At 49.2% G+C, this 53,841-nt stretch carries 70 protein-coding genes and 2 pseudogenes (1 of these 72 only partly in view); 11 read left to right on the forward strand and 61 right to left on the reverse strand.

What is annotated here, in order from left to right; translation table 11 throughout:
- Both LLF79_RS10465 and LLF79_RS10470 read left to right on the forward strand, forming a co-directional pair.
- Window positions 1–938, forward strand: partial view of an AI-2E family transporter gene (locus LLF79_RS10465; RefSeq protein WP_008503245.1) — the 3' portion only. 172 nt of this gene lie to the left of the window's left edge; the window shows 938 of its 1,110 coding nt (coding positions 173–1,110); its start codon lies off the left edge, out of view; its stop codon occupies window positions 936–938.
- Between the two features lie 119 nt (window positions 939–1,057).
- Window positions 1,058–2,842, forward strand: a complete 1,785-nt coding sequence (locus LLF79_RS10470) for a diguanylate cyclase (protein WP_008503247.1) — start codon at window positions 1,058–1,060, stop codon at window positions 2,840–2,842.
- Between the two features lie 31 nt (window positions 2,843–2,873).
- Here LLF79_RS10470 and LLF79_RS10475 read toward each other — a convergent pair whose 3' ends face one another.
- Together LLF79_RS10475 and LLF79_RS10480 are read right to left on the reverse strand one after the other, a co-directional pair.
- Window positions 2,874–3,383 carry a hypothetical protein gene (locus LLF79_RS10475; RefSeq protein ID WP_025912602.1) on the reverse strand — a complete coding sequence of 170 codons (510 nt, stop codon included), beginning with the start codon at window positions 3,381–3,383 and terminating at the stop codon, window positions 2,874–2,876.
- Window positions 3,384–3,399: 16 nt separating this feature from the next.
- Window positions 3,400–4,299, reverse strand: a complete 900-nt coding sequence (locus tag LLF79_RS10480) for a LysR family transcriptional regulator (RefSeq protein ID WP_008503249.1) — start codon at window positions 4,297–4,299, stop codon at window positions 3,400–3,402.
- A gap of 109 nt (window positions 4,300–4,408) precedes the next feature.
- Between LLF79_RS10480 and LLF79_RS10485 the strand changes: the two genes are divergently transcribed.
- From LLF79_RS10485 to catA, 7 genes are all read left to right on the forward strand, one after another.
- On the forward strand, window positions 4,409–5,614 hold the full coding sequence (locus LLF79_RS10485; RefSeq protein ID WP_227879467.1) for a major royal jelly family protein: 1,206 nt from the start codon (window positions 4,409–4,411) through the stop codon (window positions 5,612–5,614).
- 217 nt (window positions 5,615–5,831) lie between these two features.
- The gene (locus LLF79_RS10490; RefSeq protein ID WP_045353591.1) at window positions 5,832–6,443 is read left to right on the forward strand and encodes a flavin reductase family protein; all 612 of its coding nucleotides are present in this window, start codon (window positions 5,832–5,834) and stop codon (window positions 6,441–6,443) included.
- Window positions 6,444–6,603: 160 nt separating this feature from the next.
- On the forward strand, window positions 6,604–7,677 hold the full coding sequence (locus tag LLF79_RS10495; protein WP_227879468.1) for a catalase family peroxidase: 1,074 nt from the start codon (window positions 6,604–6,606) through the stop codon (window positions 7,675–7,677).
- Window positions 7,674–8,255 (forward strand): cytochrome b, encoded by a 582-nt coding sequence (locus tag LLF79_RS10500; RefSeq protein WP_227879469.1) that lies wholly within the window; start codon window positions 7,674–7,676, stop codon window positions 8,253–8,255. The genes LLF79_RS10495 and LLF79_RS10500 overlap by 4 nt, the downstream gene beginning before the upstream one ends.
- A 401-nt stretch (window positions 8,256–8,656) precedes the next feature.
- Complete coding sequence (locus tag LLF79_RS10505) at window positions 8,657–9,151, forward strand: molybdopterin-dependent oxidoreductase (protein ID WP_008503255.1); 495 nt, start codon at window positions 8,657–8,659, stop codon at window positions 9,149–9,151.
- Window positions 9,152–9,168: 17 nt separating this feature from the next.
- On the forward strand, window positions 9,169–11,100 hold the full coding sequence (locus tag LLF79_RS10510) for a bifunctional diguanylate cyclase/phosphodiesterase (protein WP_023343455.1): 1,932 nt from the start codon (window positions 9,169–9,171) through the stop codon (window positions 11,098–11,100).
- Window positions 11,101–11,163: 63 nt separating this feature from the next.
- Complete coding sequence (gene catA / locus LLF79_RS10515) at window positions 11,164–11,841, forward strand: type A chloramphenicol O-acetyltransferase (protein ID WP_196095569.1); 678 nt, start codon at window positions 11,164–11,166, stop codon at window positions 11,839–11,841.
- Window positions 11,842–12,134: 293 nt separating this feature from the next.
- Here the strand turns inward: catA and LLF79_RS10520 are convergent, their stop codons facing one another.
- The 59 genes and pseudogenes from LLF79_RS10520 to LLF79_RS10815 form a co-directional block, all read right to left on the reverse strand.
- Window positions 12,135–13,064 (reverse strand): retron St85 family RNA-directed DNA polymerase, encoded by a 930-nt coding sequence (locus LLF79_RS10520; protein WP_196095571.1) that lies wholly within the window; start codon window positions 13,062–13,064, stop codon window positions 12,135–12,137.
- Window position 13,065: 1 nt separating this feature from the next.
- The gene (locus tag LLF79_RS10525; RefSeq protein ID WP_227879470.1) at window positions 13,066–14,103 is read right to left on the reverse strand and encodes a retron St85 family effector protein; all 1,038 of its coding nucleotides are present in this window, start codon (window positions 14,101–14,103) and stop codon (window positions 13,066–13,068) included.
- Window positions 14,104–14,693: 590 nt separating this feature from the next.
- Window positions 14,694–14,966 carry an ogr/Delta-like zinc finger family protein gene (locus LLF79_RS10530; RefSeq protein ID WP_196095573.1) on the reverse strand — a complete coding sequence of 91 codons (273 nt, stop codon included), beginning with the start codon at window positions 14,964–14,966 and terminating at the stop codon, window positions 14,694–14,696.
- A gap of 547 nt (window positions 14,967–15,513) precedes the next feature.
- Entirely contained in the window at window positions 15,514–15,903 is a 390-nt protein-coding gene (locus LLF79_RS10535) for a S24 family peptidase (protein WP_227879471.1), read from the reverse strand.
- A 126-nt stretch (window positions 15,904–16,029) separates the two neighbouring features.
- Entirely contained in the window at window positions 16,030–17,007 is a 978-nt protein-coding gene (locus tag LLF79_RS10540; protein WP_227879472.1) for a hypothetical protein, read from the reverse strand.
- A 44-nt stretch (window positions 17,008–17,051) separates the two neighbouring features.
- Window positions 17,052–19,364: a hypothetical protein gene (locus LLF79_RS10545; protein WP_227879473.1), complete on the reverse strand. Its 2,313-nt coding sequence runs from the start codon at window positions 19,362–19,364 to the stop codon at window positions 17,052–17,054.
- A 9-nt stretch (window positions 19,365–19,373) separates the two neighbouring features.
- On the reverse strand, window positions 19,374–20,519 hold the full coding sequence (locus LLF79_RS10550; RefSeq protein ID WP_227879474.1) for a phage tail protein: 1,146 nt from the start codon (window positions 20,517–20,519) through the stop codon (window positions 19,374–19,376).
- A 1-nt stretch (window position 20,520) separates the two neighbouring features.
- Window positions 20,521–21,108 (reverse strand): DUF2612 domain-containing protein, encoded by a 588-nt coding sequence (locus tag LLF79_RS10555; protein WP_227879475.1) that lies wholly within the window; start codon window positions 21,106–21,108, stop codon window positions 20,521–20,523.
- The gene (locus LLF79_RS10560) at window positions 21,105–22,337 is read right to left on the reverse strand and encodes a baseplate J/gp47 family protein (RefSeq protein ID WP_227879476.1); all 1,233 of its coding nucleotides are present in this window, start codon (window positions 22,335–22,337) and stop codon (window positions 21,105–21,107) included. The genes LLF79_RS10555 and LLF79_RS10560 overlap by 4 nt, the downstream gene beginning before the upstream one ends.
- 8 nt (window positions 22,338–22,345) lie before the next feature.
- The gene (locus tag LLF79_RS10565) at window positions 22,346–22,702 is read right to left on the reverse strand and encodes a hypothetical protein (RefSeq protein WP_227879477.1); all 357 of its coding nucleotides are present in this window, start codon (window positions 22,700–22,702) and stop codon (window positions 22,346–22,348) included.
- Between the two features lie 36 nt (window positions 22,703–22,738).
- Window positions 22,739–23,446: an oxidoreductase gene (locus tag LLF79_RS10570; RefSeq protein ID WP_099707914.1), complete on the reverse strand. Its 708-nt coding sequence runs from the start codon at window positions 23,444–23,446 to the stop codon at window positions 22,739–22,741.
- Window positions 23,447–24,307 carry a hypothetical protein gene (locus LLF79_RS10575; protein WP_110775705.1) on the reverse strand — a complete coding sequence of 287 codons (861 nt, stop codon included), beginning with the start codon at window positions 24,305–24,307 and terminating at the stop codon, window positions 23,447–23,449. It abuts the gene before it with no gap.
- Window positions 24,297–24,608 carry a phage baseplate plug protein gene (locus LLF79_RS10580; protein WP_063858642.1) on the reverse strand — a complete coding sequence of 104 codons (312 nt, stop codon included), beginning with the start codon at window positions 24,606–24,608 and terminating at the stop codon, window positions 24,297–24,299. Before LLF79_RS10580 ends, LLF79_RS10575 begins: the two co-directional genes overlap by 11 nt.
- The gene (locus LLF79_RS10585) at window positions 24,608–25,408 is read right to left on the reverse strand and encodes a hypothetical protein (RefSeq protein WP_227879478.1); all 801 of its coding nucleotides are present in this window, start codon (window positions 25,406–25,408) and stop codon (window positions 24,608–24,610) included. Before LLF79_RS10585 ends, LLF79_RS10580 begins: the two co-directional genes overlap by 1 nt.
- On the reverse strand, window positions 25,408–27,177 hold the full coding sequence (locus LLF79_RS10590) for a lytic transglycosylase domain-containing protein (protein WP_227879479.1): 1,770 nt from the start codon (window positions 27,175–27,177) through the stop codon (window positions 25,408–25,410). Before LLF79_RS10590 ends, LLF79_RS10585 begins: the two co-directional genes overlap by 1 nt.
- Window positions 27,177–27,374, reverse strand: a complete 198-nt coding sequence (locus LLF79_RS10595; RefSeq protein WP_013098038.1) for a hypothetical protein — start codon at window positions 27,372–27,374, stop codon at window positions 27,177–27,179. Before LLF79_RS10595 ends, LLF79_RS10590 begins: the two co-directional genes overlap by 1 nt.
- A gap of 14 nt (window positions 27,375–27,388) precedes the next feature.
- Window positions 27,389–27,793 (reverse strand): hypothetical protein, encoded by a 405-nt coding sequence (locus LLF79_RS10600; RefSeq protein WP_227879480.1) that lies wholly within the window; start codon window positions 27,791–27,793, stop codon window positions 27,389–27,391.
- Between the two features lie 8 nt (window positions 27,794–27,801).
- Entirely contained in the window at window positions 27,802–28,242 is a 441-nt protein-coding gene (locus LLF79_RS10605; RefSeq protein WP_227879481.1) for a phage tail fiber protein, read from the reverse strand.
- Window positions 28,243–29,721: a DUF3383 domain-containing protein gene (locus LLF79_RS10610; RefSeq protein WP_227879482.1), complete on the reverse strand. Its 1,479-nt coding sequence runs from the start codon at window positions 29,719–29,721 to the stop codon at window positions 28,243–28,245. It lies immediately after the preceding gene.
- A complete protein-coding gene (locus LLF79_RS10615; protein WP_227879483.1) occupies window positions 29,722–30,273 on the reverse strand; it encodes an LIC_12616 family protein in 552 nt (183 codons plus the stop codon).
- The gene (locus tag LLF79_RS10620) at window positions 30,270–30,638 is read right to left on the reverse strand and encodes a hypothetical protein (RefSeq protein WP_227879484.1); all 369 of its coding nucleotides are present in this window, start codon (window positions 30,636–30,638) and stop codon (window positions 30,270–30,272) included. Before LLF79_RS10620 ends, LLF79_RS10615 begins: the two co-directional genes overlap by 4 nt.
- Window positions 30,635–31,087: a hypothetical protein gene (locus tag LLF79_RS10625; protein ID WP_062676983.1), complete on the reverse strand. Its 453-nt coding sequence runs from the start codon at window positions 31,085–31,087 to the stop codon at window positions 30,635–30,637. Before LLF79_RS10625 ends, LLF79_RS10620 begins: the two co-directional genes overlap by 4 nt.
- A gap of 2 nt (window positions 31,088–31,089) precedes the next feature.
- Window positions 31,090–31,533: a DUF4054 domain-containing protein gene (locus LLF79_RS10630; RefSeq protein WP_227879485.1), complete on the reverse strand. Its 444-nt coding sequence runs from the start codon at window positions 31,531–31,533 to the stop codon at window positions 31,090–31,092.
- 2 nt (window positions 31,534–31,535) lie between these two features.
- Window positions 31,536–31,862 carry a hypothetical protein gene (locus tag LLF79_RS10635; RefSeq protein ID WP_013098045.1) on the reverse strand — a complete coding sequence of 109 codons (327 nt, stop codon included), beginning with the start codon at window positions 31,860–31,862 and terminating at the stop codon, window positions 31,536–31,538.
- A gap of 3 nt (window positions 31,863–31,865) precedes the next feature.
- Complete coding sequence (locus LLF79_RS10640) at window positions 31,866–32,900, reverse strand: DUF2184 domain-containing protein (RefSeq protein ID WP_013098046.1); 1,035 nt, start codon at window positions 32,898–32,900, stop codon at window positions 31,866–31,868.
- Window positions 32,900–33,382: a hypothetical protein gene (locus LLF79_RS10645; RefSeq protein ID WP_044157985.1), complete on the reverse strand. Its 483-nt coding sequence runs from the start codon at window positions 33,380–33,382 to the stop codon at window positions 32,900–32,902. The genes LLF79_RS10640 and LLF79_RS10645 overlap by 1 nt, the downstream gene beginning before the upstream one ends.
- A gap of 1 nt (window position 33,383) precedes the next feature.
- Window positions 33,384–34,574: a DUF2213 domain-containing protein gene (locus LLF79_RS10650; protein WP_227879536.1), complete on the reverse strand. Its 1,191-nt coding sequence runs from the start codon at window positions 34,572–34,574 to the stop codon at window positions 33,384–33,386.
- Between the two features lie 126 nt (window positions 34,575–34,700).
- Window positions 34,701–35,036 (reverse strand): annotated as a pseudogene (locus LLF79_RS10655) (ADP-ribosyltransferase); the annotation flags it as partial.
- Window positions 35,006–35,161 (reverse strand): hypothetical protein, encoded by a 156-nt coding sequence (locus LLF79_RS10660; protein ID WP_227879537.1) that lies wholly within the window; start codon window positions 35,159–35,161, stop codon window positions 35,006–35,008. The pseudogene LLF79_RS10655 and the gene LLF79_RS10660, both read right to left, overlap by 31 nt.
- Window positions 35,162–35,281: 120 nt before the next feature.
- Complete coding sequence (locus tag LLF79_RS10665) at window positions 35,282–35,971, reverse strand: phage minor head protein (protein WP_227879538.1); 690 nt, start codon at window positions 35,969–35,971, stop codon at window positions 35,282–35,284.
- Window positions 35,972–36,029: 58 nt separating this feature from the next.
- Window positions 36,030–37,556: a DUF1073 domain-containing protein gene (locus LLF79_RS10670; protein ID WP_227879486.1), complete on the reverse strand. Its 1,527-nt coding sequence runs from the start codon at window positions 37,554–37,556 to the stop codon at window positions 36,030–36,032.
- Entirely contained in the window at window positions 37,557–39,215 is a 1,659-nt protein-coding gene (gene terL, locus LLF79_RS10675) for a phage terminase large subunit (protein WP_227879487.1), read from the reverse strand.
- Between the two features lies 1 nt (window position 39,216).
- The gene (locus tag LLF79_RS10680; protein WP_227879539.1) at window positions 39,217–39,693 is read right to left on the reverse strand and encodes a terminase; all 477 of its coding nucleotides are present in this window, start codon (window positions 39,691–39,693) and stop codon (window positions 39,217–39,219) included.
- A 163-nt stretch (window positions 39,694–39,856) separates the two neighbouring features.
- On the reverse strand, window positions 39,857–40,066 hold the full coding sequence (locus LLF79_RS10685; protein ID WP_211958923.1) for a head fiber protein: 210 nt from the start codon (window positions 40,064–40,066) through the stop codon (window positions 39,857–39,859).
- A 270-nt stretch (window positions 40,067–40,336) separates the two neighbouring features.
- Entirely contained in the window at window positions 40,337–40,795 is a 459-nt protein-coding gene (locus tag LLF79_RS26915) for a lysis protein (RefSeq protein WP_255642630.1), read from the reverse strand.
- A 100-nt stretch (window positions 40,796–40,895) separates the two neighbouring features.
- The gene (locus LLF79_RS10700) at window positions 40,896–41,390 is read right to left on the reverse strand and encodes a lysozyme (RefSeq protein WP_305055000.1); all 495 of its coding nucleotides are present in this window, start codon (window positions 41,388–41,390) and stop codon (window positions 40,896–40,898) included.
- Window positions 41,362–41,565: a phage holin family protein gene (locus tag LLF79_RS10705; RefSeq protein ID WP_044157993.1), complete on the reverse strand. Its 204-nt coding sequence runs from the start codon at window positions 41,563–41,565 to the stop codon at window positions 41,362–41,364. The genes LLF79_RS10700 and LLF79_RS10705 overlap by 29 nt, the downstream gene beginning before the upstream one ends.
- A gap of 1,238 nt (window positions 41,566–42,803) precedes the next feature.
- Entirely contained in the window at window positions 42,804–43,568 is a 765-nt protein-coding gene (locus tag LLF79_RS10710; protein ID WP_227879490.1) for an antitermination protein, read from the reverse strand.
- A 103-nt stretch (window positions 43,569–43,671) separates the two neighbouring features.
- On the reverse strand, window positions 43,672–43,854 hold the full coding sequence (locus LLF79_RS10715; RefSeq protein ID WP_227879491.1) for a hypothetical protein: 183 nt from the start codon (window positions 43,852–43,854) through the stop codon (window positions 43,672–43,674).
- A complete protein-coding gene (locus LLF79_RS10720; protein WP_227879492.1) occupies window positions 43,842–44,213 on the reverse strand; it encodes a RusA family crossover junction endodeoxyribonuclease in 372 nt (123 codons plus the stop codon). Before LLF79_RS10720 ends, LLF79_RS10715 begins: the two co-directional genes overlap by 13 nt.
- On the reverse strand, window positions 44,210–44,500 hold the full coding sequence (locus tag LLF79_RS10725; protein WP_227879493.1) for a DUF1364 domain-containing protein: 291 nt from the start codon (window positions 44,498–44,500) through the stop codon (window positions 44,210–44,212). Before LLF79_RS10725 ends, LLF79_RS10720 begins: the two co-directional genes overlap by 4 nt.
- Window positions 44,493–44,708: a hypothetical protein gene (locus LLF79_RS10730; protein ID WP_227879494.1), complete on the reverse strand. Its 216-nt coding sequence runs from the start codon at window positions 44,706–44,708 to the stop codon at window positions 44,493–44,495. The genes LLF79_RS10725 and LLF79_RS10730 overlap by 8 nt, the downstream gene beginning before the upstream one ends.
- Before the next feature lie 164 nt (window positions 44,709–44,872).
- Entirely contained in the window at window positions 44,873–45,064 is a 192-nt protein-coding gene (locus LLF79_RS10735; protein WP_227879495.1) for a protein NinF, read from the reverse strand.
- Window positions 45,057–45,395 carry a phage protein NinX family protein gene (locus tag LLF79_RS10740; protein ID WP_227879496.1) on the reverse strand — a complete coding sequence of 113 codons (339 nt, stop codon included), beginning with the start codon at window positions 45,393–45,395 and terminating at the stop codon, window positions 45,057–45,059. Before LLF79_RS10740 ends, LLF79_RS10735 begins: the two co-directional genes overlap by 8 nt.
- Before the next feature lie 94 nt (window positions 45,396–45,489).
- Window positions 45,490–45,615 (reverse strand): hypothetical protein, encoded by a 126-nt coding sequence (locus LLF79_RS26920; protein ID WP_255642631.1) that lies wholly within the window; start codon window positions 45,613–45,615, stop codon window positions 45,490–45,492.
- Between the two features lie 210 nt (window positions 45,616–45,825).
- Window positions 45,826–46,491 carry a hypothetical protein gene (locus tag LLF79_RS10750; protein ID WP_227879498.1) on the reverse strand — a complete coding sequence of 222 codons (666 nt, stop codon included), beginning with the start codon at window positions 46,489–46,491 and terminating at the stop codon, window positions 45,826–45,828.
- Window positions 46,488–46,925 (reverse strand): recombination protein NinB, encoded by a 438-nt coding sequence (locus tag LLF79_RS10755; protein WP_227879499.1) that lies wholly within the window; start codon window positions 46,923–46,925, stop codon window positions 46,488–46,490. The genes LLF79_RS10750 and LLF79_RS10755 overlap by 4 nt, the downstream gene beginning before the upstream one ends.
- Entirely contained in the window at window positions 46,906–47,091 is a 186-nt protein-coding gene (locus LLF79_RS27045; protein ID WP_227879500.1) for a Lar family restriction alleviation protein, read from the reverse strand. The genes LLF79_RS10755 and LLF79_RS27045 overlap by 20 nt, the downstream gene beginning before the upstream one ends.
- A gap of 2 nt (window positions 47,092–47,093) precedes the next feature.
- Window positions 47,094–47,246 (reverse strand): hypothetical protein, encoded by a 153-nt coding sequence (locus tag LLF79_RS10765; RefSeq protein WP_227879501.1) that lies wholly within the window; start codon window positions 47,244–47,246, stop codon window positions 47,094–47,096.
- Between the two features lie 2 nt (window positions 47,247–47,248).
- Window positions 47,249–47,413, reverse strand: a complete 165-nt coding sequence (locus LLF79_RS10770) for a hypothetical protein (protein WP_227879502.1) — start codon at window positions 47,411–47,413, stop codon at window positions 47,249–47,251.
- A 187-nt stretch (window positions 47,414–47,600) separates the two neighbouring features.
- Complete coding sequence (locus tag LLF79_RS10775; protein WP_227879503.1) at window positions 47,601–47,813, reverse strand: hypothetical protein; 213 nt, start codon at window positions 47,811–47,813, stop codon at window positions 47,601–47,603.
- 9 nt (window positions 47,814–47,822) lie between these two features.
- A pseudogene (locus LLF79_RS10780) lies at window positions 47,823–48,227 on the reverse strand (hypothetical protein); the annotation flags it as partial.
- On the reverse strand, window positions 48,209–48,589 hold the full coding sequence (locus tag LLF79_RS10785; RefSeq protein WP_227879504.1) for a hypothetical protein: 381 nt from the start codon (window positions 48,587–48,589) through the stop codon (window positions 48,209–48,211). The pseudogene LLF79_RS10780 and the gene LLF79_RS10785, both read right to left, overlap by 19 nt.
- A complete protein-coding gene (locus LLF79_RS10790) occupies window positions 48,586–49,035 on the reverse strand; it encodes a transcriptional regulator (protein WP_227879505.1) in 450 nt (149 codons plus the stop codon). The genes LLF79_RS10785 and LLF79_RS10790 overlap by 4 nt, the downstream gene beginning before the upstream one ends.
- A 10-nt stretch (window positions 49,036–49,045) precedes the next feature.
- Complete coding sequence (locus LLF79_RS10795; RefSeq protein ID WP_227879506.1) at window positions 49,046–50,413, reverse strand: replicative DNA helicase; 1,368 nt, start codon at window positions 50,411–50,413, stop codon at window positions 49,046–49,048.
- On the reverse strand, window positions 50,410–51,576 hold the full coding sequence (locus LLF79_RS10800; protein WP_227879507.1) for a replication protein: 1,167 nt from the start codon (window positions 51,574–51,576) through the stop codon (window positions 50,410–50,412). Before LLF79_RS10800 ends, LLF79_RS10795 begins: the two co-directional genes overlap by 4 nt.
- Window positions 51,563–51,721, reverse strand: coding sequence for a hypothetical protein (locus LLF79_RS10805; RefSeq protein ID WP_045408365.1), 159 nt, complete (start codon window positions 51,719–51,721; stop codon window positions 51,563–51,565). Before LLF79_RS10805 ends, LLF79_RS10800 begins: the two co-directional genes overlap by 14 nt.
- Before the next feature lie 42 nt (window positions 51,722–51,763).
- Entirely contained in the window at window positions 51,764–52,042 is a 279-nt protein-coding gene (locus LLF79_RS10810) for a CII family transcriptional regulator (RefSeq protein WP_227879508.1), read from the reverse strand.
- A gap of 118 nt (window positions 52,043–52,160) precedes the next feature.
- Window positions 52,161–52,376, reverse strand: a complete 216-nt coding sequence (locus LLF79_RS10815) for a helix-turn-helix transcriptional regulator (RefSeq protein WP_146826589.1) — start codon at window positions 52,374–52,376, stop codon at window positions 52,161–52,163.
- Window positions 52,377–52,453: 77 nt separating this feature from the next.
- Between LLF79_RS10815 and LLF79_RS10820 the strand changes: the two genes are divergently transcribed.
- Window positions 52,454–53,155, forward strand: a complete 702-nt coding sequence (locus LLF79_RS10820; RefSeq protein ID WP_227879509.1) for a LexA family transcriptional regulator — start codon at window positions 52,454–52,456, stop codon at window positions 53,153–53,155.
- A gap of 112 nt (window positions 53,156–53,267) precedes the next feature.
- Window positions 53,268–53,645, forward strand: coding sequence for a hypothetical protein (locus LLF79_RS10825; protein WP_227879510.1), 378 nt, complete (start codon window positions 53,268–53,270; stop codon window positions 53,643–53,645).
- The last annotated feature ends 196 nt before the right edge of the window (window positions 53,646–53,841 follow it).

The raw sequence follows: 53,841 nt of genomic DNA on the forward strand, positions 1-53,841 counted from the left end.
ACGGGCTGGCCTCGCTGTTGACCATCGGTATTATCTGCCTGATCGTCTTTATTCCGCTGATGGTGATCCTCTCCTCGCTCGCCATTGAGCTGAACGTGGTTTACACCAAACTGCAGGAGAACAATACCCAGTTCCCGGAAGTGGTGGCGAGCATCTTCAACCACCTGCCTGACTGGGCCAGCGGCTTCCTGGCGGATCACAACCTGACCAACGCGGCGCAGATCCAGAAAAAACTCTCCGACGTCGCGCTGCAGGGCGGACAGTATCTGGCGGGTAGCGCGTTCCTGATCGGCAAAGGCACCTTTGGCTTTGCGATTAGCTTCGGCATCATGCTGTATCTGCTGTTCTTCCTGCTGAAAGACGGCCCGTATCTGGTACGCCAGATCCTCGACTCCCTGCCCCTGTCCGATTTTGCCAAGCAGCATCTGTTCGCCAAATTCGTCGGCGTGTCGCGCGCCACGGTAAAAGGGACGGCGGCGGTGGCCGTGGTTCAGGGCATCCTCGGCGGGATTGCCTTTGCCATTGCCGGTATCGACGGCAGCGTGCTCTGGGGAGCATTGATGGCTTTCCTCTCGCTGGTGCCCGCCATCGGCTCGGCGATTGTCTGGGTGCCTGCCGCTATCTTCCTGTTCGCCACGCACCAGATCTGGCAGGGGCTGTTTATTGTCGGCTTCTTCGTGATCGTCGTCGGGCTGGTGGATAACATCCTGCGCCCGCTGCTGGTGGGGAAAGACACCAAAATGCCGGACTATCTGATTCTGATCTCCACCCTCGGCGGCATGGAGCTGTACGGCATTAACGGCTTTGTGATTGGGCCGCTCATCGCCGCGCTGTTTATCGCCTGCTGGAACCTCTTCTCCGGACGCGATCACGAAGGTAACGCCGAAGAGCTGGACGCGGATTTCATCGAAGAAGGAAAAAATCCTCCAGATTTGTAAGGACGTGACGATAAAGACCACACCAGGCGGCGCCGTGCCGCCTTTTTTTTCGCCTTAAATCAGACGTTTTCTATAATTTGAAGAACGCCATCCTACTCATGTCGTAAAAGGATCATCTGGTGCGAATCGCGACGATAACAAACTGGGCCTATGGGGCCACGGTCTGCCTGACCATCGCCTCCGGCATCATCATGCTGATGGCGTCCAGTGCGGATACCCTCGAGCGTCAGGCCGTTGAACAACGGCAGAAATTTGATCAGCTGACGGAAGATATCGAAACCGATATCTGGGCGCAGTCTGATTTAGCGCGGCTGTACGCCATTAAAAAAGATCCTCAGGTGCTCAAGGAATATAACCAGGCAGAAAACAGCCTGAAGCGCATCGAGCTTCGGCTGGAAAAGCTGCAGGATAACGGCGCATCGGATGAAGAACTGGCCCTGCTGCATGAAGGAATAAAGATCGTCGATGAGCTGCAGGACGAGCAGCAAACCGCCCTCGAAAGCCTGGAACGCGGTGAAGACGCCCAGGCCGTAGCCTTGCTCTATGGTCAGCCCTATGAGCAGGAGCTTGAGCGCGCGCAGAATCAGCTCGATCACTTCCGCCAGATACTCGACAAGCGCGTCATCGCCGCCGTTCAGGAGGCGACAAAAAAATCGAAAGCGCTGCGTACCGCCTCTGAGCTGACGGTCGGCATGACCGCCCTGCTGTTCCTGTTTGTGCTCGGCTTTATATTAAAACGCCGCGTGCTGCGCCCCGTGGTCCGCCTGAGCGACGTGGTGCACCGCCTGGCATCCCAGGATTACGCGGTTGAAACGCCCAATTTCAACCAGATTGATGAGATAGGCGATATGGCTCAGGCCATCAGCATCTTCCGTGAAAACGGCCTGGCGCGGCAGCGTCTGGAAAAAGAGCGCGATGCCGACTGGGCCATCCGCGAGCTGCTGGCGCGCATGACCCAGCGGCTGCAGGGGTGTGAGAACTTTAACGATGTGATTAACGTGGCGGAGCTGTTTGCCCCCAATATCGCGCCGGGGATCGCGGGCCGGCTCTACGTCCTTGACCGCGAGCCGTGGCAGATGCGCTGCGTCGCGCAATGGCTTTCGCCGGTGGGTGAAGAGACGACGTTCCACCCGGACGAGTGCTGGGCCGTGCGTCGCGGGCAGAGTCACCCGCCGGTGAACGGCGAGCCGGATATTGCCTGCTACCATCTTCCGGCATCCCAGGCGGAAAGCGCGCTTTGCGTGCCGCTTATCGCTCAGGGTGAGGCCATTGGCCTGCTCTCCTTCCAGAATATCACGGCGGATAATGCCCCTTCCCGCGCGTATCTGGAGCTGATGGCCGAGGCGCTCGGGCTGGCGCTGGCCAACCAGCGTCTGCGCGACGCGTTGCTGGAAAAAGCGTTGTTTGACCCGCTCACCGGCCTGCGTAATCGTCATCATCTGGAAGATACCCTGCAAACCCAAACGGCACAGGCGATACGCACTGGCGTACCGTTAAGCTGCATGATGATTGATATCGACCACTTCAAGAGCATTAACGACCGTTTCGGCCATGAAGCGGGCGATCTGGTGATCAAAAGCGTGGCGTCAATTGTTCAGCGGGCCGCACATGACAACGGGCTGGCATTCCGCTACGGGGGCGAGGAGTTTCTGGTGCTGCTTTCCGGTGCCGATGAAGCAGAAGCGTACGCCTGCGCGCAGAAGATTTACACCGGCGTGCATGAGCTGTCGCTTCGCTACGGGTTGACCGAGATTGGGCCGGTGGACGTGTCGATTGGCATTGCCAGCTATCCACAACATGCCCAGACCGACAACCTGCTGCGCGCTGCGGATGTGGCGCTATACCGGGCAAAAGAGCTGGGACGCGCGCGGATTGTGAGTTTTGGGATGCTGGAGGCGGGCTGAGGCTGATTCTCGCGCCCTGACTTTCCCCGGTTCAGGCGCGCGTGATAGCCCAGAGCACCACAATCCCCAGGGCATTGCTCCGCTTTTCCACATACAGGGTGGTATCGGAATAAACGTTACCCTGCGGGTTACAGATGCGGATCTCCTTCTTTAATTCCGGCTCGTAGACTTCCGCACCCGAGCAGGTGTGGCGGGTACTGGACTCATACCGGTAAGGTTTGCTCCAGGCCGAATAGTCCCCCTCCAGCAGCCAGGCCGTTGTGAAGACCGCGAACATGGCAACCGGCAGGCTGCAAATAAAGAAGCCGAGGTAGATTTTGACCGCGTCAGCAAGGCGCTTACCTTTCAGTCTCCCCTTTCTGATGAAATAGACCATCGGCACCAGCGCCAGCAGCAACGCCCCACAGGCAAGGTACTGCTCCCCGCGGATCGAAAGGTATGTCACGCGGTAAATGTTGACTGACCAGACCACAAAAGCCGATATCAGTGCTATCCCGCCCGCGATGAGAGGGATCCAAAAGGAAAAACGCGCTTTTTTCATGGTGGACTCGTCCTTGTCATTCTTGTCGGGTCAGAAGGCCAATCATTGCCCGGGTGGCTGCTGACTGGCGTCGGTGCGGGGCAAACAGCACGGAGAAAGGCCGCGATCGTCCCCGAAGGTGCGGCAGCACCTCAACTAACTGACCGCGCTCTATTCTGTCGCGAACGATAAATTCATAGCTCTGGCAGATCCCCATCCCCTGCTCCGCCAGCGAAACCACGCCGAGTACATCGTCTGATATTTCGATAGTTGAACCCGGCATCCAGTCAATATCGCGCCCTTCGTCATGAAATACCCAGGGGGCGATACGCCCGGTGCGCGGCATGATAAACGGCAGGCACTGATGGCGCTGCAGCTCTTCCAGCGTCTGAGGCTTTCCTCTCCGGTGCAGGTAGTCCGGGGAGGCGACCAGAAGCAATGCCGCGTCTTCCAGCTTACGCGCCACAAGTCCACTGTCAGGCAACTGTCCCAGACGGATCGCCAGATCGAACCCCTCTGCGATCAGGTCAACATTGCGATTAGTAATGTTCAGCTCCACCTGTACGCGTGGGTAGCGTTGATTATAGTGCGCCAGCAGCGGCGGCAGGCGGTAGTGGGCATAGGTGGTCGGGACACTCATTCTCACGCGCCCGGTCAGATCGCCCTCCTGACCCCGGCCAACGCGTTCGGCGTCATCAAGCAGAGAGAACGCAGAACGCGCCTGCTCAAGATAGACGCGTCCGGCTTCAGTCAGCCCCACACGGCGGGTCGTGCGCTGTAATAGCTGCCGTCCAAGACGCGCTTCCAGACGGGTGACCGCGCGGCTCAGTACCGAAGGGGTGGTTGAAAGGGCAACCGCTGCGCCCGTAAATGAGCCGTGCTCAACCACAGCAATGAAGACTTCAACGTCGCCGAGGTAATCGAATTTCCGGCTCATTTTGCTCTCTCAGGAACAAATGTTTTTCAATTTGGCTAATTTATCTCCCGTTGGGCGATGAGTAAAGTGGCCAGCATTCATCACCTGAACGCGCTACTGGAGCCTGCCAATGTTCAACCGCCCCCTTATTCTGCCCGCCATCGCAATGGCGGCGTTGTTCGCTTTCCCAAGTGTTGTCAACGCGGCGAACCACCCGCCTCTGGAGCGCTGGCGAAGCTACGCCGGTGTGAGCTGGGAAACCGCTCAAGACGGAAAGATACCTGCGACGTTTTCCGGTTCGGTCAATGCCCCTATTGCAGGTATCCACTTTGATGCAATGGACCGGGCCTTTGTCAGCACGCCCCGGCTGATTTCCGCCGCAGCACCCGCCACGTTAAGCATTCTGGATACGACGGCGCAGTCTGGCCCTGCCCGCCTGACGGCGTTTCCCTCCCGCGAGGGGAATGCGGTGAACACCGATCCCGCTCAGAGCCTGCGCAACGTGCTCGGTTTTTATAGTGACCGTAAAAACGGCTGGCTATGGGCGCTGGACATGGGGTTTGTTGCAGGCGAAACAGAGTCCCCCGCGGGGGCGCAGAAACTGGTCGTACTGGATCTCCACTCTGGCCGCATCATCAAACGTATCGCCCTGGACGGCGTAGCGGACCGCAAGGCCAGCTTTCTGAATGATGTGGTGGTCGATGAGAACCGCCGTGTCGCCTATATCTCCGACAGCGGCTCGCGGAGCGCGCCTGAAAACCAGGTGGGACTAATTATCGTTGATTTCGCTACCGGTACGGCCCGGCGCGTGCTCGATCGTCACCCTGCGCTGCAGATTGAGCCAGGCGTTAACGTCGTCTCGCACGGGACTGAAGTCTGGCCTGGTAAACCATTACTGATTGGTATCAATGGCATTGCGCTTTCACCCGATGCGGGCACGCTGTACTGGACAGTGACAACCGGCACGCACGCCTATGCGGTACCGACCGCGATACTGAGGCAGCCTGCGTCAACCAATGCGCAAATTGCCGGGCAGATCCGCGATCTGGGTCGCGTGGGGGGCAACACCGACGGAATGGTGACAGATGTAAAAGGTAACCTCTACATTACCGATGTCACACGCAATGGTATCGTCAGATACGATCCTGAAACCCACTCCATGTCGCTGATTGCGGCAAGCGAAGAGGTGCGCTGGCCAGACACGCCGGCAATCCGTCCGAACGGAGACCTGGTATTTACCTCGAGTCGCCTCAATGACCACTTCGCGGGAACCGTTAAACCGGGAGAAGAACGCTATGATTTGTGGCGCTTGCGTCTCGATGCTTTACAAAAATAAGGGCAAGTAAACCAGGAGACCTGCATATATGGGCTCATAATTTCGCACGTTCTTATTTCCTTAAAGGCTGAACGTGATGTCTTCCCCCTGCTCAGAAAGAAGTGGTTAACATTGCGCTCCTGGAAATTCCGTGAGGCGCGTTTTACTTCGCGCTTCACCGAAGTAACGCACGTTTGCACAACGTAGACTGGGTCTCCTTTAATCAGAGGATGATAAAATGAAAACCCAGCAGGTCGATTTTGCTTCTTTATATTTTGGTACACCGGTCGCCATTATCTCCAGCCAAAATCCTGACGGTTCAACCAACCTAAGCCCGGTCTCGTCGTGGTGGATCCTTGACCGGAATATCGTGTTCGGGCTTGGCACCTCCGGAAAGTGTTATGAAAATATCACGGGTAACCCCGAAATTGTTCTGAACATACCGGACAGCAGGCTCTGGCAGAATATTGAAGCTATCGCAAATAAAACGGGAAAAGCATCGCCACCGGAATGGAAGAAAAAGAGGGGATATGTTTTTGAACAGGACAAATTTAGCTGCGGGAATTTCCATAAGGAAAAAGCGGTGACGATTAACTCGTGGAGAATTAAAGAGTGTCCTGTACAAATAGAGGCTCAGGTTTGCGGGATATCGCCCCTGACCGGTTCGCAGGGGAACCTGGTGTCCGTTGATGCCACGATAACCTGCGTCCACATATCTGAGGCATTATTAATTCATACTCAGAGAGGAGTAAAATTTAACGTGGAGAAATGGAACCCCCTCTATTATCTATTTCGCCACTATTTCTCGCTGGGTCACCGACTCGGTCACAACTTCCGCCACGATGAGTAACCCGGTCTATTGCAGCGGAAAGGTTTAAACTTTTCGTGATATTCTTTCTTTACGCCCCTTAGTTCCTATACTCGAGCCATATTCGCCACTGTATTAACACCTGCCACGCGCAATACGTTGCGCATGACAGGTGAAGATATTTTGTTCTGGAAAAACGTCTATGTCGAAACTGGATTTGAGGTCCAAAAAAACCTGGGGCGCGCTGGCAGCGATCGCCGTTGTCGCCGGTACGCTGGCATCTGCTTTTGCATGGACGGCGGGCTGGCTTGGGTCACGCACGGTCAGCCAGGCACTGGTGGGTGAAACACCGAAACCCTTCCCGCCGGGTTTTCGTCGCGCGCATGGAAAAGGCATCTGCTTTGCCGGCACCTTTACGCCAAACGGCTCGGCGGATTCCCTTTCAACCTCCCGCCTCTTCTCGCAGCAGGAAGTGCCCGTGGTGGGCCGGTTTTCTATTGGTACTGGCGATCCGCATGCCCCGGATAGTACGACTAAAACCCTGAGCATGGCGCTGCTGCTGAAGACAGATGACAAGCAACAATGGCGGATGGCGATGAACAACGAGCCTTTCTTCGCCACGCACAGCCCGGAAGGTTTTCTGGCCTTGCGAAAAGCCACGGCTGTTGATGCGGCCACCGGGAAACCGGATCCGCAGCGTCTCAAAGACTTTTTAAAAGCGTACCCGGAGGCGGAGAAATACCTTAAATGGGCGGCACAAAAACCCGCCCCCGGCAGCTTCGCGGGCGCGACGTTTTACAGCATTAACGCCTTTTACCTTGTGAACGCGCAGGGGGAACGTCAAGCCGTTCGCTGGATGATGCGTCCGCACGAGCCTTTCCTGTCGATAAGCGATGAGCAACGGCAGAAAGCCGATGACAACTTCCTGTTCGAAAACCTGCGTCAGCGCCTGGCGCAGAAGCCACTCTACTGGGATTACGTTTTGCAGCTCGCACAGCCGGGCGATCCGGTGGATGACCCTTCCCAGCCATGGCCGGACGATCGCAAAAAGAGGGTGGCCGGTACGCTGGAAGTGACGCGCGTCGAAGCACAATCCACAGGCGCGTGCCGCGACGTTAACTTTGACCCTTCTGTCGTTCCTGCAGGCGTTGCGGTGTCTGACGATCCCATCTTAAACGCCCGCTCCGCGGCCTACTCCCACTCTTTCAGCCGCCGTGAACTGGAAATCGGCTACGGCAAGGCCACCGAAGCCGTGCAAAAGCAGGAGGTAAAATGAGCCCAAATAAAGATAGGCGAGAGCACGCGCCGCAGCATTTCAATACCCTGGCGCGGAGCCTGCACTGGCTGATGGCGGTGATGATCCTGGCCATGCTGTTCATCGGTGCCGCGATGATGACGTCGTTACATCACCGGATTTGGTTAATCGATCTGCACCGGCCGCTGGGTATCGCCATTTTACTGCTGGCACTGGTGCGTCTGGTCAACCGGCTCCTGAGCCGCACGCCCCCACTTCCTGCCGATTTGCCCGTCTGGCAGGTGCTTGCCGCAAAGGCATCACACTGGATGCTGTATGGGTTAATGCTGGCTATGCCGCTGCTGGGCTGGGCGCAGCTGTCGGCAGCGGGCCTGCCGATTGTGATGTTTGATGGCGTCAACCTGCCGGCGATTGTCCCGACCAGTCCAGCACTGTATGCATGGTGTCACGACGCCCATAGCCTTCTGGCAAAATTGCTTTTTGCCGTGGTGCTGGTCCATCTCTCTGCCGCACTGGTTCACGCGTGGATCTACCGGGACGCAGTGTTTGACAGCATAGCGAAAGGGGCAAGTCGGCGTAAGCCATCCGGGAGGACCTGAAGTAAGGCAAGTGGTAGGGGACACGCACAGTCGGAATGTTCGTGTCCTCCCTTGTCATCATCCTGAAACAACGGACACAACCGGAGCACGTATTTGGTCTCCAGATTCGCGCGTCAAAACGCCACGAACACCCCATAATTGTCGTGGAAGATAATATCCCTCAATTAAAGCGATTATTTTTTAATCAACAGAGCATTTATGCCCGCAATTTTAGCTTTTATCAAAAAGTTAAGTGTCGCTTGGGTATCAAACACTCTGTCACCCACGCCACCTAACTGATTGATTTCATTGATATCACATCAATAAAAACGATAAAACCCCTGACTTCCCAACAAAATATATCAACTCGTGTGATATCTAAATTATAATTCTTATACTTCTGTTAAAAGGTGGAGGTCAAAATGCGATTAACCCTACTGCTGTTATGCTGTCTGGTACAGAGTGTAACCTGGGCTGGCGACCTGCCAAAACCAGTTGGTAAACCCATTTTAACGATTTCCGGTAATATAGAAAATACCAATGAAAATGGAAAAGCAGTGTTTGATCTCGCCAGCCTTGAAAAACTGGGTGTCGTGAGTTTCGAGACAACCTCCCCCTGGTATAACGGTCGTACGAAGTTTGAGGGTGTCCCAATGAGCAAGCTCATGGATTATGTGGGTGCAAAAGGTACGAACGTGAATGTTATTGCGCTCAATGATTACTCAACCATCATCCCTCTCAGCGACTTTAAAAAATACAACGCCATCCTTGCCTTAAAGGTCAATGGCGAATATATGCGCATCCGCGATAAAGGCCCATCGTTCATTGTATACCCCTATGACAGTCTTCCTGAGTTGAATAATCAGATTTATTACTCACGATCAGCATGGCAGGTAAGCAAAATGAAGATTGAGTAGTCGTTCAGGAGAACATAATGAACAGGATACTGGTTGGTATCATTTTTTCTCTTTTTATCACGACAGGATATATTGCATACCTTGTTTATGATCGTCAGCAAGAATTGCAAAAACTGACTCAATACACTGAGTCCTGGTCCGTGGCACAACTGGTATCAGAGTATTACCGTTTTGAATCATGGCTTGGTCTATACGCAACCGATACCGATGACGTTACGATAGACCAGGTCCGCATGCGCCTCGAAATTATGCTCAGTCAGGGCGATTTAATGAAGGGGGGCGATTTAGGTCGCTACATTGACAGCGATAAAACGCATCAGGAACTCGCTTTACGCTTAGAAAACATACTGGCCTATCTGGATAGCCATCTTGAAAATATGAGCCACCCGGCGTTAAAAGCATACCTGACAAATATGCATGAACTTGATGCACCGCTAAGCCAGCTTTCTGCCACGGCATTAACAAAAGATATTAACACAGTTAACGAATCCAATAAGAAAATACAGATACTGTATTATATCTACTCGGCACTTTCATTGCTCCTGGTGATTTTAAGCTTTATTCTTGGCTTCTTAATGATCTACCAGAATAAAAACATTCTGAAAGCACATATGCAGGTGAAAAGCCTGGCTGACGAGCTTCAAATATCAAAAGAAAAGCTGCAAATTCAGAACTCGAAGCTGGAGTATGATGTTTATCATGACTCCCTCACCGGCATGAAAAACCGCCTTTTCTTCTGGGACGATCTCAACAAAATTAATCTTCAGGCAGATAAAAACCACGTCCCCGTCACCGTAATGTTATTTGATTTAGACCGCTTCAAAGAGGTCAACGATACCTATGGCCATGATACGGGAGATTTGCTGCTGAATCAGGTATCCCGACGGCTGACCTCGATGAGCAGCGCAACGGATACGTTTTACCGCTTGGGCGGCGATGAATTCGCCCTTCTCTCCAGCGGACTCACGGAAACCGCCGCCGTTTCGCGCGCCAAAGAAATCAGCGATCATATCAGCCAGCCCTATACGATTAATAACCAGCTGATAAAAATTGCCACCTGCGTGGGTATCGTTTTATCAGATAATGAACGACGCTCTGATTATCTATACAAATTTGCCGATCTGGCCCTTTACGAAGCGAAAAAAGAAGGTTCGCAGCAGATCAAGGTCTTCCGGCAGTGGATGCTGCAGAGACTGCAGGAAAGCAGAACCCTTGAACATGATATGGCTCTGGCGATCGATCACAATGAATTCGTTGTGTATTACCAGCCTATTGTCGATTCATTCAGCAATGAAATTTACGGCTATGAAGCGCTTATTCGCTGGATACACCCGGTGAAAGGGATACTCGCGCCAGATTATTTTATTTCCGTCGCTGAAAAAACGGGGATGATCAATGAGATCGGCAAGTCGGTGCTTGAGATGGCCTGCCGGGAAGCGGTGTCCTGGGCGGTGCCGGCCAGGATCTCGGTGAACGTCTCACCCGTTCAGCTAGGCACGAAATCGTTTACCGCGATGGTGCAGTCCATCCTGAAAGAGACAGGGCTACCGGCCAGCCGACTTGAGCTAGAGGTAACAGAGTCTTCGCTCTTCAGTGACAGCAACATGCCGATCACTATTCTCAAAAAGCTCCGGGCACTGGGTGTCAAAATTTCCATCGATGATTTCGGAACGGGATATTCCTCGCTCTCACGACTGAGTGAACTGAATTTTGATAAAATTAAGATAGATAAATCCTTTGTGAATCCGATATCCACGCAGGATGATGCCCTTAATATCGTTAAATTGATTACCGGCATGGCGAAGAGCCTCAACATGCGGGTCATTGCTGAAGGTGTTGAAACCGAAGCGCAGCTTGAACGTCTTCAGGCGCTTGGCTGCGATCTCGTGCAGGGGTACCTGTTCGGAAAACCACAGGCTGAGATTGACAGGAAGATTAGATACGGTTGAAATGGTTGTCCGGTTGTTTCTGGCCAAAAATCACGTAGACGGTTGATAATCAAAGGTTAAACAATGAAAAAAACAGCCCCGGAGTATACGCCTGTTGATTTATCTCGTTGGCCAAGGAAGGAGCATTTTGAAGTCTTCCAGTCATTTGCTGAATGCACAATTAACCAAACCGTTCTGATCGACATTACCGCGCTGCGAAAACATATCAAAGCGGTGGGCTGGAAGTTTTACCCGACGATCATTTTTCTCCTGTCTAACATCATGAACCGGCATCCTGAGTTCCGTATGGCCATGAAGGACAATGAGCTTGTCATATGGAATGAAGTTCATCCCAGCTACACCATTTTCCACCCCGAAACGGAGACGTTTTCGTCACTGTGGAGCCACTATGACGGCAATATTCATCACTTCCAGAACACGTATGCAGAAGATACGGCCCGCTATGGTAATAGCCTTTCTTACTGGCCTAAGGAAGAGTCCCGGGAAAATGTCTTTTTCGTCTCGTCTATTCCGTGGGTTACGTTTACGAACTTTACGATGAACATTGCGCATATGAAGAACTTCTTTTCGCCTATGTTCACGTTTGGGAAATACTACGAGCAGGATGGAAAAGTGCTATTACCTCTCGCAGTGCAGGTGCATCATTCGGTGTGCGATGGCTTCCATGTGGCAAGGATGTTTAATGAGTTGCAGGAGATGTGTGATGGTTTGTCGGGGCTGTCGGAAGAAAGTTATAACTGAGTCGCAATAAATCTCTATGAAAAGAGGTAAATATTTTTTATTTGGTTGTAAAAGGACAGCGTGAAAGATGGTTCCGATAATAGGAACCATAAAAACACATAAACACCTGATTTTCAATAACAAACAAAAAAAACAATAATGAAATGCCCCCATTAATGCCCCCACATCATCTGTGTAAGGTCGGGAGATCCATGAAAGCTGTAGATATTTGAAGAAATCAAATTTCAGCACAATGGAGGTAAGGTGTGCGGAAGATGAAAACCCTCTCAAGAGGGTTTTCAACATATAGAAGATTACACAATAAATTTCTGTATCTGCATTATAACATTTTCGCCATACTTTCTTTTCAATCTGGCGATGAACATTGGTTCAATATAATTTGCAAAGCCAAGATATCCTTTAAGTTTGTATATTTCATCAACTTCAAGAACCTCATTTTTAAAATGATGAACCATAGCACTTATCATTCTTTTTCGCTCTCGACCCAAAGAGATTTTGTCATCATTACTCAAAGTCACCCCAGTAATATGACGATTGAATTTCTTCGACGAAAACACTGTTTTCTTATTATTTATCTTTATATCATTAAGACCAGTTTGCTTCAAAGAATCTTTAATTAAAGGAGGCAATGAAAAAAGAATGCCTTTTTTATTAGTACTGAATGTCAGATCGTCAGCATACCGTGTATATGTTATTCCATATTCATTACAAATATCAGAAACCATCTCATCAAAATAATACATGGTTACATTTGACACAAAGGGAGAAGATGGTGCACCAATACTTAATCGTAATGAGCTGTTCCTTCTCAGTTTCCAGAAGAATAAATTAGCTAAAATCAGTGAGTCACGCTCACTTAGTTTTAAGCCCTGCTTTCTAACACAAGTTAAAAACATCTCAGGCTTTATAGATAGGAAGAAATTCTTAAAATCCATTTTAAGCAAATATTGATTATTTACATGTTGCAAAGCATTATCCTTAATGCTCTTGCCCTTAACATAAGCCATTGATGCGTCATGTATTTTCAAATCATGTTGAAGCATACCCACAACGGTAAGTTGTAAGGTTTTGACCGTTCTAGCAGGTTGCGCTATTAGCCTGTCATCACCATTTCTTTTTTTGATATAGAATTGCTTATAGCGGCGGGGCATAGTATTGACATAACTAACAAATTCTTTCTCTGATAAAAAGACAGCTTGCGCGAGGAATTCTACAATATCCATCTTATGCCCCTCTCCTCTGCCTTATTTGCGAAAGAACATTACGACGTTTCTTTGCAGTTTCATCCATATGGCTTCCATCTAACTTAATGTAGGATTGAATAATAGCCATTCTCATATTTGGGGAGTCTTTTGTTCTACCTGCCTTTGTTCTGCCAAATTTAATTTTACTCAGCTTCGTATCTCTTACAAAAAAGTACATTGAACCACTATACTCTATTGATTCAATGAGCTTAAGAACATCTAAAAGATACAATAACTTAGAAATTCTACTAAGCGGAATATTTATGTCTAAGCAACTTAAAACCCATTCAATCTCCGTTATTTTAATGGGTTCAGACAATAAGATTACTTCTAATATCAAGGCTGCTATATGGCCTGAATTATCGCTTGAGAATTTCTCAGTTTTTGGAACAGAATCAAGCTTTCTTAATATGTCATTTGCAACATGCTCTAACTCAGGATAGTGCAACTTTTCTTTATCTGGCCAAGGGTATACGCTTACAGAGTCACCTGATAACCTACGAAGACTCTCTAGTGGCCCTAAGTAAATAAACGAAGAACGAGGAGGAATATCCTTCTCCTCATCCCCTGCCAGTTCTTCCGCAGGAACAAATACTAATAATCTATGAGCTAAAGATGTTTTATTTACAAACAGACCTAACTCAACGAGCGACCCTGCACTTTCTAAAAATATTACTACTAAGGTTGATATATTAGCTATATCATCCTCAAATTGCATTAAATCGGTATAAGCTCCGCTTTTAAAATAATCTTTAAAAGCTTCGGCCATCACGAGTGATTTTGAAGTCAAAGGATTACTTTCAGCAAAATATCTAAACACTCGCTCCCGTAAGCTGTCACCAATCTGAAGGGCTGGCCCACCACAAACAAACACTACCGGAGGGGTATAATGCACACTAAAGTTAGCAGTGGTAAGCTCCCCCCATTCAGCCAAGAGGGCATTCAGATACTCAGAGTCGTAAGAAGAGTCACTCAAAACAAACACTCCATGCGAAAAAAAACAAGGTGGCACTGCCACCTTGTATTCCCTTTACCTAGAGGATGCGCTAAATGCTTTTGGTGCGCTCCTGAGCTTGTGAAGGATCGTGCCAAAAGCATTTAGCGCAACCCAATCACACGCAATAAGTTAGAGTCTAGCGAAACGCCCGACTAAGGATTAACCTGATTGTTATCCTTCGCGTAAAGAGAAATTTATCATATCAAACCTATTAAGTTGATCAAGTCCGATAGTGGCCTAAACCTCACATCCACGAAAATCGCACTACACCGCACCCGCCTGCGGTTTTCAGATCGCAAAAATTTTTCAGTTGGGATTTTTTACAAATGATAGCGCCAGACCGCGCCACAACTGGGGATTTACAGCGAGCAGAGAACTGAAAAGAGTGAAAAGAATTTCAGCTTTTTTCAGTTTAGCTTTACTCCAGCATCGTAACCACTTTGTTTAAGCTATTGATAGTAAAGAGATATAAAATTTTAGATGAGATTTTTCATGATAACTGACGGCACACTTAAAAGTTAACAAGTTGATTATTAAAAACATTTTTTCTTAAGCCGCTGAAATTTAATGAACCGAAGCCGGGAAAATTTCAGTTACTCCCGGCGAGCCGTTCACTGGTTCTCTTTGGCTGCCAACAGGAGTTCTAATGCTTTTTGTCGCTCGTCCGGTGGCAGGGCATCCATTAGCTCTTTAATCCGTCCCTGGCCGCGCAAAGCGCTGGGACTAATCGTGTGTGAGAAGGAAACGTTCATCACAAACGTATGCCCACATTCTACATTTGAGCAATAACAGTACACATCTGATAATTTGGGGTGCTTTCGGTTTGTTTTCCTCACCGTTGCCGCAGACATACACTCCGGGCAGTAAATTTTCATCACTCGCATAGCGAAACCTCTATTGCCTCCCAGAAGAAAGGATTTTGGTTCCCCTGCATTTTGTTCTGAACGTGTAACACTTAACATTGGTAGCAAGTATTAAATTGAGAGGTAACGAGAGGTAACATACTGAGTTTTTTACCTCTGTTACAGGCCACCTCCATCAGATGGTTTATAGCTTTTATCTTTACCTTTAGCGGCGTCTACCTGACTGGCATTCAGCATCATCGAGGGTACATTTACTAAGCCGAACAGAAGATGCCCTGATTACCCCCCAATCGCATGTTGATTTCATGAGACAAGGGGTGACCTCAAACGACTAAAACAGCGTAATTTGTATGTTTTGAAAGGTTTTGTTGATGTGAATTGACGTGAGAAAACTAGAGGATGGTGCCGATAATAGGAGTCGAACCTACGACCTTCGCATTACGAATTATAAGAACTACCTTTTAACTCAATAACATACCCCGCCAACACTGCGCTCACACGCCCCATCTTCGAAAAACATGCAAAGCCTTGCAAACCGATGCAAAGCTTTGTGTGTCCCACTTTTGTCTCACATCACCGGGCAATCATCAAACTCACCAGAACGCGCATCGTTGATGATGTAGGTGATCACCCCGAACACCGGACGCGATGTGTCTGATGCTTCGTTCTTGTCAGGCAACCTCTCTCGCTTACCATTATCCAGATTCTCCAGGTGAGGCTCTGGATGAATACGATATCTTTTAATGCGGAACTCTCCACCGTCAGCGCAAACCAGCAATGACCCATCACACGGGCTCAATGATGCGTCCACAACAAGCAAAGCGCCACTCAGGATACCTTCACGATAATGCGTCGCACCGGCACGCATGAAGTACGTAGCCGCTGGCCTGGTTATGATGCGCTGGTCTAATGATATGCGTTGCTCTACAAAATCCTGCGCTGGACTCGGGAATCCCATGATGCACCTCCGATATTTACTGTATGTGCATACAGTATTATTGATCGGTGGTATCGATCAAGTCTGATTGTTGTCAGGATTTATCAGATAGCATCACTACCCATTAAGTGATGGTGGTGGCGGTGCTTAAACCCAGCCTTTAAGCTTCAGAAATTTAGCGACAAATTCTGCGTTAACTTCGGTGCCTGCAAACAGTGCCCCGTCCTTTTTCGTTATTGACGGATGCAGTTCATCGTCCCTCAGGGATGATGGAGTGATGCCATCCTTGATATCTGCCAGGTCTTGCTTGCTCTGCGGGTTGTGGTGATTCATGAAGTTCTGAAGCAGGTCTACACCATCAATTTCGCAATAATTTTCAGGGAAGGATTTCTTATACAGGCTGTTGATAAGCGCGATTTCATCAGCGCCCTTTGTGCCTTTTGGTTCGTATGACGCCGGGAACTCTGGAAGGATGACGAATCGGTTATTCCCTTTATCCATCCTGGCTACGATGGCCTTTGCATCACGCATGATTTCATCTGGTTGTGTGGAGTTGTTTCTCCCTAGCCATAAAAGATAGATAGATTTAGGATGATCTGGATAGCTGAATCTCTCTGGCACGTTATCCGTGGAAACTGTTGTCATAGGATAAACAGTTAATACAGACGGCTGATTCAAATAAGCAACTTCACCTTTGCCTTCTGGTGTGAAAGTAACCCTCTTTCCATCCCAGTCAAGAACGCCTCCCCTCCCGCCCAACTCGCAAGGTAAATGAACCCAATCCGCAGCAGCATTTCCCCATAGCCTTAACGGACCTGGAATATTAGGAGTGAGTTTGTTTTTCTCCCCGGGAGATAGAACACCATTTTCAGAAGCATAGCGTCTGTGGTACGCGCCATTCCTTAACGCTATGCTTTCTGATGTTGACCCTGATAGACCAAAGTTGAATACCTTGCATCCTGTCTCTGATATCAATTTCGCAGAAAATGTCTGGTTATTGCCGAAGAAAGAGTGGCCCCACAGGGATATTTGTGGTCGCTTAAGAATGCTGTAAGCACCATACCCACCCATACCAGACAGTGCGGCCATTCCTATTGTTGCTTTCAAAAAAGCTCTTCTGTTCATGCTCATCCTGAATTTAGCCGGTCAACTACAACCGGCTTATTGTATCAGAAGCTTCTCGATACTTCTTTTACTGTTCCGCTGAAGTCATTTCTGGCAAAGGAAATGAACTCGCCAGGAGGTACTACCGCATTGACTGCCCCCTTACATGACAGCGCGCTGCTATTCTGGAATGTGACATTTCCAGAGGCAGTATTTAGGAAGGTTGCAATCTGACCATCAAGGAGGTTGCTTACAGCAGTGACCGTAGTCGTGGTGTTAAGAGCATATTTTTTATTTGGGCTGTACTGTCTCATGTCCATACTGCCTCCAGGAACCTGAATGTATCCATCAGTTGCCTGGCTTATCAGGACCTGGTTTCCGTCGGTGAAATAGCTGTACTTATTGATAATGTACTGGTTCATTCCCAGACGAGGCTTTCTGACTGGATCAGAGATAATGATAGCGCCTGCTGTCTTATTGACAGAACCGGAGTTAACGCAGCCAAAAACATTTCCCTCTACTGTAGCTTGAGAGGCATTTAAGGCAGTGAAAGTGACATTTGTAGCGTTATCCTGATAGGATATGTTATTGTTTTTAAACTGAATGTTATTATCCATGACCAATGGAGCAACTTCTGTACAAAGAGCCTTAAAAGTACAGTCAGTAACGATTCCATCACCATGCATTTCTATTATTTTGCCAGAGCCATACCCAAATCCCATTGTCGTACCAATGAATGATATCGATGTGCATGCACCATCAACAGCAATATGGTATGCAGCATCAGCCGCACTTATACCGTAAACCGACATTTGCCGTTGCAAGGTGGCTCCAAATATTTGACCGCCTAGGAATTTAACATTATCAGTTCCCTGAAATACTATGGACGGATAGCGGTTTATCCTCTGGAAGTTCGGATCTACATCCGTTCCCGGGTAATCACCCTGTTCAAAGTGACAGTTATTAAATTCAAATCCGAATCCACTATTTATTCTGAGCTGGGCATTGTTAACCTCTAATCGACAACGGTTAAATGCAAGAAGGTTTGACCCATTGATGATGTTCAGCGCATAAATTGAACCATCAGTTCCGCAATCTAGAATTTCTAGCTGGTCAAAAAGCGTATCTTGCAGCTGGCTTAGTGTGAGTCCACCACCATGGAAACCTTCAACCACCAACCCTCTTACGTACCCCCCCCATCCACAGTTTGCTATCTGTACCCCAGCACCACTTACTCCAGCGCCTTTCGCCAGGACATGAATATCAATAAGGTTAAGACCACGTATGTATTCGTTATTGCTTGGTGGGTTGATAACAATGCAGTAACCAGACGCAACCTCTGAATAAATGATGAAACCTTTCTTAGCGTAAGGAGTTCCAGCAAAGCTGCCAATGGCAGGAGGTGAGTACATAAAACCGCGAAACTGTGGTGGTTTAGTGAATGTTATCTTCTTGGTTATTCTGACCGGTCCAGGGCCATAAAGTTGGCGATCGTTTGTTTCTGAATAAATGATTGCAGCCTGAAAGTTATCAGAATCATCCGTTACCCCATCACAAGCACACCCCCACCCTCTCAGATCTCCGTCTTCCCTCCATCTTTGCATCTGGATATAAGGGGCCATTGATGGGATAAGCGTATAGCCATTCGTTGCGGCAAGCGCTGCTAGCGAAGCCTTTAACGCAAGGGCTCCCTGTACGGTAGTGTTGCTTCCGGAATCATCGGTCGCTCCAACCTGAGTTGCACCGGTGGGTAATCCCAGTTGCGCCAGAACATCATCTGTTAACTGAACCCAGTTACTAAGCGTAGATGCTGGCGATGATGCCAGGCAAAATGAATACCCGAGATCGGTTCGTTTTGCTATATCCCCTACCTGTGCATCAAGTGCCAGCATTGCAGCCTGAGAGCTAACAACAAAAGGCTCTGTTAATGCGATCGCTGGTATCATTGATACCGGGATTTTTCCTCCTGAATCAAGGATGGCTATTCCTGATTTGGGAAGAACTGACACCTGTCCTGATGAATCAAACTGCACCAGGGAATCATGCCTGTCAGCCGCAGCCGGAAGAATCGAGATAGACTCACCCACAGGAACTCTAAGGCACTGGCTTACTGCAGCAGCAGCGGCGTTACCCGCTTCAGATGCAGATGCTGCAGCCTGAGTAGCTGATGCACTTGCTGATGCAGCCAGTGCGTTTACCGCAGCTTCCGTATTTACTACAGACTGAGCTGATGAAGCTGCCGCAGCGGCTGAGGCTGCTGCCTGCCCTGCATAGTCTGGAGCCTGCTCAAGCTTATCCGCGTATAATTTTGCCTGAGCTGCAGCCGTCTCGGATATAGAGGCATATTTCTTAGCATTTGCTGTATCAGTAAAAGACATATGCAGCCCTTAATATTTAATGCAGTTAAGGATGGAAATGTTTTTGACGCGGTTCTCAATAGCACCAGTCATTTGAAATGCTGGAGCGTCTGGACCGGATGGTTGAGTTATCCCTGATGCATAAAGTGGTGACTTATTTGCTTCTACTGCAAAAACAGTGCTGCCACCGGCGCTGCCATTTGAACCAAGGAATTTGAGGTCGATAGTTTTTACCGCGTCAGGCTGGTAGCTACCGAACACGCGCCCACTATCACGACCAGAGCCCAAATCAGCGCCCCTAAGCACTACGCCTCGGGCATCGGGAAGGTTGAATGTCGTTGAGCCGTCTCCTGCCCCATAGAGAGTCCCTACACGAGAAAACAGACGCGCATATGTAACCCTGCTCACCGCAGAGCCATTCGCAATTAACCATCCTTCAGGTGCGCTATTCATGGCAAACGCAGCTACCATGCCGACCATGTCATTATTTGGGTTGTACGTTTCGTCGGTAATATTTACGCCGTCACAGAAAAGCCTTGATGCCAGCCCTGGAATGACTGCAATCCCCGTTCCGGCCGCTGTTTTGCAGGTGATAGAGAAGTTACCGGTGCAGTTGTTGTAAACAACCCATGATTTGATCCACGCAGGGAATATCAGGTTGACGTTTGCAGTTAATGCCCCGGTGATAATGATTCTGTCTTTGGCTGCCTGAAGTGATGACATGACAATGCTGCCTGATGTCATCGTGATCTGAGTTATGCCATAGTTGTTTATCGGAACCCATCCAGTCGTTGCGCCGGTTGCCGATTCAGGAGGTGTGCTATTTGCTTCATTAAGATTCAGCCATTGTCCGGTATATACTGAGCTTGGAACGATTGCACCTTTTGGATATCCGCTTACAGCATCAGAGAAGTCCTGACTGAATGGGTAGGTCATTCCTGCGTTTTGCCACTGTTGTTGAAGCGTCGCAGAATAAAGAACCCCATTCATATCCTTGCCTGATGGTGGAATTCCTCCAGCGCTCAATGGCTGCATGGTGATGGATGGAAACCCCTTATCAAAGGTGGCCACACCGTTGTTATCTGTTGTGGTGCTTGAATCAACAGGGATAGTATTTTTCAGTCCATTTACACCAAATGCTTTAGTGATTCTTGATGGGATATCAGAAGAGTTCATGTCATACCTGCTGAACAATATTAACTGTTACCCCAATTGGGGCAGGAAGCGCACCTGAGCTTTGAACAATGGCAAGTTCAGCTGTTGAAAGCTGGAATTCGAAGACGTAACTCATGACCATCTCACCATCATTTCTGACATAGCATTTGCCACTGTCGCCGAACATAAACATCAGCAACTTATTCAGGTTTGGAATGGTGCAATCTGAGATATTTGCCGCCGCCTTCATCATGATTAGCTTGCGGTAAACGTCATTTGTGAGCGTTACGGTTGAGGTTAAAAGCTCGCCGGAATAGAAAGGTGCCTGGTTAAAAGGTTGTGGATCGTCAACAAGAATCGGGTCTGATGATGCCTCATTAAATCCGAAGTAAATCTTGTTCTCTGTAACCGTCAGCTGCCTGCTGACAACCACGATTTTTCCCCATACGTCTAGCCCGTAGGTATCTGCTGTCTGGATGTTCCATATCACGTCATAGAAATCATCAAGAAAACCTTCGATACCTACTGCTTCATTGAACGAGTAAATCAGGGATTTCAGTTTCGGGCTGTCGGCATATTGCGTCAGGATGGTATCCGCGACGTTTATCATGCCAGTGTCACCGAGATGTTTGATGCGTCCAGTGTCGGCACTTCATCAATGCCAAAGGACGCAGAGGTTTGATATGTGGTTCCGTCGCGGCTAATAGTGATACTGAAGATATCTACATTGTCGCTATCTATAGCCTGTACACCCGCGTAATAACGGCCAGCATAAATAGTTGAACCGATGCGAGCTCTCGTGCCGCCATCTTCGCCATTAAATGCGCTGATGATCGCGTTCTGTACAAGTGTTGCGATATTTCCCGGCAGGGCATTATTGCTGGCGAGTTCGACCTTGAAATAAACACTTACCGCTGATGGTGTTTGCCACTTAATTTCATACTCAGGATATGGTTGTACGTAATTAACATCATCTACAACCGTATATGTGGTGTTTCCAACCATTGACGGGCCAGGTGGAAGCTTCTGCCATATAGCCTTTGCGATATCTGCAGACGTGCCACCGTACACACATACGTAAAGTGAGTGAGGTTCCAGAGATACGTTTGTGAAGCCCTTCGTTATCGTCAGCCCGGTGTTGTTTTGCGTCACGTACGCGTCGGTAACTCCGCTGACTGCCAGTACGTTGGCGTACACCGCTCCGAGTTGATTGTTGGAGTTACCAGCAACCGACTGCTTGCGGCGATACTCAAAGTTAGCCCTACTCTCTACTTCATTACCCAACACTCCGGCAGTGGCATTGGTAATGCCTGACCAGCCCTGAATCGCTCGATAAATCGTATTAAGCGCCCCAATCGGGCAGGCTATAGGTCCAGACGCCTGATTCTGGAAAACCACATCCACAGAGCCAGAAGAAGGGATAACAGCGTCAGCTAGTGAGAAGTACAGGTAACCGCTGGTATCCTGCGCAATGCTGTTTGCCGGGATAACTGTACCCACCAGTCCGGTGCAGGTTGCGGTAACTGTTGTGCCAATCGCCGCGATACGATCAATGAAGTAAATCTGCCCGATCGCATCCTGCATGCGACCTTCAGCAAAGTCAGGGTTAATCTGGTTAACCAGCCATGCCAGATTGTCATTCTTGTCTCCGATGATTGCCGTGTCGCTCATGGCAATCTGTCCCTGCGGAGTCGTCAGACTCTTACTCATCCCTCCGCCCATGGCGGTATCAAGGTCAGTTAATCGCCCGTTGAGAATGTCTATCTCATCAGGAACGGCAATGCCGGTAGCGGAAAACGTGACAGAGGGGACGGCTGTGCTAACTGTTACTTCAGCCATTTTTTACCTCAGAATTGGATTGTGGTCTGAACGTTGTTCGTGTCGGTTATGGTCATAACGCCGGATGCAAGGCGATCTGCTTTGCCAACCGTTGTGGTGCAGAATGCAGCTTGAACATATGGGAGCTTTTTGGCCTCGGTAGCCATCTTGGTATTGATAAGCTGAGTGCCAGGCCAGTGACCTAGAATCCGCTCGTAATACGGAATCCCCAGCGTGGTGTCATACCATGCCTCTCCCAGGAAGGTTGAGCATGCGCAAGCAACGTCCTGTGCAACCGCATAGGGATTGGAGGTAATAGCCATACTTCCGGTGTCGTCTAGCGTGATATCCCACTGGTCAGTCAGAAGCAGTGATTTGGTGAGCATGTAAACTCCGGGCAATAAAAAACCCGCCGTAGCGGGTTAGTTTGTTGGTGTGCTTGTCTGGCCTCCGCCAGTTTCCACGCCACCGTGTTTGTGCGTACTCAGATGGATTCCGTTTCCTGTGACTTCTCCTGTCGCAGTAATTGTGCCACCGAATGTCGCATTACCACCGAAGCTACCTGAGCCCTGAGTAAGCTGTCCGTTTGCTTCAATGATTGGGGCATTTAGAGATATTTTGTCATCAGCGTTAACCACAACGGTGTTGCCGTTTACCTGGACAACCAGAGGAGAAACGATATCAATCCCATCATTGGCAAACTTCACATACTGGCTTGGCTCAGCGTTCAGCACTCCACCGAGATAGATGCCATCTGATTTGTTGTGTACGCGCAGAGATGCAGGGAGGGATTCTTTCTTCTCATTCCTGACGTTGGTGATGTCCCTGTCGCAGCAGAGCATGAGTCCTATATCGCCTTCAACTGGATCCATTATCACCGCACTTGCACCGCGCTGAAGTCGCCACACTGGCACGTTGAATACCGGAGTATTGCTATTCCTTGAGCCATCAGCAGCAAATCCGCTTACCAGAGGTGTTACATCGAGAAGTGGGCCATCTTTTACCTTGTTAACGATAACCAACTGAATGAAGGCATTTCGTGACATTAACGTGTTGAAAATAAATTCGTTAATGTTTGCCTCGCAGTTTACATCCTGAGGCTTAAAGGAGAATTCACCTTTCTTAGTCATTTACAGCTCCGCCTCCTGGTTCGCCACAACAAATGAAAACCACGGGCCGCCCTCTACCCACGCCGATATGATGTGCCTGACTGTGTTTATGGTGTACATCCCAGAAGCGCCGGGAAGGTCTGTTTCGAGCTTCATCTTTCTTGGCGCGATAAGGTTTGATGAGAACATTGTCGTTAGGTAGAGGCCGTCTCTTGTCCATGTTGGATAGCCAATAAGGCCGTGCTCTTTGGATACAAACGGAACAATGTCATCCCACGATCCGTTAATTGACCAGATGCGAATAATCCCCGTACTGCAGTCAATATTCAGATTTGCGGACTTCGCCAACTGGATAATCTGGCTTACCGGGTCGCCAACTACATGAGGGTTGCTTAAAGGAAACTTAATATCCTCAAGCACAGAAACCATAATCCCAAGAGGGTCGGCAATAGACCTGATCGCATCGATTACATCGACGCTTCCCTCAACTGAGAATGGCTGTGACGGGAGAGACCTTTCTGCACCCAGCGCATGAGCCTCAATGACCAAAGGAGCATCAGGAGCCTCATTAAAGTCAGTTGTTGCAAATGTTATCGTCCCCACAAAAATAAGCTCATCCTGAGCCCAGACCTTCATGTAGTTATTCTTCGTCGGTCCCCTCAGGTTACCCGCATAGCTCAGCTTCGCCATGTTGCTCAGGCTCAGGCCATAAACACGGCACGACAGCGTGGTAAGCGCCGAGCCACCATAGCCGTTATATTCAACGATGGCTTTGGCGTTTTCTATGGTGAGAACGTTGTCCTGTGATGGTCCCTGAGAACCATCAAATACCTGGTCCGTGAGAGTGAACTGGATTTTAATGTTGCGCTTTTTATAGGACATTGCTCATCTCTTCTTCCGTGGCGTAGAAAAGTTTGAAGCGTGAACCTAGCTCATCATAAACAGGATCCAAATCGCCTTTGGTGTCTGCAAAGAACAACTCACCCTTAAACTTCAGGTACGGGTATCTGATGATTTTATTGCAGTTCAGGCAAAGCACCCCCTGAGCTATCCATACCCCGCTTAACGCCACATCGATAAACATGCCGGTGCTTCTCTGGTTAATCCTTAGAGTTACACGCTGCCCTCCAAGCGACACCTGCAGTGTCTGCCCCTTAACAGGTTGAAGTGATATCGTCTGCATCAGGATAGCCCCTTAACCAGTTCATCTACTGTCGTTGAAAGATTGTTGATAGCAGATGTAGCGGCACCATTTATGGCACTGGTAGCTCCTGAAGTTACGCCGGTTACAGCATTGCTCACTGAAGTGGCTACCGATACTGCTGCGCTGCTTAATGACTGCTTAAGCCCGGTTAAGGCACCCTTGACATCATCAAGAGTGCTTTCTGATGCGTTGGCATTAACCTGCTTTGAATCAACTGCCCCTCCTTTTGAGATGGCATTTTGAGATGGCTGGTTGTTTGCTGTTGTGTTAGACAGCCCTACCTCGGCCTCCTGCAGAACGGCCTGAAATATAGCCTCGACAGTCAGTAATGTGACGTCACGTTCTGATGTCCGGTAATTGTATCTGACCAGGTCATAGTCTTCGTAGGTGGTGTCAGGGGTCTCGATGTCGTAAAGCTGAGTGTCATCAACCATCGCATCAAGTGCGGCCAGCATGTCAGAGCGACTCGTCAGGGTGAAGTTGGTCAGGTTTGGTATGCTTCCACTAAACCCCGTCCAGCCTTCAAGGTTAAACAAAACCCTGATGATGGCCGGTCGCTTAACCTTGTTAAAACTGGTATATGAACCCTCTTCAATGGGTGCGGAAACCACAGAAGCATCAGCACCATACTCAATCCCCATAAATGAAGATGGGGACAATGCCCTTAAGCCTGATTTCAGGTAAATCCCGTAACCAGGCGAAAGGGTACTGTTGATAATGGAAAAGATGTTTCCGCTGTTTATCGCACTGAGGAGCGTTGTTTCGTTTAAACTAAACATCAGCTATTTTGCCCCGTGAGAAAGGTTTGAGTAAGGCTGCTCTGAGCCATGCCTTTATTCGCGGCCTCTTTTGCCAGGCTATCGAGGGTTCTTGACTCTGTTTTAATGGTGGTGTTCTGGAAGGTGATGTTTGTCCCGCCGCCTACCGAGGCTGAGCCAGCCTGATATGAATATCGCTGTGATGCCTGCATTCTTGAGATAATCTGGGGCGCATAGTTCCTTGCCTCTTCAGGAGCATTTGCCATCCCCTTCTTCTCAAGGTTGCCCATTCCCCAGTTATAAGCAGTCAGGGCTTTCTGCAGATCGCCGCCATATCTCTGAAGAAGTGAGCCCATATATTTGGCACCCGCCTCAAGAGATTTCATTGGGTCGAACTCTTCCCCATGAATACCGAAGTCTTTGGCGGTGCCTGGCATGAACTGCATTAAACCCTTCGCTCCTGCCCCTGATACGGCGTTCGGATTCCAACCTGACTCTTGGGTTACCTGAGCATCAAGAAGGCCTTCAGGGAGGCCATATTGCTTCTCTAGACGAGATGTTTCACCTGAGAATAGGTTTCTCAATCCTTCTGCTTTCTCGCCAAGCCATTTACCGACGCTACGAGTGTCAAACCCGGTTTTATCCTTTATCCAGTCAGCGGCAGAGTTTGCGCTATCTGTAACTCCTGGAAGAGCGTCTTCCCCGCTACCCATCTTGAACAGAGATTTAACTTTGTCGCCAAATGTCGAGAAGTCCAGGTTAAAGAGGCTTTTGAAAGCGTCAATAATCAGCTCTACGGTCTGCCGACCCTCATCAAGGTTTTGATTGAGGTTCTTAATGTCGCCAGATAACGTCCAGTCTTTCGTATCGATACTGAGCAGATCACCCACAGCCTTAGAAACATCCGTTACATCCTTCCAGAGGATTGAGAATGTCTTCCCTAACTCATCGAATGAAGCGTTAATTTCCGGACCATGCCTTTCTACCCACGCGCTCATTGAATTAAGTGCGTCCAGTATCTTCCATACTGCAGGCAGCAGATTTTCATACAGGGTGAGCGATGTGGACTCCCACGACTGCCTTACCCTGACGAACTGCTCGTTTAATCGTCGCGCCTTATCTGTCAGGGCATCAGTTTGCTTGGACGTACCTTCAAATGACTTCTGCAAATCCAGAAGACGCCCGCTAGATAGACCCTGAACTGTCGCATTATCGAAACCAAGCCTCTGCCCATACATGCGCTGCTGGTTTTTATTCAGCTTGTTCCAGTTTTCAGCCAGGTACTGCATGATTTGGCTGGCATTCTGGTTGGTATCAAACTTAGTTCCGGTCTGGGCGCTAAAAGCAAAGAGAGTGTTGAGCGTATCGTCAGCACCAAAGCCAGAGTTAAACTGAGACATCGAGCTCTGGAACTTCTGCAGGTTTGAGCTCATTGATGCAGCAGAAGAACCTACCGCATCAGCTGACTTAACCCAGCCATCAAGAGCTTTGGCTGATGTGTCTATGGCAGAGGACTGCACACCTAAATCAACCAGGGATTTTGTAGTGTCGGTGATGAAGTTTTTAACACCATTCGCACTAAGCGCTATACCGGCAAGGGCCAGCATGCTCTTGCCGATATTGGTAAAGAACGAAGAGGCTTTCTTTCCGTAAACCTCCATATCCTTTGCGGTCTGCTCGGCGTTGTCCCTGGTATCCTTGAGACCTTTTTTTACTTCCTTTTGCCCAGCTTTGAAGTCTGACGGATCAAGGCCAAGTTTGACTATCAGTGAATCAATAACTGTTGCCATTACCAGGCCTCACTTGCTCTGTCGATTACCATTTGGTTGTAGTTATCAATGGTGATAATTTCCAGCCACCACCATAAATCCTGCACACCCAGCGTCGTGCTTAGCTCTGTCAGCGAGCATTTACCCGATGACATGACAGTAGCTATTGTTTTAGGCACGTTGGTGTACTCGGCAAGGCCAGCGATTTGCTGGCCCATCACCGGAGGGATGTCTAGCTGGCGGTGGCTGTGAAAAAATCAACATGCAGCTTGAAGACTTCGCTGCGAAGTTTCAGGCGAGTAATAACCTCTTCAGTATCATCATCGATCAGGTTGCGCTTGACGCTCTGATTGGCTGGGTCTGGAACGGCCTGAACGCACTTCATCAGCTCGTCCAGGAGAGGCCGTGCATCCTCTGGAGGGATTTTAGCCACCATTTCGAGGCCGACTTTCGCCATGCCTGCCATACCCATATCTGAAAAGTTATCCGGAAGATTAACGCCGTTTTTAGCCATTGCCAGTCCGGCACGAATTGCCCACCACTCAGCCTGAGCAGCAGACATTTCGCGAATGTAGAAAACCTTCCCATTGTCACGGCCTTTGTCTTCGACGGTGTAGTAAATCTCTTTGCGTGCCATGTTAGTCCTTATGCGTTATAAGCTTCGCCAACACAGTTCTCCCAGTTAATCTGGAAGGTCATCGCCTGCAGTACGCGTTGCGCATCAGGGATGGCTTTAACGCGTTGCAGAATTCCGTTGGTCAAAGTGAACTTGCGACCAATCGCCGGGAGGATGATTGTTGCGTTGCAGCGGAATACCGCTTTTGAGGTCAGAGACGTCAGTTGCCAGGTCTCGAATAGTTCACGAGATGGACTGTCAGGCATGATTGTGATCGTCTGCAGATACTCACCGAATACAAAGCCGCCAGAGAGCTTACCGTCAGCGCCACGGACGGAAACCGCCATTTCTGTATCACCCAGAGCAAACATCGCGTCCGCTGCATATCCTTCCAGCGTTTGAGCGCTTGGGAACAGGTTGGTAACAGTGAGGGCAAAGATTGAATCAGCGCTTGTAATAGTGTTGGACATTTATTGCACCTCAATGCTTGCGAGAGTGATTTTCTGTACACAACCGCCGTCGCAGTACCACAGGGTCATGCTCGGGCTTGTGCGCTCCTGACGCTGCGTAGGGGTGGCGTCTGCGATATACAGGTAGTAACCCTTGGCAATCAGAGATGGAGAGATGTCAGCGCCTACTGCGTTCTGAATCTCGGAAATCTGAGAGCTGGACAGTGTTACGCCAGTACGGATGCCGCCAAAGGTGATGCCCTGATTCAGCGTGTCGGAGAATGACGCTTCGATAATCGCCTTGCCGCGTGCGTTGTACGGAATACTGCGGTTGGACTGGAACAGCTCGATAGCATCCTGCATCAGGTTGGCATTCAGCCAAATCTGGAAGCAGAAGGAGTCAAACCACTTGAAGTCACCTGTAATGGTGCCGTCAGCCCAGTAACGGGTATCGTAGTTATTCGCCGTGTACGCGCCGTAGAAGTTGTAGCCGTTGGCAATCAGCGCATCGTAATTTGCCGAGGTGGATACTTCTGGCAGCAGGCCGCCCAGAGATCGGAACTTGAATGGCACACGACCTTCCTGACGGTCGAAGTCAAGAGATGCGGCATAGCCAATAACGCTCGCTGCGTGAGTCTGATCACCGAACACCGGTACGACATTGGAATAGTCGTGAACGACGATGATTTTGTACGCCAGCGTGTCGGTTGAGCCAGATACCAGCGCAGATTCTTCCAGCGTGAATGGAACGTAGCCGAAACGGTAATTCTGGCTATTTACCCAGGCTGAGAAGCCCAGCGCTTCCTGTTCAGTCGGTGTAAAGGATGTGGTGAAGATTGCCCAGTTCTGAGAGCTATCAAGCACCGACTGCATCGCTGTGGTGACGACTGCAGCATCTGCGCCCTGAGACAACTGAGCCCCGGTAGCGGCTGTCAGTTTCAGTCCAGCAGACAAAGTACCGGTTGCGTAGGTAATGGTGCTTGCCGCTCCATCAGTCGCGCTGGTGATGATGAAGCGCTTCTGTGTGGTGTCGAACTCTACCGTAACGCTGGAGCCGATACCCGTCTCAATCAGGTCAGCAGCCATGGCAAAGCTTGTTGCCGTGCTCAGGTCGATGCTTGCTGATGTCACAGGCGTTCCGTCAACGGTCAGAGTCAGTACACCACTCAGCAATTTGAGCTGGTCTAACGTTACGGCCGCCATTGAACCTGATCGCAACCACGCTGCCGCTGCATCCGGGTTAAACCGTGCAAACAACAACGCGCCCGGGGTCTTGGTAGAATTGTCGTAGCCCTGAAAATACACTTCAGCCATGCTGAATTCAGCCGATGCACTGCCGAAATAGGCCGCTACGTCTTCTTTGTTCGTGAATGTGATAACACTCCCCACCGGAGCATAAGCGCTGTCGGTAAGGATAAGGCCATTCAGATCAAGCGCCGAACCGCCCGCTGGCAGCACTCCAGGATTGATTTGAATATCTTTGCGTAATGGGATTGCCATTTATGCACTCTCCGGTGGGTATTTTAAATCTGCGGCAATAACGCCGACTGTAATGCTGTCCATGAAGTCCTGACGCGTGGTAACAGACGGGTTGAATTGCCCGATGAATTCCATCGTCCAGCGGCCTTCGTATTGTTGCTCGCCGTTTATCATCGTTGTCTGATGAGGGTCTGAGCAGTAAAGAGGGGTGATGACACTGCCGTTTTGTCTGAACCATTCACAGGCAAAGTCTGAGCGGATTAGCGTGCCGATGATTGCAGCGTTATCAGCCGCGTTTTCGCCGTAACAGTCAATCTGACAGGGCCATTGCGTGCTGCGCTGGTTGAGCTGCTTTCCTTCGCCATACACGCCGTTATCGTCGTATTTGACGCGGTTGGTAGACAGCCCTATCTGCTTCAGCGGTGTCATGATGATGAAGTCATGAAGCGGCATTGGCGTAAGGTTCTGCTGACCTACTAGCACGTTGTCGATGGTGAGGCCGGTGATATTCATCAGAAACGCCTGTAGAGCGATGCGCAGGTCAAGCTCGGTGATGTCTACTGTGGCTGTCATGGCGACCTCTGCAGGTTAACAATCAGGTGACACCAGTCAGGCCATAACTCAGGAACTTTCACCACCAACCACTGCTGACCGTTCACAACAAGAATGTCGCCACCCTTTTGATCTGGTCGGTTCACGCCGTTGAAGTTCCCATTCAGATACGCACTTTTCAGGATGCCCTGAATGTTGATGGCATCTACCTGTCGTAAGTCTGTTGACGATAGCTCCTGCATCTGCACTTCAACATCAACGTTGCTGTACGTCTGCTCTCGCTTTCCGCCAGGTAACGTAGTGAATCCGGTATTAATCCGGAACACGCCATTTACGTTGGGGTTTATTGCTCTCGTGGCGCTATTGGCTATGCCTCTCAGGTTCATACGCCATCCTTAATGTCGTAATCGACGCTGTTTAGCATGTGGGATGTCTCAATGAGTGGCTTAGAGAAGCCTTTTTTGGCGATCGTAACTGGAGATAACGCAGGCTCCATCAAATCTCTGATTGAGCCCTGCAACTGGCCTTTAATGTGCTCACCCATCAGACCCAGCATCGTTTCTGCGTCGTAACCGGTAGCCTCGGCTATTTTCGCAATATCCTGCGGCCATTCTGGTGACTTTTCGGCGATCATGTTCCGGAAGAATGGGCGTGGCGGCCTGTTCATTGCCGGGTCGCCATATTCGTTGGCTGCGGCAACCATTGGAACAGATTGCCCGTCAGGGTATGTTGCCCCTTCAAGAAATCCGACCCTTAGCGTTTTACCGTCTCCAAGCTTTTCCGCCAGTTCAGCAAGTTTCGCCTCTAAAGCTGCGCCACCACTAAACGTGGTCATGCTCACCTCCGGGTAACTGGCCTGCGGTAATAATGACCGGGATAGAATGATGGTGATGCGCCAGGAACGTATTTAAACGTCCTGTAAGGAGCGGTAGCCTGCCAGTAGGCAGCGCCGTAAGGTGTCTGCAGATACCACCATGAAGATGGACTTACAGGCACCTCACCGGTAGACACAGATACAGACCCTTCAGTTGCGCTTGCAATCCTGCCGACAAGTCCGGATGGCTTTTGTCCACCCACACCTGAATTCAGGGCTGCAATGTGCGCCACGAGCATATTCAGATACACCGCACGCACATTTACATCGGTAACAGGACTGCAATCAGTGTTATCAAGGTAGACCGTTGCCTCAACGAAATACGCATTCAGCAGCGTGTCACTTACCGTGTCAAACTCGGGGTAACGCTCACGGAATGCGTTAATGTCGAAAACAACGATCGCCATGATTACTTACCGTCCGATTTTTCGATGCCAGGCATTGGCTTATCCTGAGGCAGTCCTTCAAGGCCAGATTTGACCTTGGCGTTCTCGGAGGCTTTTGCCTGTGCGCTGTTGGCCTTTGCCTGAGCAAAAACGAGTTCATTCACGACGTAAGGTTGCTCTTTATGAACTGAAAGCCACTTCTCGAACGCATCCTTGTCTACGCCATCGGTCAGACCATAGCCGCCAATAACATTGGCAGAGTTTGAACCGTTCAGCGTTACCGTGTAGCCATCCTGCTCAACAATCAGGCCATTAGGAAGTTTGCAACCTACTACGATAGTCTCTGCCATGAATTAAACCCCGATCATGCTGGCGATACCCAGCGGTTGACGAATGATTGCACCCCATGTGCCGCCTGATTTCTTCTGCTTCCAGCTGGATTCTTCAACCACAACTGCGTGCGCACGCATCTTCTCGGTGAAGGCCGCATAAGCGGTATCCTGCTCACCAAGACGATCTGCAATCAGCTGCACGAGCTCACCCGCATCAGTTGAATATTCAACTGCAGTTTCAACACGCAGGTTAGGGAAGTTTTTCTTCAGCAGGTCAGACACGTTGACGTTGTACATGTTGGTCTTGGTCAGGTTCACTTCCGCAGAAGGAGACATGGCAAGAGTCATGGAGTCAGTACGCTCAATCAAACCTTTGGTTTGAGAAACCAACTGGCCGTACAGCTTGACGATATCGTCATACACCGCCTGGCCATCTTTGGTTGCCCAGGTTACAGCTCCGCCAGTGCCGGTAGCATTTGGCGTGATTGATGCCGTCAAAGAAGGGTCATTCAGCAGGCCATAGTTCATCAGGCCGTCGATACCGAAGAAGTAGGACTTGTTCTGGAACTTATTCAGCACCAGAGCAGATGCTACGTTAAGCTCTGCCGCGTAACCGATACGTGCCGCGCCGTACATATCCAGCTCACGTTCACCCCAGCGGGTATGGGTCTGGTAATGGTAAGACTGGCGAGGAACCCAGTTAACGTTCGCTGCAGTCATGCCGTTGTTGTTGAAGTCGCCATATGAACTGGTCTCACCGGTGCTTTCAACGATTGGGAACTGCGCGGTCAGGGTAGTCCAGTCGCCTTTTTTCACTTCACCAATGATTTCAGCTGCTTTCATCGGTGTGACCAGAACACGAATCAGCTCAGGATCAACGTAGTTAGTGAAGTACGCCGGGATACCTGCGTTATTCGCGGTAACCATGGTTGGCTGAGCATCCATAGCCAACTGGAAGTTTTCTGCGAAGTCAGGCTTCAGGTAGTCTTTCGCGCCCGGCAGAATGATGCCGTATTTGCCGCTAGCAGCGGAATAGTGTTTCTGAAATTCGTTCATTACTTGCTCCAGGTGCTGATTTTGACCAGTTCGCCTGCATCACAAGCGCTACCAGCATAGAAAGGCGTTTCGACTGCGCCGGAAATGGTTGCTCCTGCAGCACCGGTCTTAATGGTGCCGTCAGCAAGCACAGCAAAGATTTTCTGTCCGCGAGTTGCTGCAGTGGCGGTGCGCGCCCAGAAGTCGCCAGCGGTCATCAGGGTTACTTCACGGCCTGGCTGAATGAGCATTGAAGCCTCACCAAGCCATACAGTGATTGATGCCTGACCATCGCGATGGACGAAGCCAGAAGGAGCGCCGGTGCCGGTATTTGATGCAACACCATCGACAGCCCATGCAAAGCGACCAACAGTAAGACCGCTAGTGCCAGCTACCAATGCTGCTTCGCCAGCCAGGAAAGTGGCGTGAGGGTTGGTGCTCGCAAAGCCACCTTCAACACCCGGTGCTGGGTATTGGTTAATTACACTCTGAAAACCTGCCATGTTAGAAACCTCGTTTCAGTTTGCCAGCGGTCGGGAAAGCTTTCTCAAATTCGCTGTGAGATGCGGAATCCTGCGCAATGACAGGGCGTTTGTTGTTCTGCTGCTCGATAGCCATTTTGACCATCTTAGGGAAGGCCGAAGGATGAACGCCTTCGATATCCACGCCAGCCTGCTCAAGTGCAGTGCGGTAGACATCATCAGCGGAGTCCATTGCAACGACATCGCCAATCAGTGGGCGCACAGCCTGCTCAGCTTCACGCACTTTGCGGAAGTTCTCAGCCGCACGTTTGGTTGCGCTGTCTGCTGCTAAACGGATCGCACTGTCCATTGCCGTTTTGGAGACTTTGTCGTCTTTTTTCTCGTCTTCATAGTCTTCGTCTTCGGCTGGCTTTTTCTTTTTGTCATCGCTGTCTTCGTCATCTTCGTCGTCAGCGGTTTTCTTCTTCTCGTCGCCCTTGTCGTCATCCTCGTCTTCAGCCGGTTTCTTTTCTTTCTCGTCTTCTTTTTCGGCTTCATCCAGCGCCAGAAGCGCCTTCCGTACTTCAGCCTCCAAATCAGCATCAGCTGCCAGTAACGGCTTCAGCGTTGCGCGAATAATCGCGGCTTTACGTTTGCTCATGAGCATTAACTCCGGGGGTAATGAATCTGCGACCAATACGTCGCTTCCTGCGCGGCCTCTTTCAACCAGCGCTACGTGGTTCCCGATGATGTCCCGCATGATGCCGTCATACGGCTCTCCATTCGGTGTAACGCCGGGGGTCATGTCAGCGACGTATTGGTACGACGAAGACAATTCTTCCTGCTCTTCCGTCTCAATACCGGCTATTGCGGAGTCATCCCAAACTGATAAACCGTTTGTCAGATACGTTCCGTCAAAGTCTGCATTTGAATGCGTTACACCAACGCGATATTCACGCGGAGGGTCGCCGGGGAAGTCAGGTGTATGGATTGATAAAAGGGGAATGTTGTTGAATGTTGCAGCGGCTTTCTTCAGTTCGTCAGGGTGTCGCCATAACTGATAAATCTTATCTGGCTCTAACCCGAGCTTTTCAGCGTTTGGAATCTCTCTCCCGAAGTAGGGGCAAACATTCGCCTTGCTGATATTGCTTACCTTAACCTGAAGCCTGCCGTTGCCATCAAACGAGCGCACTGATGCGCGGTCAAATGCCAGGCTTTCCGTAATCCCGTCCATTGCGGGTCTCTTTTCCTCGCTTATGTATCTGACCTTTATTGTCACCGGCTGACCCGGTGATTTTGGGGGATGCACTCCAATCACTTCCATTTTTGCATTGCGTGGAAGTAATGTTTCATCTTCATGCTTGTTGCTGGAAAGACCAGTAACATCCAGCCCCTTGTCTCCTTGATTTGTTTCTATTTGGAGCATTACACCGCCGATGCTGAACATACCGGCAATTTTTTTTTCTTTAGATGTAGAAAGAAAAGCGGGGTCTGAAACAACCATTCCCTTTTTAATATCTCCGCCTGGGAACAGTTTTTTTGCGTCCTCCCTGCTCATTCCTCGGTAAAGCGTTCCACCTTCTAAACTTCCCTTGCTAATGGCGGAGTCAATGCGTGCCACATCAGGGTCTTCATCTTTACCTTTACGAAGATCTGAGTTTATTTTTAAGAAATTGTCACCTGAGTAACTGGAAATGGCTGACTTTTCATTGGCTGATAGTTTTGCCCCGGCTGATTTCTTTTCATTTTTATTGCTATTAATCTTCCCTTCAGCGCCAGCAACAACATCTCCATTTTCATCAATTTTGACGTGGGAACCATTTATGGTTATCCACTTATCCTCATCCTCGGCTAGCGAGTAGGATTCGAGTTCGTCCATAGACTTCCCCGCTTATGGCAATAAAAAAGGCCGCCTAAGCGACCTTGATTGATTTTGATTATTTAAGATAGGCCTGGTATTACTGGTGACCAGGTGCAACGACAGTTGATTTCCTCACCGGGCATCACCCATTTGCCGTCCAGATACATTCCTTTGCTTAGCTCAAACACCTTTCCATCAGCTTTAACGTGCGATGGTCTTGGCTCTTTGCCAGCATGTGAGTGCTTCCAGACGCCTTGAGTGATACCAAGTGACTGCTGCCTTGCAGCCTGCATTACTGAGGTTGCTTTGTTGTTCTGGTCGCGTGCGATTAATGCCGCACGCCTGCGCGTAATGCCATAACGCTTCTGAAGCTCGTCAGTGAGGTAAGACAGGTCACGGCCCCTTGCAACCGAGCGCATAACCAGCCCCTCAACCTCAGTGAAATACTTCTCAGGAATCGAGCGTATCAGTCCAACGTTCTCTGCAATGGTCGCCTGCAGTGCGTTATTCATCGGCGCTGTCATTTTGAATTCAACCGTTAATCCCGCAGTTTCAAGTGCGTTATGCAGAGAAACATCGGTATTCTTCATCACATCACTGGCAAACCTTTCAGCCAGCTTCTGAGAAACATTGTCGAATGCCTTTGTCCATCGCTTAGCGAGCTTCTTCATGGCATCACGCATAAACACGGCAGGAGAAGCGTCCATTGCCACAGCTGCACCGCTTGCTTTGTAGTTAGCGGTCAGCCAATACACAACGGACTTCTGCATCTCTTTGATGTGGTTATCTAGCTGTCTGCGATACCACGCCTCAACACCGGCATTAGGATTAATTGCTCTCAGCGTTTGCCGCGTCGATTTCTTCTTCCCGCTGGTCATCGTCTTCGTAGTCGTCTTCGATTTCGATGTCATCGCTTAGGTCCAGTGAGTGGTATGGGCTGTCAGGGTCATTTGCGATCTTCTGCCGAATCTCATTACCCGTCAGCGCACCGGTTGCTACGTTAACCGCGTCGGTGTCAGCGTCAATCTTGCGGATTTCTGCTTTCTCTTTCTCGGTCATCTCGTAGAGAGGCTCAAACTCGAAGTAGATATCCGGGTCGATGTCGCCAAACTCAGATAACTGGATGATGTCCAAGACTCGCTTCAAGTTGTCTTTAAAGATGGATTGCTGCAGGGCGTGAATGTAGTCGTAGAAGACTCGAATCTCGCCATCTGATGATGCGTTAAGGCCAGCTGGTGAAATGCCTAGCAGCTTGACCAGAGGAATGCTGGACACCGCTGCCATTTGCTCCTGTGCCTGAGCCTGCAATGCATCAAGCCCCCCGAGAGGAGCGCTAATAAATTCCGCCTTCTCTGGCTGTTGAACGCTATTATCTACAGCAAATGCGCCGCGGTTATCGCGACACTGATTGAACATCTGCAGGCGGCTAATGAGCGATTCAGCACCTCCACCCTGTAAAATCGTAGCCATGTTGGTCGATAACACAGGAATGGTGAATGAATGAATCAGGTCGCTAACACTGTCTCGCGTTCTCAGCCAGTTATTGACGTATGGCTCGGCAATCTGCGTCAAACTCAGTCCACGGAAGTTATAAGCAGCTTTAAGCAGGTCAGGCACTTCTCGTGATACAAAGTCCAGCATGCGGCTGGCATTTACCGTCTTAGACATCACAAACCATTCTGTCGGTTTGTAGAAGTCAGGGCTCATCGGGTTATCTGTGTTATAGACGCCAGGGTAAGTCCATACTGGCTCGATAACGGTAAATCCCTTGAGGCTACCTTTCTTAATCTTCTTGTCAGACAGGAACAACTTTGAACCCAGCTCTACCGGGTCAGTCCATGCTGACACGCCTCTGGCAGACTGCACATCGATATAAATCTGCCCGCCGCCAAAGTAGCCGTCATGCTCTGCCGCTTCGCGGAATCGGTCTTTAACCTTGAACTTTTCCATTGCAGCGTAGAGTTGCTTAACGCGCTCTGCTTTATCGTCATCACCGACAGTCTTGAGCTTGATCCACTTACGGGTCATCTCTTCGGCGATGGTTCCGACCATCTTGCGATACTCTGGCTTTTGAGCGAGCGTGGCCAGATATGGGTAACCCGGGAAGCTGTCAGGATAGCCATAGGTGTACCCCATATAAGCCTCGTTCAGAGAGGCGTATGGCGTTGAGTCCATCGCCAGTATGCCTTTCTCTATGCTCTCAGGGATAACGCCTTTTGGTGGCTTGTACTGCTCAATCTCGCGAGGTGGTTTAGCCTGAATTTCTGCTACCGCCTCAGCCCGGATTTTCATCTCAGGCTTTTGTTCTTTCACCGGCTCAGGCGCGGCGACTTGTTTCTTTTTAAACGGCCACACTTAAATTCTCCTGAGTTGGCTCGGGTCGATAACCATTGGCTGGCGACCAGAAATAAGATTGTCGTCAATGGCATCCATCCATGTATCAAGGATGTCGTCATTGTCATGACTGTCGTCAGCAGAGAAAGCGGCGCACTCAGTCATTGCGGTGATAACCCATGAGGTAGTACCAGCTACCGTTCCATCCTCGTAGTAAACATGGGGCCTGATAGCTCCGTGTTCATCATGAGTGGCTGGAACATAGACCTTGCCAGTTTTAATCTGAGGAATGACGTTAAGGCAGCGAACCAGTTTGTTCTGGCCTGCACCGCGAGGTATCTCTTTTACCGGGATGCTATTGCGCTTCTTGAGGGTAGTTATCAGGCCTTGTCCAGCCTGCTTCTCTTCGATGGCCATATGACGCATAGGCATGATTCTTAGCGAGCCCTGCATGCGCCATTTCTCCCAGACCTCTTCCGCTTTCTTCAGGAGGTCTTCAGGGTCCCAGCGTCCACGCACCACATCGATGATGTAGAGGTTGCCATCAACACCCATGCCAACTAGCGTGAATACCGTGTAATCAAGCCAGTCCTCAACCTTGCCGCTGTTCGTATCAACGTACACGGCGCGATGAGTGAGCTTAGGAAGCGTTGTGTATGTCTGGAACCAGTCGGTATCGATGATGCCGCCAGTGAGCGCCATAGGGTTCTGCTGGTACTGTGAGAGGAATGTGTAACGGTCTTTCTCCCAGAGCTGCAGGAGGTCGTTCACATCTTCCATCTGCGGCCAGTATGACCAGTATCGAGTGCCTGACACTTCCACAGAGTCGGTGTCTTTCACCGTCTCCCAGCACAAAGAGCGCCATGGCTCTGCTAAAGACTGAATGTACTTCTCATCAATTAGTGCAGGTATAGCTACATGGTGGAATTTAACGCCCATCCCGCCAGATAACATGAAGCCTGTTGCATCGTCAGTGTGAAGACGCTGCTGAATGCTCACAAACGGCGTTGGGTGATCTTTTGACTTATCGCCACGACGAGAGCGAATGGTGTTTACCAGAAGCGTGTTGGCGCTGTTCCTGCGCGATTCACTGAGCATGTCGACTGGCTTGTTGTAGTCATCCAGCATAACCATGCCGGAGAACTCTGTACCGAAGTAACCACCACGACCACCGGTAATTTGCCCGTTGCTTGAACGGGAAACTGTCTGCCCTATTGAGCGACCGCGATCGTCTTTTATCTCCCACTCTTCAGCCTGGTTAACGCCGAATGAGCAAGGCCAGAATTCCTGATACTCCTTGCTGGCGATAATGTCTCTGGTGCGGCGTGAATTACGCTTAACCAGGGTGTCAGCAAACGAGATATTTAGGTTACGAAAGCGCTTGAGTTTGCCTTCCTGCACCAGTGCGTTGACGTATGCAGGGAAGTGAATGGAGAAGAACTCTGTTTTTGTCCCGCCTGGCGGAATGTTGATAATCAGGTTGCGCGGCTCTAATCGGCCGGCTATCAGGTCATCAATCTTTGACGCCATTAATCGGTGATGCCAGTTAACCAGAAGGCGATCACCCTGAATGAGCTCGAACCACAGGCGTGTGAAGTTGAGAAACGATTTGGTGGACTTCGAACGAAGCACTACACGCTCAGGGAATGACAAATCATCCCATTCGATAATTTCGTTCATATCAGTCCAGGCCTTTTAGTTTCTCCTCCATTGCTGCCTGAGCTGCTGCGTAATCTGCTGCTGTGTAATTGACGACTTCTACTGGGCCACCATTGGCACCCTCGATAGCGTGGTCAATTTTGTCTCGCCAGTCTTTCTTCTGTCGGTTCTTGAGCCAGAAGATGGCAGCTGCAGTATCAGGAGGGTAATGCTTCTTGATTTGCGTTTTGACTATCTGGTTATCAATGACGCGGATATCGGTGTCAGGAGCTACATACCCCATCGCTCGCTGGAAGAGACTATCCACCACTTCAGCGTCAACAAGGTCCTTGCCCTTTTTTACGGACTCCAGAAACTCTGGATGCTCTTTCTTCCACGTATTGATAGTTGCTTCAGCGACCTCGAAGAAGTCTGCTAATTGTGCGTCGGTGTAGCCAAGCATGCACAGCTTGCGAGCCTGCTCGGCGTACGCCTTCTGGTACTTGGTTGGCCTGGCCATATTTATTTCTCTGTTTTGAACTGGAATCCCCATCGAGCAATAAATCCTGACAGAGATTTGAAGTGTTTCTCTTTAACGATACGTGCATAGACAAATGCCTTAAGCACGGACAGTAATGGGCTTACCCACCACCGCTTTTGTGCGACCACCTTCATGGTGATCATCACATCAGGCCAGCAGTGCGAGCTTTAGCCAGAAGAGCGTTGAAGTCTGCAACCAGGCCTGCAACATCGGTTGCAGTTGAATCAGCCTGGGCAGCCATCTTCTTAACGCCGCCTATTGCTGAGGTTGTCGCTGCTGGGATGGTTACCGGGTCAGTTGGGGTGGATACTTCGATTGGATAACCACCAGTTGAGATAGCGCGTTTGGTCATTTTAGAATTTCCTGCTGAATAGTGAATATCCCGCCCGTAGGCGCACACATAAAACTTGCTACAATATTGAACATTCTCGAAAGAATGCTCTGTATTGCACTCTCAATTCTTCTACCACTGCTTGAGAAGGCAGCTATGAACGCCACTGACATCCCGCAATGCTGTGACGCGGTATCATCTTTTTCGAATAACCTGCACGCTCTTGCAGAAAGGAGGAGCTGCAGTCATGGCTAATGCAGGTAAGCAGCGAAGATGTAGCGCTATGGTGGGTTACTTCAGGCACTGGGTGTTGATGTATTCCTGCAGGTAATTTACCTGAGCGGTTATTTTGTCGATTCCACTTCTGAGACGGTAATAATTGAGTTCAGCATCTGTTGTAAGTCTTGGGCTTTCTCCATCGCCCATGCCGCTGGTTCCGGACGCTGACTTTGAACAGGTGGCGGAGACTTGCAGGCGCTTACGGCCAGCAGAAACATCAGCGCGGAGACTTTCGATAGTCGCATTAGCATCTGAAAGCTCCTTTGTGTATTTGGCATCGAGAGCGGCAACATCACGCTGCCTTGTCTGCATGTCGGTAATGGTTGCCTTTGCCAGAGCAACCTCGTTAACCGCCGCGTCTCGTTGCTTCTTGTAGTCGATGGCGTTATCGCGGTAGTGATTAACAGCCCATCCGAGAGAGGCAATGATGCAGGCGATTACGGCAATGATGAATGCGGTTAGTCTGCTCATAACAGGATGACACCTACAGCAAGGAACCATCCCCATCCGTCTATTCCCCTATACGCAAGGTATGCTGCAGTAATCATGCAAATTGCAGATGGAAGGTATTTCATTTCTGCCCCCAGGTGCATACCTGATATTCAACGTCACGCCTGTTAACCAGACCTTTCCACTTCTGTCCGCCTGCATATACCCAGCGCTTAAGCTCTGAGCAAGCTCCGGGATAGTCTTTAGCATTCAGCTTTTTCAGGAGAGTGGAATTGATTGTGGCAGTTGCTCCGACGTTGTAAGCGAAAGAGTAAATTGCTGCGCGTTGAGTTTCAGTGGTTGGCACTTTGATGTACGGGTCAACCTGTGAAGCTATACGCTGAAGGTCTTTTCTTGTTAGTGCATCGCACTCTTTATCTGTGTATCGCTTATTTATGATGATGTCTGAACCGGTGTGACCGTCACAGACTGTCAGAACTCCGACAACATCGCGATATGCTTCATACTTTCGACCTTCGAGACCATCTTTACCGGAGAGCATTGTTGTCGCTATTGCGATAGCGCCGCCGCCCAACGTGGCAATAATGCTATTTCTGAGTGCCGGAGACATTGCCATTCAATCTGTCCTCGCGCTCTTTGCGCTTGTAGTACCAGTTGATGCCGAATGTGCCGACGGTACAGAGAATACCAATGATGATCGCCCAGTCGTTAAGGGATAGAACGCCACCCATCGTTGTCAGGCCTCCGAACCAATAACTGAGCCATTCTCTTATCTTGTCCATACGGTACATACTCTACCCCCGAGAAAATGGGGATTTGTTCAAAATTAAGAATCTAGGTAATTGTCTGCTGAACAAATCCGATCTATGGTCATGACGTCTGATCAGACGATATGGGCCTCGGTCTTTGTTCGTGAGCGCATTCACGGGCAAGATGACAGGAGGCTGTTAGCGCAGTCTCTTGTCGCCCATTTTCACGAAGCCCAGCTCAATGCTGGGTTTTCTTTTTGGTTAACGCACTCAACCAGTAGCCGCGTCGGATAAGGGTTAAGTTTCGATGTCGTCCGGCTTTTGAAGATGAATGCGTTAAAAAAATAAAAAAGCTCACGGCGAAGTGAGCAATATTGGGTTACTGCTTGCGCATAGCGCTTATAGTCCCAGGTAGGGGATTTGGTGTGGTGGCCGGTGCTGAACTCCGGCTTAGTGACGATAGGCGTGTACCGACGCCTCGTTTTACTTCCTCCGCGCTAGCGGCTTCACCCTGGACCAGCTTTACGACATTCTCGTAAACCTAACCGCGGCAGATATGACCGGCACGGTGTGCCATATCACGGACCGGCGGGTGTCTCGTTCACCTGATTAGCGCATCAGCCTGCGCATTCACCACAACGGAAAGAGCACTGCCTGAGATGGATATTCGCGCCCAGGTGTGAAACGCAAATATCAGTGCTCTTACCTGTTATGGGCTCCGTTTCGTGGAGCTGACGACAACGCTAGTACCGGTCTATGCGCTGCACCTATGTGGGATTTACTAAGGCAATATGCCCTTTGTTACCCACTAAAGAAAAGTATCCATGATTAAACAAAACACTCGTTCATTGGAGTGCTAGGCGGCCAGGCAATAATCAAAAATACCCTTCTTTACTGGGTGCCCATTATTAATCACAGCGGGCCACTGCGCCAGATTCGTTGATGAGGAACTGGAATACCTCACTGGTGTTTAGCCGTTAGGCTACTGCCAGGAATTGATCATCGTTTGCATTTATCTTTGTGGTCCGTTTCTTAAAAGTCCGCAAAGTCGCTAACGTGACGAAAACTGGAAAGAGCACTGACCCCATTGACCAGCCGGAACTATCCTGGATTACCAAGTCAATGCACTTACCAGATTTCGCCCATAAAAAAGCCCCGAGCTATTAACTCAGGGCTATCGAATGACTGCACTACTCCATCATTGGTTTCAGATTAAACAAATATCGCCACTTTGTAAAGTGTGATTTTCTAGATAATTCCTATTTCGTAGAAAATATTTACTAGCGAGTGACTTTGCTCAACATCTGATTTGCATATTCCTCTTGTTTAATGCACTCACCAACCAGGCTTTCAAAGAAGTCCTTGTATGACCTGCGCCATGTAGTTTCCGGCACATCAATCACAGTAGCGCAGATGTACTGACGAACACTATCAGGCAACAAACGAGCATAACCACGCCCATTGCAGCGTCCGCATGTTTTATATGCAGGAACGCCACCCTGTAGAATAGTTTTCTCTTTGTCTACCACTACGCCTTTGCCGTTGCACTGGCAGGCATTAGTCAGCACGCCCTTCCCATTGCACTTATGGCACAGCACTTTCACCGTTTCCTTGCGCTCAGTCAGGTACGGCTGCCCTATGCTTTTCATCGTCATGACTTCAGCATCGACAAACTTCTTACCACCGCAACAATCACAGGTTCGCGTACTGGCGGCGCTGCGGGAATAGTCAGCGAATGCGAATGTTGCGAGCACTTGCATTACTTTTTGCTTAATATCATTTTCGAGCTTACGTAAGGCGGCAACCTTATCGCAGTGCTCAAGTGCATATTGGGTCAGCAGTTCAATAGCTTTCTCACGGTCATTGCTGCTGATTTCCATCTTCCCTAAAAACGCGCTGTAACCCAACGTGGCTCGACTTTGTGTCATTCCCATGGCTGCCATCACGTCAGTGCTAGTTAACGTCTCTGAGGAGGTCGCACGCGGCGTATCGTTTATCTGAGTAGACTTTGCGAAGTGAAACTTGACTGCGTTTTCCAAGTTCATGGTTATTACCTTTCCAGCACTTTGATTATTAAGAACCCGATTGAACATCCGAGCAGCCACATAAAAACGCCTGAAACAAAACCTAATAGAATTTCCTTCATATTTAAGCTGCCTCCGGACCATCTGGCTTATTCGTCCCCAGCCGGTTACGCACTTCACGCAGCTGCTCGCGCACATACTCAAGACTGCGTTCAAGCTCATGCTCTTTGCCAATTAGCACCTGCTCGTTATGCATATCTCGCTGACGCTGCCATTTGACTTGCTGGATGTTGGTTACGCTGCACATATTTCCTCCAGTTCTGTAATCTTGATTTCAACCCGACCGCCCTTCACTTTTGCTGCACGAATCACGCGAATATCATCAAACTGCTCGTCGTCCTCAGCGAATGAGGCGTGGACAAGTGAGTCGAGGAGACATTTCAAAATATTGTCGATATCTCTGCGCCGGGAATCTGGCACTGCGGCGATGATTTTGATGCGGAGTCGTGATTTTGTGAGGATGTCTAGGTTGAGGCTTTTGATAATCTGGATAACTTCTTTGCGGTAGTGCTGGCCTTTCTTGCTGATGTAATACCTGCTTCCTTGCCGTCGCCAGTATGTGTTTACGCTGGGAGGCCATGGCAGGATGAAGTTGTATTCATTCATGTCTTAATCTTCCCCTCCTTGCGCAGAATGTCCTGCGTTCGCATCACCCCTTCGAGGTGGTAAATCTTTGCGAATTCTTGGTCGATGTTATGCGTTCTGCGGTCTATCTCGTCGTGGCAACTGCTACACGCCCATGCTGCGAGAAGGTCGTCAGGCTTCATGCCAGTGCCGCATAATCCAGCCATGCGATAATGTGCCAGAACGGTAGTTTCAGGGTTGTGGTTGCAGACACCGTAGATACGCACCTGGCATTCTCTGCCCCGCGCTTCTTTTCGAAGGTTAGCCATTAACCTTACCTCTCAGTTGCAGGATTGACTGCAGGTCTTTCTTGATGAAAATCCGGATTCTGATTGAACAGTAGTTTTCCTGCATTCTGGCAAAGTAATAATCCTTTCTCTGCTTCAGCTTATTAGCATCAGCGGTCATCCAGTCCTTCACGGCAAACTTAATCATCCAGCGTTCAAATAGAAACCATCGTAAATAGTCACTCATCATCTTCCTCCGTCATAAATCCGTTAGGGTCGCGATACGGTATTGCATTGTCGGCATCCTTAGCACAAAGAGCACAAAACCTCTCACGCTTTGGCCCTAAAAAATTGTGACCGCATTTTTGACATGGACCGTAATACATCCCTACTGGGTAGTCTCGCTCAGATTTCTCAAACATCATCGCTTTCCTCCATATCTTTTCCGGTTACATGGAAAACCAGGTTATTCATGCACATCTTCAGATCGCATTCATTGCAAACATGCGTCTCGTCTTTTTTGAGCGCTTTATTGCATCGTGCACAGCACAACGTTCGACGTATGCTCTGCTGCTCGTAGGATTGGGCTTCGTGGGGGCTAAGCATTGAATGATTCCTTCGACATCAGGAATACGATCATTGCCGCACGCAAAGGTTTCTCATCCCTGAACGTATGCTCCTGGTCATCTGACATGGCTATCCACACAGATTTATGTTTCAGCGGGTGTAATGCAATAAAGTTACTCTCAATGATCGGCCATGCGTCTGCCGCGTTGTTGCATGGGTCGAAGTCTTTCTTTTCTCGGCATCCTTTTCTGCCAACTAAAACTCCAATCTCGTTATCATCATCATCGAGAAAAATGAACTTTATGTTTTGCCCTGTAGCTATGGCTACGCGCTTGTTAATTTCAAAATCTGATAACTGTGAATAGTCCATATCAATGCAACCTCGCTGTTTGTTCTGCCTTCTCAATGGAAATGACCAGGTCTTTGTCGCCTAACTGCCAGATAATTCCCTGCTCTTCTTCGTCCTATGTCATTGCCTCCACATAAGCCATCAGGTAATTCATCATGATGTTTATGCCGTCGACTCCTTCGCTTTCTGCATCTTCCATGAGGTCAGAGAAACGTTCGATGTAGTCTTCTTCTGCGCTCATAGCTAACTCCACATCCTAGATTGATACTGACTCCTACCCTTTGGCTCGCTGGCGTACTCTGGAAGCAAGGCAGAAACCACCCATAACCGAGGGTCTGCACTTAGCGTTCTTTGAGTTTTTACGTTGCGGGATTGGTAGGCGGTGATTAACTGAGTTGCTTCTTCGTTGGTAAGGTCGTGATGGCTAAACCATGACATTTTCGGCATGGATTCATTCCTGTTTGGCTTTCACTCTTGGTTTGTATGGCATTTCTATGGCGTCTATAGAATCCATACCTTTTGCTAAGCGGTGCTGGAGTATGTGGTAAGGAAGGCCGAACCTGCTTGCAGCCTCAGCTATGCACATGTCGCCATCAGGCGTTTTAATGATGACGTTTGTTCTGCGATTTCTGCCCTGTTCCTTCGATGTTGCCCATCGGCAGTTTTCTGGAAAGTAACCTTTGTTTACGTTAATGCGATCAATGCTGTGCTTGCTTGATGGTCTACTTCCCATATCTGAATAGAAATTCTCGAAAGAATTAAGCCATCTTTCACACACCTCCACCCCTCTACCTCCATAACAGTCATATCTGTCTGAATTTGGATTAGTCACCCTTTGTTTCAAGGCTGCCCATGCCCTATATTCAGCAGTTTTCTTACGCCCGTGAGTGGTAAAGGTTTTGCTGGCTACAATTCGCTGCAAACAACCGCAGCTCTTTGACTTGCTAGTTCTTGCTGATGAGAGGTCATATTCTTTGACTGTTCCGCATTCACAAGAACAAACTACGCGAGCCCTATAGGATGTTCGGCCTGACTTGTAGGTATAAGCCTTCGATTTTGCCAAAGACAAAATTGTTAACTTATTAAACTTTTCTCCAATTACTGATTCGTTTCTCATGCCGCATCTCCGAATCTGGCTTTCCACTCAAGCGCCAACCGGGCTTCGTCAGACCACTTAACATTCTTCTCGGCTCCGAATGCCTGGATAAGCTCCAAAAGCTCTGCAAACTCGCCTACACGCATCTTGCTGGTTGACTGGCCTATTACCACGAAACCGTTACCGGCAAGGTTAGGCACAACATCCTGCTGCTTTAACGCTGCGGTGAAGATGCACTTCCAGCTTTCGGCGTCCAGCCATCGGCCATGCCATTCGACCTGACGCGAGACATCACCAAGACAAGCCCAGAGTTTTCGATTCTGGTCTATACTGCGGTTGCGTTCCTGTATGGTCACTACGATTGGCTTGGTTGGGTCGGGGAAGATTTGCTGTATGGCTTGAATGGCGTTCTGCTGATGGATGGGGCTTCTTAGTTCAAACGTTAGTTTCTTCATCTCCTGCTCTCCGCTCCCAAGCTAATGCTGCTTTTGCAGCCATTGATTCCTCTGGCCCGTTTGCACCACATTCATGGCAGGCCACAAAGAACCATTCCTCATTGCTATAGCTTTCAATGCTCTCATATCCGCTTCCGCAGAATGGGCATGGTTTTGGTAAGCTCATATTCACCTCAGAAGGTAGATGGCAGCCACAATCCCTAGTGCCGCTACCTGATATTTGATAAACGTACGAAGATTCCACTCTTCATCCCAGAGGATTGCGATGACTGCTGAGCCAGCGCACATTCCTGCAGCTAATCCGGTAATTATTCCGCTCATACTCACTCCTTCACTTTGATTCCAGCGGCGCGGATGGAGTCAGCGCAGTAGTCGATAGCGCAGTTGTGGCCTTTGTCGAAATCATCCTCAACCATCACTTTGTCATCGAGCTTTATCTCGATAGCTGCGCGAGATGCCTGCCATGCGGCCCATGAATAAGTGCGCATTACCAACCGTTGCTTGGGAGGTATCGATAAGCTCCCATATCGTGATCTAAACCACTCTTCATAAGCCTTTCTTGATTCGTCCATATTCCTCTCCATCAAAAACTATCGTTGATTTGTTTAAGCGCTATAGCCATCACCAGCAGTAGAACCAAGCCGGGAGGCGACATAAGAGCATCAATGAGTTCCATCACTTTTCTCCATCGCAAAACTTCCAGGGTATGACGCCAAGATTCATTCTTAAAATCTTGAGTAAAACACGGTCGCGAGGTGATTTTTTAGGAAGTGGTCTTGCTGCAACCTTTTCGAGAAGCGGAAGGTTGCTGGAGCTCATATATCTTTTCTTGCGGTGCGCGGCCTCTTTGATATCCGCATTCAATAACTGCTCTACTGTACTCATCATTCCTCTCCATCAGCGTGCTGGGGTGTTAGCGACCTGAGACTTCTTGTAGCGTTCATAAAACCATTTATGAAGCTCCATAAGCTCTGCATCGATTGGCGCATATTCTCGGTCAAAATATGCCTGCGCGTCCTTTTCGTCTTCGCTTGGTAACTCACCTGGTCCAAGCAGCGTGTTGTAAATCCACTCCATGCCTTCCTTCGCATCACCAGTCACGCGCCAGTCGATAATCGCAGCCTGCATAACGAGAAGATTCTTGCCGAACATGCGATCGAGTTCTTTGAACCGATTACGGATGTACTCGTTTTCATCCTTCAGCTCTGCGTTGTGACATCTAGCATCAAGCTCGTTGTTTTCGGCTGCTGAAAGCTTTGCTTCTAACTCTTCGTATGTTGGTTTCACGCCCTCACCTCTCTCAATCTCTGGTTGATATGAGCCTCAAGCTCACCATCGGTTGTTTTGTCATGTTTAAGAAACCATCTGTCAGCTGAGAATTTCCCTCTTTTCCGCTCGTGAATTAAATCTCCAATATCGCGGATTGTTTCTGGAACGCCCTGCATAACAACGGCAGGGATAAACATGAACACGATGATTAAGACCTTCATCCATGCAGAACAGAAATACTGAGCCTCGAATATTTGCGTTTCAGGGTGAAAGTAATATTCAATCTTTGCCCCAAAGCGCTGCTTCCGATTAGGAAGCATTTTGTTGTGCTTGGATCTGCTTACTGGAATTCTTACGAACCCTTTATCGCAAAGATTTTCGTATTGGTAGGTCATGCTCTTACTTCCTTTAATCTCTGGTTGATAAATGCAGTTAACGGGTTAGCTGCGCCAAAGTTAAACACCGGCTTCTTGCTGTATACCCATGCGTTCTTGTGGCACCAGTCGCGATGAAGCTCACCGTTTTCATGAAGGCGCTTAAGCATCTTCGTAACGAGGCGCTTGTCGATTCCTGTTGCGGTTGATATCTCAACTGCCATTCCTGTTTCGTGCTCATCCAAATAGCGCAGAACAGCTTCTGTGCGCTCATGATGCAGAGATGCCAGCCGATAGTACTTAATGCTCTTACTGATGCGATCAACATCAATCTGACCGTCTGCGATAAGGTCACGCAGTAGCAGGTTGATATGTGATTTCTGGCATCCGAGGAGTTTTGCGAATTGTGGTGCTGAGGTGGGAATGTTTGTTTCAAGGTGGTTGAGTATTTTGTCTCGTGTGTTCATGGATTATCTCCTAACACTCGTATTCGTCCTGATAGCTGCGCAGCTCGTTCTGCACGAATGCGTATGGATCAAGGCCTGAGTGTTTGTTGCTGAAGTAGTAGGTTTTCTCTGCACCTGGGGCATGTCGTGATTTGGTGCAGATGATTTCGGTTACGCCTTTAAGCTCTGTTTGCGGGTTGTATTTCTCATCTCGGTAGACCATGAAAATAACGTCGGCCTCCTGCTCGATAACACCGGACTCTCGCAGGTCTGAGTTAAGCGGTCGCTTGTTGGCGCGTTCTTCACACTTACGGCTCAGCTGAGACAATGCGATAACCGGGCAGCGCAATTCCTTTGCGAGGTTTTTCAGGCCGGTAGCAATCTCACCAACTGACTGGTTCATGTTTTCCGGATTGGTCATCTTCATCTTCTGCAGGTAGTCGACGACGATAACGCCCAGGCCACCGAGCTTTTTGTGCATCCTGCGAGCTTCAGCTCGTAACTGGTGAATGCTCAGTGACGTTTTGTCGTTGATGTGGATTGGTGCGGTTCCGAACTCTTCCAGGCACTTTCCAACTTTTGCCCATTCGGCATCCTGATTCTTGCCATTCGTGCCAAGCAACCCCTCTTTGCTGACACCGGCGCGGTGGAACGCGATGCGCTGAGAAATCTGCTCGATAGGCATTTCAAGGCTGAAGAACATCACAGGCTTCTTGCTTTTCAGTGCTACCGTCTCTGTAACTGTGGTACTGAACATTGTCTTACCAGTGCCAGGACGACCGCCTACAACGATGAAATCCGTGTTATTGAAACCACCAAACGCTTTGTCGATGTCTGTTAGCCCAAGCTCAGTCCGGTGCTTCCAGATGTCGCCATTGATGATTGACTCAACTTCGTCAATTGCGATCTCAATTCCATCGAGTATGTGGCGCGTTCCTGATTCGCTGAATGCCTCAATCGCTCCAATGCTGGTCTGGATATTTCCAATGATTTCCTGCACGCTGTCGGTAGTAGGCTCAGAAAGCTTCTGAATCCCTTCCTGCAGCATCTGAATCATCATGCGACCTGATGTAAACTCTTTGAGCTTCTGAACGTACACAGGCAGGTTGCGAAGCGATGGAATGTCTTTCGTCGTTTCCGCCAGGTATGCAAAACCGCCAACCTTGTCGAGCTCTCCGCGGGCTTCAATGTCTGAGGTGACAGTCAGCAGGTCAACTGGAGATCCGATTGAGTTGAGCTTTTTCAGCGTGCTTAGTACCACCTTGTGCGCATACACGGTGAAATCGCTTTCGCTCAGATTTTCAATGGCGTCCTGAGCTGCATCTGCGAATTCATCCCTTCCCAGCATGATTGAGCCCAGAACGTTGCGCTCGATGTATGAATCTACAAACCTGCTCATGCAGTGACTCCTTTACGCTGCTTGTGCTCGTTGATGGCCTGCTCGTACACCGAGCCCCAGTTTTTCGGGTTAAGTATCCAGTCCAGTGTTAACCATGGCTGATCGCCTTTTGTGGTGAACAGCGATGACTTTCCTATCAGGTCGAATGCCATTCCCATGTGCCGCAGCTCACGCCAGTTACCTTGTGACGTTTTACCGTTCCACACCGCTTCCAGATCGCGATGCGCAGGACGGCGACGATTCCATTCGTGAGGTGATACAGCCTTAGCGGGGAATTTCTCGTTCCACAGGGCGATAATTTCTGCATGAGGACAGGCTTCGGGATTACTTCCCTGTCCATCAGCCCAAACCAGAGCGTCTGACAGGTAGCCATCGAATCGAGTCATTCGGCAGATGTTATTCGGCTTCGGTGGGGTCTTTCTCGCATCCCAACAGGTAACAGCCCATTTGATTACCAGCTTGAGATCATCAACTGAGTAACAAACCCCTTTGGCTTTCACAGTGCTAAGGACTTTCACGAAAGCTTCAGGCGATGAGCATCTTGCCCCTGCCAGACTGTTGTAATAATCCAGACAATCAAGAGCGAGAGCCTCCACCCCCTCTGGGGGAGTAAGGGGGGTTTTATTATTCTTGTTAAGTACCTTCTTGTTCTGTTCGACGGATGGTTCGACGACCCCCTCGACGGCTACAAGCTTCAAAGCCGCGCCATTGCTGGATTTTGGTTCGACGGATGGCACGACGGAAGGTTCGACGCCTGAAATGCCCTGATATTCGCAGTAATTTGTGATGGAAATTACTAATCCAAAAGGGTTTCCTTCCTTGGTGATCATGTTTTCCTTGCAGAAGAAGTTGAGCATTCTCTCAACAGCTTTCGGGCTCTTTTCCTTCCCATCCTGATCGCGAAGTTTTCTTGCCAGAACCGTAGTGGTTGTTACCAGTTGACCGGCTTCCAGCTTCCACTCTCTTCCTGCAAATTCGTTAATGCCAGGCTTGTAACGAGCTTCACCAAGCAGGCGGACCCACAATGCAAGCTTGGCCGTATCTTTCGACCATGGAGCATTGAGGGCGCTCCTGAACATGGCAAAGTGACCTTGCTTTCTGTTGTCCAAGTGAGAGCCCCTGGAAGACATCTCTTCCGTTCGTAATAACTTAACGACGCCCATTCTTCACTCCTGCTTTGGCTAGTCTGTAAACGCCAATAAGACGCTCTGCGAACGCCCGGTTATTGGCTGCTGTATTCACTAATCCTTCAGGTGAATCAGGGTGTCGAATCTCTTCTTTTTCCTGGTACTTTTTACGCTTTCGCATTAAAATATCTCCTGTTAGATGTGTTGGCGTAACACAGTGTGATCAGGCCTCAAACGTTACCGCGTTTGGGGCTTTTTCTTTTGCAAGGTAACTAGCCAGCCGCTTTGTCAGTTCAGCCATTTCATCGTCTTCGATTCCGTATTCCAGAACCGCCAGCATCATGCTCACCTGAGAGAAGAAGCCGTTCTTCCACCGGCTTACCTGGTATTCGGGAATGCCCATGGCTTTAGCGAATGTCTTCTGACCCATCAAAGCCAGCTTGTTAAGCAAGGTCGATTCGATACGAGCCGCCTTCTTGCTTTGAGTTGCAATTCCATTCATGCAATATATTCCTTAGAAATTAGATAGATTTGGCTTCGCAAACACACGCAAAGCCTGTTTGAATTTAGTGACTCGCTTTTCAGCGACGTAGGACGAATGTCCGTTGTAGTGGTGAGGCTTATGCTGCTGAGCGTTCCGGAGGGAACACGTCATCTAATTTTACTTTCGCACCGAGCTTGTTAAGCGTCTTAACCAGGTGGCGGCATGTTTTCAGGTCAGGGTAGCGACGACCCGTTTCCCAGTGACCGATGGCACCTTGAGTACACCCTATAATCTCGGCCAGAGCTGCTTGGGAGATTTGAACCTTCTCCCGGTACATTTTTAAATTGCTCATATAGGCTCCATGCTGTGTTCATAATCAATAATACACATCGTACTTTTAAACCGCAAGTTAAAAAATACGCATTGTGCATGGATGCAAACAATACGCTGCGTAATAATTGGCTTATGAAAACTACTTGGAATGAACTGGCTAAAGCCAGAATGAAAGAGCTTGGTGTGACCCAAGAAGATCTCGCTGAGGCTTTAGGTAAAACTCAGGGAGGGGTAGGCCATTGGCTGAGAGGAATGCGGAACCCATCCCTGCAGGAAATAGGTTCAATTTTCGAGTTTTTGGGTATTTACGATGTGAAATTCAACTCTGATGGCACGTTCACGATTGGTGATAAACCCTCAGAAAAACCAATTAAAAGGCAGTATGAGTACCCTCTTTTCACTACCGTGCAGGCTGGCCAGTTTGCAGATGTAGGCACGTATACGGAAAGAGATGCACAAGAATGGGTTTCAACAACCAAGAAGGCCAGTAATGAGGCATTCTGGCTAGAGGTATCAGGCCACTCCATGACCGCACCTCAAGGAATGAAGCCAAGTTTTCCAGAGGGAATGCTGATTTTGGTTGACCCTGCTGAGGATGTAGAACCCGGTGATTTTTGCGTTGCCAGTGTCTTCGGTGACACTGAAGTAACGTTTAAAAAGTTCACAAAAGAAGATGGTCAACCATGGCTGGAGCCTTTGAACCCAAACCCAAGGTATCAGAGCATTCCCTGCAATGAGACATGCCGTATCATCGGCAAGGTAGTCAAGTCACAGTGGCCTGACGAGACGTTTGGGTAACTAATAACGCTCTCTTAACAACCAAATTTGCACAAGAATGATTGCCAAGCTTGAGCAAGATACAGCAAGGGCGATCCAAGTTATAAGACTGACTTCGTTCATATGGAGCCTCATGACCATTGATAGGATTCTTTCAGCTATTGCAATAATAGTATCATTCGTTGCAGTTCCTGCAAGCGGTTACTTGAGCTACAGGTATGCCGTAATGGGTGAGAGGCGTAAGGAGTGGAACGCCATAGCAGAAGCACTTTTAGCCCACTATGAGCAAGTACATAAAGAAGCTGAAGATAACAGTACATATAGCACCACCACCATTCCTATTGATGAGTTCGTCAGAATCCAAAGAAGAATGACCGTTTCTGAGAAAAAGGAATTCCGAGATCTGGTGGCACTGATAGTGAAACTCAGGAACGCAAAACCTGACGCTGCAAGGAATAAAGAGTTAGCAGCTGCTTCATCAAAAATATGCAAACTTCTTAAGTTAAGATAACCCGGCCACCGAGCCGGGTTTTTCTTTACCCCTGCAAATCTTCAGTTGCATTTCCATTTCCCTCTCGCCATTCCCTAAGTCACTTTTTACATCTCTTCAATGAGATTGTTGGTCATGCCAGATTAAATTCCATTTAAATACAAAACGATGCATTAGATCCAAATTATTTTATACACATTGTATTGACTAACCATAA

This window comes from Enterobacter cloacae complex sp. 2021EL-01169, assembly GCF_020733125.1.
GTDB lineage: Bacteria > Pseudomonadota > Gammaproteobacteria > Enterobacterales > Enterobacteriaceae > Enterobacter > Enterobacter roggenkampii.

Bases quoted from the DNA above. Each gene is read 5' to 3' on its own strand.
- LLF79_RS10475 (WP_025912602.1), bottom strand. From the start codon at position 3,383: ATGAAAAAAGCGCGTTTTTCCTTTTGGATCCCTCTCATCGCGGGCGGG.
- LLF79_RS10480 (WP_008503249.1), bottom strand. From the start codon at position 4,299: ATGAGCCGGAAATTCGATTACCTCGGCGACGTTGAAGTCTTCATTGCT.
- LLF79_RS10485 (WP_227879467.1), top strand. From the start codon at position 4,409: ATGTTCAACCGCCCCCTTATTCTGCCCGCCATCGCAATGGCGGCGTTG.
- LLF79_RS10490 (WP_045353591.1), top strand. From the start codon at position 5,832: ATGAAAACCCAGCAGGTCGATTTTGCTTCTTTATATTTTGGTACACCG.
- LLF79_RS10495 (WP_227879468.1), top strand. From the start codon at position 6,604: ATGTCGAAACTGGATTTGAGGTCCAAAAAAACCTGGGGCGCGCTGGCA.
- LLF79_RS10500 (WP_227879469.1), top strand. From the start codon at position 7,674: ATGAGCCCAAATAAAGATAGGCGAGAGCACGCGCCGCAGCATTTCAAT.
- LLF79_RS10505 (WP_008503255.1), top strand. From the start codon at position 8,657: ATGCGATTAACCCTACTGCTGTTATGCTGTCTGGTACAGAGTGTAACC.
- LLF79_RS10510 (WP_023343455.1), top strand. From the start codon at position 9,169: ATGAACAGGATACTGGTTGGTATCATTTTTTCTCTTTTTATCACGACA.
- catA (WP_196095569.1), top strand. From the start codon at position 11,164: ATGAAAAAAACAGCCCCGGAGTATACGCCTGTTGATTTATCTCGTTGG.
- LLF79_RS10520 (WP_196095571.1), bottom strand. From the start codon at position 13,064: ATGGATATTGTAGAATTCCTCGCGCAAGCTGTCTTTTTATCAGAGAAA.
- LLF79_RS10530 (WP_196095573.1), bottom strand. From the start codon at position 14,966: ATGCGAGTGATGAAAATTTACTGCCCGGAGTGTATGTCTGCGGCAACG.
- LLF79_RS10535 (WP_227879471.1), bottom strand. From the start codon at position 15,903: ATGGGATTCCCGAGTCCAGCGCAGGATTTTGTAGAGCAACGCATATCA.
- LLF79_RS10540 (WP_227879472.1), bottom strand. From the start codon at position 17,007: ATGAACAGAAGAGCTTTTTTGAAAGCAACAATAGGAATGGCCGCACTG.
- LLF79_RS10545 (WP_227879473.1), bottom strand. From the start codon at position 19,364: ATGTCTTTTACTGATACAGCAAATGCTAAGAAATATGCCTCTATATCC.
- LLF79_RS10550 (WP_227879474.1), bottom strand. From the start codon at position 20,519: ATGAACTCTTCTGATATCCCATCAAGAATCACTAAAGCATTTGGTGTA.
- LLF79_RS10555 (WP_227879475.1), bottom strand. From the start codon at position 21,108: ATGATAAACGTCGCGGATACCATCCTGACGCAATATGCCGACAGCCCG.
- LLF79_RS10560 (WP_227879476.1), bottom strand. From the start codon at position 22,337: ATGGCTGAAGTAACAGTTAGCACAGCCGTCCCCTCTGTCACGTTTTCC.
- LLF79_RS10565 (WP_227879477.1), bottom strand. From the start codon at position 22,702: ATGCTCACCAAATCACTGCTTCTGACTGACCAGTGGGATATCACGCTA.
- LLF79_RS10570 (WP_099707914.1), bottom strand. From the start codon at position 23,446: ATGACTAAGAAAGGTGAATTCTCCTTTAAGCCTCAGGATGTAAACTGC.
- LLF79_RS10575 (WP_110775705.1), bottom strand. From the start codon at position 24,307: ATGTCCTATAAAAAGCGCAACATTAAAATCCAGTTCACTCTCACGGAC.
- LLF79_RS10580 (WP_063858642.1), bottom strand. From the start codon at position 24,608: ATGCAGACGATATCACTTCAACCTGTTAAGGGGCAGACACTGCAGGTG.
- LLF79_RS10585 (WP_227879478.1), bottom strand. From the start codon at position 25,408: ATGTTTAGTTTAAACGAAACAACGCTCCTCAGTGCGATAAACAGCGGA.
- LLF79_RS10590 (WP_227879479.1), bottom strand. From the start codon at position 27,177: ATGGCAACAGTTATTGATTCACTGATAGTCAAACTTGGCCTTGATCCG.
- LLF79_RS10595 (WP_013098038.1), bottom strand. From the start codon at position 27,374: ATGGGCCAGCAAATCGCTGGCCTTGCCGAGTACACCAACGTGCCTAAA.
- LLF79_RS10600 (WP_227879480.1), bottom strand. From the start codon at position 27,793: ATGGCACGCAAAGAGATTTACTACACCGTCGAAGACAAAGGCCGTGAC.
- LLF79_RS10605 (WP_227879481.1), bottom strand. From the start codon at position 28,242: ATGTCCAACACTATTACAAGCGCTGATTCAATCTTTGCCCTCACTGTT.
- LLF79_RS10610 (WP_227879482.1), bottom strand. From the start codon at position 29,721: ATGGCAATCCCATTACGCAAAGATATTCAAATCAATCCTGGAGTGCTG.
- LLF79_RS10615 (WP_227879483.1), bottom strand. From the start codon at position 30,273: ATGACAGCCACAGTAGACATCACCGAGCTTGACCTGCGCATCGCTCTA.
- LLF79_RS10620 (WP_227879484.1), bottom strand. From the start codon at position 30,638: ATGAACCTGAGAGGCATAGCCAATAGCGCCACGAGAGCAATAAACCCC.
- LLF79_RS10625 (WP_062676983.1), bottom strand. From the start codon at position 31,087: ATGACCACGTTTAGTGGTGGCGCAGCTTTAGAGGCGAAACTTGCTGAA.
- LLF79_RS10630 (WP_227879485.1), bottom strand. From the start codon at position 31,533: ATGGCGATCGTTGTTTTCGACATTAACGCATTCCGTGAGCGTTACCCC.
- LLF79_RS10635 (WP_013098045.1), bottom strand. From the start codon at position 31,862: ATGGCAGAGACTATCGTAGTAGGTTGCAAACTTCCTAATGGCCTGATT.
- LLF79_RS10640 (WP_013098046.1), bottom strand. From the start codon at position 32,900: ATGAACGAATTTCAGAAACACTATTCCGCTGCTAGCGGCAAATACGGC.
- LLF79_RS10645 (WP_044157985.1), bottom strand. From the start codon at position 33,382: ATGGCAGGTTTTCAGAGTGTAATTAACCAATACCCAGCACCGGGTGTT.
- LLF79_RS10650 (WP_227879536.1), bottom strand. From the start codon at position 34,574: ATGGACGGGATTACGGAAAGCCTGGCATTTGACCGCGCATCAGTGCGC.
- LLF79_RS10660 (WP_227879537.1), bottom strand. From the start codon at position 35,161: ATGGTTCCCACGTCAAAATTGATGAAAATGGAGATGTTGTTGCTGGCG.
- LLF79_RS10665 (WP_227879538.1), bottom strand. From the start codon at position 35,971: ATGCAGAAGTCCGTTGTGTATTGGCTGACCGCTAACTACAAAGCAAGC.
- terL (WP_227879487.1), bottom strand. From the start codon at position 39,215: ATGAACGAAATTATCGAATGGGATGATTTGTCATTCCCTGAGCGTGTA.
- LLF79_RS10680 (WP_227879539.1), bottom strand. From the start codon at position 39,693: ATGGCCAGGCCAACCAAGTACCAGAAGGCGTACGCCGAGCAGGCTCGC.
- LLF79_RS10685 (WP_211958923.1), bottom strand. From the start codon at position 40,066: ATGACCAAACGCGCTATCTCAACTGGTGGTTATCCAATCGAAGTATCC.
- LLF79_RS26915 (WP_255642630.1), bottom strand. From the start codon at position 40,795: ATGAGCAGACTAACCGCATTCATCATTGCCGTAATCGCCTGCATCATT.
- LLF79_RS10700 (WP_305055000.1), bottom strand. From the start codon at position 41,390: ATGGCAATGTCTCCGGCACTCAGAAATAGCATTATTGCCACGTTGGGC.
- LLF79_RS10705 (WP_044157993.1), bottom strand. From the start codon at position 41,565: ATGTACCGTATGGACAAGATAAGAGAATGGCTCAGTTATTGGTTCGGA.
- LLF79_RS10710 (WP_227879490.1), bottom strand. From the start codon at position 43,568: ATGAACTTGGAAAACGCAGTCAAGTTTCACTTCGCAAAGTCTACTCAG.
- LLF79_RS10715 (WP_227879491.1), bottom strand. From the start codon at position 43,854: ATGTGCAGCGTAACCAACATCCAGCAAGTCAAATGGCAGCGTCAGCGA.
- LLF79_RS10720 (WP_227879492.1), bottom strand. From the start codon at position 44,213: ATGAATGAATACAACTTCATCCTGCCATGGCCTCCCAGCGTAAACACA.
- LLF79_RS10725 (WP_227879493.1), bottom strand. From the start codon at position 44,500: ATGGCTAACCTTCGAAAAGAAGCGCGGGGCAGAGAATGCCAGGTGCGT.
- LLF79_RS10730 (WP_227879494.1), bottom strand. From the start codon at position 44,708: ATGATGAGTGACTATTTACGATGGTTTCTATTTGAACGCTGGATGATT.
- LLF79_RS10735 (WP_227879495.1), bottom strand. From the start codon at position 45,064: ATGCTTAGCCCCCACGAAGCCCAATCCTACGAGCAGCAGAGCATACGT.
- LLF79_RS10740 (WP_227879496.1), bottom strand. From the start codon at position 45,395: ATGGACTATTCACAGTTATCAGATTTTGAAATTAACAAGCGCGTAGCC.
- LLF79_RS26920 (WP_255642631.1), bottom strand. From the start codon at position 45,615: ATGAGCGCAGAAGAAGACTACATCGAACGTTTCTCTGACCTCATGGAA.
- LLF79_RS10750 (WP_227879498.1), bottom strand. From the start codon at position 46,491: ATGAGAAACGAATCAGTAATTGGAGAAAAGTTTAATAAGTTAACAATT.
- LLF79_RS10755 (WP_227879499.1), bottom strand. From the start codon at position 46,925: ATGAAGAAACTAACGTTTGAACTAAGAAGCCCCATCCATCAGCAGAAC.
- LLF79_RS27045 (WP_227879500.1), bottom strand. From the start codon at position 47,091: ATGAGCTTACCAAAACCATGCCCATTCTGCGGAAGCGGATATGAGAGC.
- LLF79_RS10765 (WP_227879501.1), bottom strand. From the start codon at position 47,246: ATGAGCGGAATAATTACCGGATTAGCTGCAGGAATGTGCGCTGGCTCA.
- LLF79_RS10770 (WP_227879502.1), bottom strand. From the start codon at position 47,413: ATGCGCACTTATTCATGGGCCGCATGGCAGGCATCTCGCGCAGCTATC.
- LLF79_RS10775 (WP_227879503.1), bottom strand. From the start codon at position 47,813: ATGATGAGTACAGTAGAGCAGTTATTGAATGCGGATATCAAAGAGGCC.
- LLF79_RS10785 (WP_227879504.1), bottom strand. From the start codon at position 48,589: ATGACCTACCAATACGAAAATCTTTGCGATAAAGGGTTCGTAAGAATT.
- LLF79_RS10790 (WP_227879505.1), bottom strand. From the start codon at position 49,035: ATGAACACACGAGACAAAATACTCAACCACCTTGAAACAAACATTCCC.
- LLF79_RS10795 (WP_227879506.1), bottom strand. From the start codon at position 50,413: ATGAGCAGGTTTGTAGATTCATACATCGAGCGCAACGTTCTGGGCTCA.
- LLF79_RS10800 (WP_227879507.1), bottom strand. From the start codon at position 51,576: ATGGGCGTCGTTAAGTTATTACGAACGGAAGAGATGTCTTCCAGGGGC.
- LLF79_RS10805 (WP_045408365.1), bottom strand. From the start codon at position 51,721: ATGCGAAAGCGTAAAAAGTACCAGGAAAAAGAAGAGATTCGACACCCT.
- LLF79_RS10810 (WP_227879508.1), bottom strand. From the start codon at position 52,042: ATGAATGGAATTGCAACTCAAAGCAAGAAGGCGGCTCGTATCGAATCG.
- LLF79_RS10815 (WP_146826589.1), bottom strand. From the start codon at position 52,376: ATGAGCAATTTAAAAATGTACCGGGAGAAGGTTCAAATCTCCCAAGCA.
- LLF79_RS10820 (WP_227879509.1), top strand. From the start codon at position 52,454: ATGGATGCAAACAATACGCTGCGTAATAATTGGCTTATGAAAACTACT.
- LLF79_RS10825 (WP_227879510.1), top strand. From the start codon at position 53,268: ATGACCATTGATAGGATTCTTTCAGCTATTGCAATAATAGTATCATTC.